Origin of the sequence: Streptomyces sp. NBC_00249 (assembly GCF_026342355.1) — a bacterium.
Classification (GTDB): domain Bacteria; phylum Actinomycetota; class Actinomycetes; order Streptomycetales; family Streptomycetaceae; genus Streptomyces.
Map to the genome: position 1 here is coordinate 283,469 of NZ_JAPEMV010000003.1, position 57,671 is coordinate 341,139.

Annotated in this window: 45 protein-coding genes and 2 pseudogenes (2 of these 47 running past the window's edge); 18 read left to right on the top strand and 29 right to left on the bottom strand. The window is 70.0% G+C overall.

Going from position 1 to position 57,671, the window contains the following annotated elements; all coding sequences use genetic code 11:
• From OOK31_RS15590 to OOK31_RS15620, 7 genes and pseudogenes are all read right to left on the bottom strand, one after another.
• A protein-coding gene (locus OOK31_RS15590; protein ID WP_267013119.1) for a DUF2252 domain-containing protein crosses the window boundary here: on the bottom strand, positions 1–315 show its start. Its footprint begins 1,113 nt before the window's first position; 315 of the gene's 1,428 nt are visible here — the first part of the coding sequence; its start codon is at positions 313–315; the stop codon falls past the left edge of the window.
• Between the two features lie 122 nt (positions 316–437).
• A pseudogene (locus tag OOK31_RS15595) lies at positions 438–665 on the bottom strand (DUF308 domain-containing protein); the annotation flags it as partial.
• 83 nt (positions 666–748) lie between these two features.
• Positions 749–2,395, bottom strand: coding sequence for an MFS transporter (locus OOK31_RS15600; RefSeq protein ID WP_267013120.1), 1,647 nt, complete (start codon positions 2,393–2,395; stop codon positions 749–751).
• An 828-nt stretch (positions 2,396–3,223) separates the two neighbouring features.
• Positions 3,224–3,424, bottom strand: coding sequence for a hypothetical protein (locus OOK31_RS15605; RefSeq protein WP_267013121.1), 201 nt, complete (start codon positions 3,422–3,424; stop codon positions 3,224–3,226).
• Between the two features lie 138 nt (positions 3,425–3,562).
• A complete protein-coding gene (locus OOK31_RS15610; RefSeq protein ID WP_267013122.1) occupies positions 3,563–4,642 on the bottom strand; it encodes a glutamate--cysteine ligase in 1,080 nt (359 codons plus the stop codon).
• Positions 4,643–4,775: 133 nt separating this feature from the next.
• Positions 4,776–5,390: an HdeD family acid-resistance protein gene (locus OOK31_RS15615; RefSeq protein WP_267013123.1), complete on the bottom strand. Its 615-nt coding sequence runs from the start codon at positions 5,388–5,390 to the stop codon at positions 4,776–4,778.
• Between the two features lie 163 nt (positions 5,391–5,553).
• Positions 5,554–6,354 (bottom strand): CinY protein, encoded by an 801-nt coding sequence (locus OOK31_RS15620; protein ID WP_267013124.1) that lies wholly within the window; start codon positions 6,352–6,354, stop codon positions 5,554–5,556.
• A 494-nt stretch (positions 6,355–6,848) separates the two neighbouring features.
• Between OOK31_RS15620 and OOK31_RS15625 the strand changes: the two genes are divergently transcribed.
• From OOK31_RS15625 to OOK31_RS15650, 7 genes and pseudogenes are all read left to right on the top strand, one after another.
• Entirely contained in the window at positions 6,849–8,042 is a 1,194-nt protein-coding gene (locus OOK31_RS15625; protein WP_267013125.1) for a hypothetical protein, read from the top strand.
• Between the two features lie 309 nt (positions 8,043–8,351).
• Positions 8,352–9,185 carry a class II glutamine amidotransferase gene (locus OOK31_RS15630; protein WP_267013126.1) on the top strand — a complete coding sequence of 278 codons (834 nt, stop codon included), beginning with the start codon at positions 8,352–8,354 and terminating at the stop codon, positions 9,183–9,185.
• A 98-nt stretch (positions 9,186–9,283) separates the two neighbouring features.
• Positions 9,284–9,697, top strand: a complete 414-nt coding sequence (locus OOK31_RS15635; RefSeq protein WP_267013127.1) for an SHOCT domain-containing protein — start codon at positions 9,284–9,286, stop codon at positions 9,695–9,697.
• Between the two features lie 77 nt (positions 9,698–9,774).
• Positions 9,775–9,915 (top strand): annotated as a pseudogene (locus OOK31_RS15640) (trehalase-like domain-containing protein); the annotation flags it as partial.
• 59 nt (positions 9,916–9,974) lie between these two features.
• Positions 9,975–10,490, top strand: a complete 516-nt coding sequence (locus OOK31_RS15645; protein ID WP_267013128.1) for a glycoside hydrolase family 15 protein — start codon at positions 9,975–9,977, stop codon at positions 10,488–10,490.
• Positions 10,490–10,789 carry a hypothetical protein gene (locus OOK31_RS39390; RefSeq protein ID WP_323188217.1) on the top strand — a complete coding sequence of 100 codons (300 nt, stop codon included), beginning with the start codon at positions 10,490–10,492 and terminating at the stop codon, positions 10,787–10,789. The genes OOK31_RS15645 and OOK31_RS39390 overlap by 1 nt, the downstream gene beginning before the upstream one ends.
• Positions 10,790–11,564: 775 nt before the next feature.
• A complete protein-coding gene (locus OOK31_RS15650; RefSeq protein ID WP_267013129.1) occupies positions 11,565–11,915 on the top strand; it encodes a three-helix bundle dimerization domain-containing protein in 351 nt (116 codons plus the stop codon).
• Between the two features lie 722 nt (positions 11,916–12,637).
• Here the strand turns inward: OOK31_RS15650 and OOK31_RS15655 are convergent.
• The gene (locus tag OOK31_RS15655) at positions 12,638–13,090 is read right to left on the bottom strand and encodes a hypothetical protein (RefSeq protein WP_267013130.1); all 453 of its coding nucleotides are present in this window, start codon (positions 13,088–13,090) and stop codon (positions 12,638–12,640) included.
• Positions 13,091–13,322: 232 nt separating this feature from the next.
• On the opposite strand from OOK31_RS15655, the gene OOK31_RS15660 reads away from it, so the two are divergent.
• The 4 genes from OOK31_RS15660 (at position 13,323) to OOK31_RS15675 (ending at position 15,884) form a co-directional block, all read left to right on the top strand.
• Positions 13,323–13,688, top strand: coding sequence for an amphi-Trp domain-containing protein (locus OOK31_RS15660; RefSeq protein WP_267013131.1), 366 nt, complete (start codon positions 13,323–13,325; stop codon positions 13,686–13,688).
• Positions 13,689–13,718: 30 nt separating this feature from the next.
• Positions 13,719–14,171 carry a DUF6325 family protein gene (locus OOK31_RS15665; RefSeq protein WP_267013132.1) on the top strand — a complete coding sequence of 151 codons (453 nt, stop codon included), beginning with the start codon at positions 13,719–13,721 and terminating at the stop codon, positions 14,169–14,171.
• A gap of 71 nt (positions 14,172–14,242) precedes the next feature.
• Positions 14,243–14,533 (top strand): SHOCT domain-containing protein, encoded by a 291-nt coding sequence (locus OOK31_RS15670; RefSeq protein WP_267013133.1) that lies wholly within the window; start codon positions 14,243–14,245, stop codon positions 14,531–14,533.
• Between the two features lie 100 nt (positions 14,534–14,633).
• Positions 14,634–15,884, top strand: coding sequence for a diacylglycerol kinase family protein (locus OOK31_RS15675; protein ID WP_267088295.1), 1,251 nt, complete (start codon positions 14,634–14,636; stop codon positions 15,882–15,884).
• A 120-nt stretch (positions 15,885–16,004) separates the two neighbouring features.
• On the opposite strand, the gene OOK31_RS15680 is transcribed toward OOK31_RS15675, so the two are convergent.
• The 6 genes from OOK31_RS15680 to OOK31_RS15705 form a co-directional block, all read right to left on the bottom strand.
• Positions 16,005–17,216, bottom strand: coding sequence for a M4 family metallopeptidase (locus OOK31_RS15680; RefSeq protein ID WP_267013134.1), 1,212 nt, complete (start codon positions 17,214–17,216; stop codon positions 16,005–16,007).
• Between the two features lie 128 nt (positions 17,217–17,344).
• Positions 17,345–18,418, bottom strand: a complete 1,074-nt coding sequence (locus tag OOK31_RS15685; RefSeq protein ID WP_267013135.1) for a serine protease — start codon at positions 18,416–18,418, stop codon at positions 17,345–17,347.
• Between the two features lie 30 nt (positions 18,419–18,448).
• The gene (locus OOK31_RS15690) at positions 18,449–19,579 is read right to left on the bottom strand and encodes a trypsin-like peptidase domain-containing protein (RefSeq protein WP_267013136.1); all 1,131 of its coding nucleotides are present in this window, start codon (positions 19,577–19,579) and stop codon (positions 18,449–18,451) included.
• 6 nt (positions 19,580–19,585) lie between these two features.
• Positions 19,586–23,599 carry an ATP-binding protein gene (locus OOK31_RS15695; RefSeq protein WP_267013137.1) on the bottom strand — a complete coding sequence of 1,338 codons (4,014 nt, stop codon included), beginning with the start codon at positions 23,597–23,599 and terminating at the stop codon, positions 19,586–19,588.
• A gap of 201 nt (positions 23,600–23,800) precedes the next feature.
• Entirely contained in the window at positions 23,801–24,751 is a 951-nt protein-coding gene (locus OOK31_RS15700; RefSeq protein WP_267013138.1) for a hypothetical protein, read from the bottom strand.
• Position 24,752: 1 nt separating this feature from the next.
• On the bottom strand, positions 24,753–25,643 hold the full coding sequence (locus OOK31_RS15705; RefSeq protein ID WP_267013139.1) for a DNA/RNA non-specific endonuclease: 891 nt from the start codon (positions 25,641–25,643) through the stop codon (positions 24,753–24,755).
• A 189-nt stretch (positions 25,644–25,832) separates the two neighbouring features.
• On the opposite strand from OOK31_RS15705, the gene OOK31_RS15710 reads away from it, so the two are divergent.
• Positions 25,833–26,687 carry a caspase family protein gene (locus tag OOK31_RS15710; RefSeq protein ID WP_267013140.1) on the top strand — a complete coding sequence of 285 codons (855 nt, stop codon included), beginning with the start codon at positions 25,833–25,835 and terminating at the stop codon, positions 26,685–26,687.
• Positions 26,688–26,737: 50 nt separating this feature from the next.
• On the opposite strand, the gene OOK31_RS15715 is transcribed toward OOK31_RS15710, so the two are convergent.
• Positions 26,738–29,599, bottom strand: coding sequence for a peroxidase family protein (locus OOK31_RS15715; protein ID WP_267013141.1), 2,862 nt, complete (start codon positions 29,597–29,599; stop codon positions 26,738–26,740).
• 466 nt (positions 29,600–30,065) lie between these two features.
• Here OOK31_RS15715 and OOK31_RS15720 point away from each other — a divergent pair, with 466 nt between their 5' ends.
• Together OOK31_RS15720 and OOK31_RS15725 are read left to right on the top strand one after the other, a co-directional pair.
• A complete protein-coding gene (locus tag OOK31_RS15720; RefSeq protein ID WP_267013142.1) occupies positions 30,066–31,772 on the top strand; it encodes a thiamine pyrophosphate-binding protein in 1,707 nt (568 codons plus the stop codon).
• A gap of 24 nt (positions 31,773–31,796) precedes the next feature.
• The gene (locus OOK31_RS15725) at positions 31,797–33,188 is read left to right on the top strand and encodes a hypothetical protein (protein ID WP_267013143.1); all 1,392 of its coding nucleotides are present in this window, start codon (positions 31,797–31,799) and stop codon (positions 33,186–33,188) included.
• 96 nt (positions 33,189–33,284) lie between these two features.
• Here OOK31_RS15725 and OOK31_RS15730 read toward each other — a convergent pair whose 3' ends face one another.
• The 5 genes from OOK31_RS15730 to OOK31_RS15750 all read right to left on the bottom strand — a co-directional run bounded on the left by OOK31_RS15730 (position 33,285) and on the right by OOK31_RS15750 (position 39,751).
• Positions 33,285–33,761 (bottom strand): hypothetical protein, encoded by a 477-nt coding sequence (locus tag OOK31_RS15730; RefSeq protein WP_267013144.1) that lies wholly within the window; start codon positions 33,759–33,761, stop codon positions 33,285–33,287.
• 15 nt (positions 33,762–33,776) lie between these two features.
• Positions 33,777–34,445, bottom strand: a complete 669-nt coding sequence (locus OOK31_RS15735; protein WP_267013145.1) for a CAP domain-containing protein — start codon at positions 34,443–34,445, stop codon at positions 33,777–33,779.
• A 140-nt stretch (positions 34,446–34,585) separates the two neighbouring features.
• Complete coding sequence (locus OOK31_RS15740) at positions 34,586–37,624, bottom strand: hypothetical protein (protein ID WP_267013146.1); 3,039 nt, start codon at positions 37,622–37,624, stop codon at positions 34,586–34,588.
• 96 nt (positions 37,625–37,720) lie between these two features.
• Positions 37,721–38,788 (bottom strand): hypothetical protein, encoded by a 1,068-nt coding sequence (locus OOK31_RS15745; protein ID WP_267013147.1) that lies wholly within the window; start codon positions 38,786–38,788, stop codon positions 37,721–37,723.
• A 3-nt stretch (positions 38,789–38,791) separates the two neighbouring features.
• Positions 38,792–39,751 (bottom strand): serine/threonine-protein kinase, encoded by a 960-nt coding sequence (locus OOK31_RS15750; protein ID WP_267013148.1) that lies wholly within the window; start codon positions 39,749–39,751, stop codon positions 38,792–38,794.
• Positions 39,752–39,991: 240 nt separating this feature from the next.
• Between OOK31_RS15750 and OOK31_RS15755 the strand changes: the two genes are divergently transcribed.
• The gene (locus OOK31_RS15755) at positions 39,992–40,564 is read left to right on the top strand and encodes a GNAT family N-acetyltransferase (protein ID WP_267013149.1); all 573 of its coding nucleotides are present in this window, start codon (positions 39,992–39,994) and stop codon (positions 40,562–40,564) included.
• Between the two features lie 60 nt (positions 40,565–40,624).
• Here the strand turns inward: OOK31_RS15755 and OOK31_RS15760 are convergent, their stop codons facing one another.
• From OOK31_RS15760 to OOK31_RS15795, 8 genes are all read right to left on the bottom strand, one after another.
• Complete coding sequence (locus tag OOK31_RS15760; RefSeq protein ID WP_267013150.1) at positions 40,625–41,533, bottom strand: hypothetical protein; 909 nt, start codon at positions 41,531–41,533, stop codon at positions 40,625–40,627.
• Between the two features lie 241 nt (positions 41,534–41,774).
• Positions 41,775–43,952, bottom strand: coding sequence for a PQQ-binding-like beta-propeller repeat protein (locus OOK31_RS15765; protein WP_267013151.1), 2,178 nt, complete (start codon positions 43,950–43,952; stop codon positions 41,775–41,777).
• Positions 43,953–44,039: 87 nt separating this feature from the next.
• Positions 44,040–46,385: a PQQ-binding-like beta-propeller repeat protein gene (locus tag OOK31_RS15770; RefSeq protein WP_267013152.1), complete on the bottom strand. Its 2,346-nt coding sequence runs from the start codon at positions 46,383–46,385 to the stop codon at positions 44,040–44,042.
• 37 nt (positions 46,386–46,422) lie between these two features.
• Entirely contained in the window at positions 46,423–48,450 is a 2,028-nt protein-coding gene (locus OOK31_RS15775; RefSeq protein ID WP_267013153.1) for a serine/threonine-protein kinase, read from the bottom strand.
• 113 nt (positions 48,451–48,563) lie between these two features.
• On the bottom strand, positions 48,564–49,673 hold the full coding sequence (locus OOK31_RS15780; RefSeq protein WP_267013154.1) for an alpha/beta hydrolase family protein: 1,110 nt from the start codon (positions 49,671–49,673) through the stop codon (positions 48,564–48,566).
• A gap of 57 nt (positions 49,674–49,730) precedes the next feature.
• Positions 49,731–50,897, bottom strand: a complete 1,167-nt coding sequence (locus OOK31_RS15785; protein WP_267013155.1) for a serine hydrolase — start codon at positions 50,895–50,897, stop codon at positions 49,731–49,733.
• An 88-nt stretch (positions 50,898–50,985) separates the two neighbouring features.
• Positions 50,986–51,456 carry an RICIN domain-containing protein gene (locus OOK31_RS15790; RefSeq protein ID WP_267013156.1) on the bottom strand — a complete coding sequence of 157 codons (471 nt, stop codon included), beginning with the start codon at positions 51,454–51,456 and terminating at the stop codon, positions 50,986–50,988.
• A gap of 137 nt (positions 51,457–51,593) precedes the next feature.
• Complete coding sequence (locus OOK31_RS15795; RefSeq protein ID WP_267013157.1) at positions 51,594–53,195, bottom strand: hypothetical protein; 1,602 nt, start codon at positions 53,193–53,195, stop codon at positions 51,594–51,596.
• Between the two features lie 279 nt (positions 53,196–53,474).
• Here OOK31_RS15795 and OOK31_RS15800 point away from each other — a divergent pair, with 279 nt between their 5' ends.
• Positions 53,475–54,041, top strand: a complete 567-nt coding sequence (locus OOK31_RS15800) for a hypothetical protein (RefSeq protein ID WP_267013158.1) — start codon at positions 53,475–53,477, stop codon at positions 54,039–54,041.
• Here the strand turns inward: OOK31_RS15800 and OOK31_RS15805 are convergent.
• Positions 53,959–54,789: an IS5 family transposase gene (locus OOK31_RS15805; protein WP_267013159.1), complete on the bottom strand. Its 831-nt coding sequence runs from the start codon at positions 54,787–54,789 to the stop codon at positions 53,959–53,961. The genes OOK31_RS15800 and OOK31_RS15805 overlap by 83 nt on opposite strands.
• Positions 54,790–55,264: 475 nt before the next feature.
• Here OOK31_RS15805 and OOK31_RS15810 point away from each other — a divergent pair, with 475 nt between their 5' ends.
• Positions 55,265–56,251 carry an alpha/beta hydrolase family protein gene (locus tag OOK31_RS15810; RefSeq protein ID WP_267013160.1) on the top strand — a complete coding sequence of 329 codons (987 nt, stop codon included), beginning with the start codon at positions 55,265–55,267 and terminating at the stop codon, positions 56,249–56,251.
• Between the two features lie 17 nt (positions 56,252–56,268).
• Positions 56,269–57,671: the 5' portion of a peptidoglycan DD-metalloendopeptidase family protein gene (locus tag OOK31_RS15815; RefSeq protein ID WP_267013161.1), read on the top strand. It continues 157 nt past the right edge of the window; 1,403 of the gene's 1,560 nt are visible here — the first part of the coding sequence; the start codon lies at positions 56,269–56,271; its stop codon lies off the right edge, out of view.

Below are 57,671 nucleotides of genomic sequence, written 5' to 3' on the forward strand. Positions count from 1 at the left end.
GTCCCCGCACAGCTGTGCCGTGATCCCGGAGTCGGGACTGCCGGCCAGGTCGGACGCCATGATCGCGGCGGCTCCCCGGTAGAACCGGAAGGGAGACTCTGACATCCTGCCGTAGCGGATCGGGACCAGCTCTTGAACTCGGGCCGAGGACTGCGCTTCCAGGATCGCCAGCGGGTCGGGTCGGTCTGGAGCCAGCCGGTATACGGCGTGCTGCGACCGGGGCGAGCGGCGGCGGGCCTGCTTGCCGAAGGCCGCGCGTTCCTCGGGAGTGCTGTCGGGCACCGCGCGCATCGCGGTGGTTGAGGTGTGGGACATCAATGCCACTCCTGCCTGGCGATGCGGATCAACCCGGGTTGAGTTTGGAGGCGCTGGCGCGGCCCGACCGGAGTGCAAGGGCCACCACCTGCCAGTCTGATGTTGCCCCCGTCGCCACCGTGCGAGAAGGCCGTGACGAAACGGAAGGTACCGGCCACCAAGAGTTGCAGACCGATGATCACGGCCAGGGTGTGCAGCGACTCGTGCGGCCGGACGAGTACCAAGATGCCCGGGACCAGAGTGGCGAGGGCGGAGCCTAGCCCCCAGTGCCAGGAGCCTCCGAGCCGCCCGAGGACGTCCTCGGGATCACTCGGCGTCTGCCGGGGCGCTGCGTCGCAGGGTACGGACATGGACACCTCCCGGGCCGGCCCGAATGGCCCGTAGTGGCACCTCTGGTTCGTCGTATATGCCGCGTTTGCTCGGCAGACTCATCTTAGGTCGTTGCCGTACGGCCCGCCGCTCCGGCAGGTTCCGTGGAGCCTGCCTGGGTCGTCGGGATCCGCTGGGTGAAGAACATGGCTAGGAGGGCGGCGAGGGCGAGGACGGCGAGTGCGGCGCGCAGTCCGTCGACTCTCGCGGCGGTGTTCGCGTCGATCGCGGCCGAGGTCACGTCCGGGCTCGTGCCCGCCTTGTCGAGGGCGGTTTTGAGCTGGGCGTCCGACATGAAGGGCACGCCGCTCTCGAGCTGGACGGTGGCCTGGCTCTTCACCGAGGCGGGGACGGCCTGGTTCTGCTCGATGCTGGTCAGGAACGAGGACGTGAGCGAGGCGATCAGGATCGACCCGGCGAGTGCCGTTCCGATCGAGGCGCCGAGGTTGGTGACGGCGTTCTGGACGCCGCCGACTTCCGCGCTCTGTTTGTCGGGGACCGCGGAGACGGTGACGGCGCCGAGCTGGGAGGCCAGTGCTCCCATGCCGAGTCCGATGAGGAGGAGCGGGATGGTGACGATCTCCGCGCCCGCGTCGGTGTCGAGTGCGGCCAGCAGGGCGACCGCGCCCGCGAGCAGAGCCAGGACGCCCAGGCGCACCACCCGCCGCGGTGAGACGTTCGGGAGGAAGCGCGGGATCAGGATCGCGGCGGCCAGCAGGGTCAGGGAGAGCGGCAGGATCCGTACACCGGTCTTGAGCGCGGACAGGCCGAGTGCGACCGACAGGTAGAGCGGTACGACGAAGAACACGCCCATTTGTACGAGGTACTGGAAGAAGAACATCGTCAGGCCGCCGGTGAGCTGCCGGTTGCGCAGCAGGGCCGGGTCCACCAGTGGCTCCCGGTGTCGCTCCACGAGGCGGGCCTCCCACCGCAGGAAGAACCAGATCAGGAGCAGGCCCGCGAGCATCAGCCACACGACGAGGGAGATGCCGAGCCAGGCGGGCGTACCGGGCTTCGGCTGGAACCAGCCCCACTCGCTCGAGCGGAGCACCCCGTAGACGAAGACCCCCAGCCCGAGGGCGGACAGTACGGCGCCGACCAGGTCGATGCGCCGGCGCTCGCCGACCGGTGCGTCGGCGGTGCGGCGGGCGAGCACCAGGATGGCGAGCACGATCGCGACCTCACCGGCGAAGACCCAGCGCCAGGAGAAGTACGTCGTGGCGATGCCCCCGATGATCGGCCCGACCGCGATCGCCACGGCTCCGGAGGCGGCCACCAGTCCGTACGCGCCCGGCCGGCGCTCCGTCGTGAAGTTGCCGGCGACCAGCGCGACGATCGCGGGCAGGATGAGTGCGGCTCCGATCCCCTCGAGGCACGACCAGCCGAGCAGGAGCACGGGCAGGTTCGGGGCCAGAGCGGTGATCAGGGATCCGCAGCCGTAGATCACGCAGCCGATCAGGAATGCCTTCTTGTGGCCGATGAGCGCGCCGACCTTGCCGCCGGGGATCATGAACATCGCCATCACGAGGGTGTATGCGGTGATCGCGCCCTGGATCCCGGTCACGGTCGTACCCACGTCGTCGGCCACCGTCGCGATCGAGACGTTCATGACGGAGCTGTCGAGCGCCATCAGGAACTGCCCGGCCGCGAGCGTCAGCAGGACGACTCCCGCCGTTGCCGACTTCTTGGGAGTACCTGCCTCGGATGCCATGACAGCACGCTCCCAGCGGCCCAGGACCGCCGGACATCGACCCGCCGGGGAGGTCAGCTGATTGGCGGCAGCCGGGCAGTGCCGCCAGCAAGCGGACTCCCGCCCGGCCCGCCAACTCCTTCACTACCGCCTTGACCTGCCTGGTCAGGTGGGTAGCGTGCCTGTCCCGACGACGCCCCGCACACCGGGCAGGGCGCAGGCCCCCTCGGAGTCCGCCCTCAGGACGACCCGCCCGCCCTCATCGACCACATCGTCAATGCTTCGTCGACCGGGCTGCTTCGGCCTCTGTCAAGGGGTCGGCCGACCGGTCGATCGTCATCGGTGCACTGCTCGCGGAGTTCCCGCATCGATCGTCCTGGGGCGAGCGCTGCGGCCGGCGGCCATGTGAGCGTTGCTTTCCTGGTCGCAGTCTTCATCTCCAACATGCCCGCGGAAGGGTTTTGCTGCCGGATCGGTGCTGGCGATGCTCGCCACCTCGATGATCCCCGAGGCGTACAAGCGCGGCGGCAAGGCGACGGGCCGAGGTGGCGGTGCACCTCGGCTCACGTCGGCCACCTCCGCTGCAGATCGCGCGCAGACACGTTTCTCCGGGTCGGCTCCGGGTGAGTGAAGCCGCAGCGGCGTCCCGGCCGCGTCCGTCGGCGGAGCACCACGGCAGCCCGAACATGGGCGGACACCGTCGCCCGCCCTGCCGTCAGGAGCCCTTCCCCGTGCTCGAACGCAAGCAGCGCAAGGACCGCACCGAAGTCACCTTCATCCTGCCCGCCGGCACCCCTGGTAGCCGCCGCGAGACGGACGACAACGTGCCGAGGAGCCGCGCAGGAGGCTTCACCCGCCCAGGCGCTCAGGTCCTGACGTCGTCGTCCGTACCGGCTTCTCATCGGGAACCAGCCCGAGCATGTCGAGCAGCATCTCCAACTCCGCCGGACTCTGGGCATGGGCGGCCACCGTACGGCGGGCCGCCACGCGGTCAGCCGGGGCGAAAGACGAGAAGACGGTCGGGTCGTCGTACGCGAACGGATCCTTCATGAGGAGATGCGACCACACCGGCGACGCGGCCGCAGCCTGAAAAGGCACCGCCGCCAACGTCGGCGAACGGCGAGACGACATCCAGCCGAGCGGCCGTTCGGCTCCGCTCCCGCACCCGTGAACTCACGCCGTGGCGGATCATGCGGTGATCAGGGTCGCGACTGCCGGTAGACCGGCTTCGGCCAGCGCCCGGCGCTGGCGGTCGGCTGCGGTGCCTTGCCGGAGAAGCCGGTGAACGAGCGCGCTCACTTCGCGGTAGTCGCCGCTCTCTTCGAGAGCAGGCGTGATGTGCCGCAGCAGCATGCACAGAACGTCCCCGCTGCTCCGAATCCGGCCGGCCGGATCTACCAGCGTGCTGCTCATCCCGTGCCGGGCCGCATGCCACGTCGAGGCCTGCAGGACCTCTGGCGGGCACAGCGCGGGAGCGGCGCCCGCCTTCTCCTCGGCGATCGCGGTGGCGGCGAGCGCGCGGACGACCCCGGCGAGCATGACGGCGTCGTCTGCCTCCAACTGCACGTCGCAGCAGCGCACCTCGATCGTTGGGTATCGCTCCGAGAGCCGGGCCTGCCAGTACAGCTGCCCCCGGTCCGGAACTACCCCCGACTCCAGCAACCCGTCGGCCCGTGCCTCGTAGTCCGCCATTCCTGCGAAGTACGGCGGTGGGCCACTGACCGGCCACCGGCCGAAGATGATCGTGCGCCAGCTGGCGAACCCGGTGTCCCGCCCGTCCCACAGGGGCCCGTTCGCCGACATCGCCAGCAGGGTCGGAAGCCAGATCCGCAGCCGGTTCAGGACGGCCACCCCGGTCTCGCGGTCGGGCATCCCGACATGGACGTGCATCCCGCAGATCAGCTGCTCGTCGGCCAACAGGCGGGCCTCTCCCGCCATCTTCAGATACCTCGCCGTGCTGGTGACGGGCACGGGTGCCACGCCCCTGACCGGCGCGGTGGCGGAGATCGCGATGCGGCAGCCGTTCGCCCGGGCGGCGGACGCGACCGCATGACGCAGACGCAGGAGATGGCCCCCTACCTCCTCGAGGGCTGTGCACACCGGGGTGGCGATTTCGATCTGCGCCTGCAGCAGCTCGTCCTGGATCTCTCTCTCGTCCGCGATCGGCGCCAGGCGGGCCGTGGCACGCACTTGCTGCACGAGCGGAGTGGGCAGGAGGGTATCCGGGTGGACCAGCAGGTACTCCTCCTCGACTCCAAAAGTGATCACGATATGTGGCTACCCCGAACCGTAGTGGTCACCCGGGAGAAGGGCCGTTTCGACGCAAAGGAGGGAGGCAAACGGACGCTCGCCGCGTCAGCGCCGGTCCGTTTGCGGGTGAGGGGCTGCCGGCGCCCGGCACTCACCCGGGAGGTGTGGGCGTGATCTGTCGGGTGGCGGAGCGCAGTGCGAAGGCCATCACCACTTCGAATACGCCGAGCAGGACGAGCCACAGTCCCAGCAGTCGTGTCAGGGCGACCGCGGAGTCCACCGGGAAGCAGAGCACCACGATTCCGGCGACGGCGCCGAGGGCGCCCAGGGCGAAGAGCAGGCCGCGGTGCACGAGCGCGCGGTCGGCGATCGCGATGTACGCCGTGAGCACGCCGGTCAGCAGCCAGAACACTCCGACGATCAGGGACAGTGCGCCGATCGTCTGCATCGGGTGCCGCAGTACCAGGACGCCGGCCAGGAATGCCAGCGTGGCGATCAGGATTCCCGCCAGTCTGCTGCCGCCTCCGTCGCCGCTGTGTGAGAACGCCGTCACGAAACGGAAGCCACCGGCTACCAGCAGCTGGAGGCCGATGATCACGGCGAGGATGTGCAGCGTCTCGTCGGGCCAGACGAGTACCAGGATGCCCGGAATCAGGGTCGCGAGGGCGAAACCGAGTGCCCAGTGCCACGAGCCTCCCAGCTGATTGAGGACATCCTCGGGATCACTCTGCCTGCGCTGCGGCGCCGCGTCGGGGGATACGGTCATCACGCCTCCCGGGTCGGCAGAAGGGCCATGTGGAGACCCTTCGAAGCCATCGGACATGCCGTGTTCGCCTAGTACGCCCATTTTAGGCCGGTCGGACACGGCCCGCTGCTCCAGGCCGGTCCTCGACACCCGCCAGGGACGACTGCAGCACGTCCTTGGCCGTTCAGGGGCAGCTTGACCGCGGGTCGTCGTGAACGAGGGCGCAGATCATCTGCTCGCCGCGCCGGTCGTCCGGATAGGTCTTCAGTAGTTCGGCCTTGAAGTCGTTCCACTGGCGGGTGATCTCGGCGGTGGCCCCGGAAATGGCGTGGCTGAAGTTGTCACCGGTTTTCGAGCGGGCGGACGCGGCGGTGTCCTTGTTCAGGTCGCGGTTGTGAGCGACTCGGCCGGCGCAGTCGTCGTCCTTGACGCCGGTGGAATCGAAGTCGGAGTAGCAGCCGGTCGTGAGGTCCACGGGTATCCGGGTGCGCGCGTCCCGGGTCCAGTCGGCGTCCTTCATGGTGCTGTAGCGGCGGATGTCGAAGAAGGGCGCGACATCGGTGCGTGCCAGTCCGGGAGGGTCGGCGAGGCCGACAGGGACGGGTGCGGCTTGGTCGGACCAGTTCGAGTGCGAGTAGAAGTCCTGGAGCTGGTGCCAGCCACGACCGAGCTGTTCCAGGACTTCGCACTTGGCGCGGTCGGGGGTCTCCTTCCAGGTGCAGTGGGAGGACAGGTCGCTCTGGTCGGCGCGGACTGTGCCGTGGACGTCGACGAGGCCGTCGGCTGCCCGGACCGCGCTCCGGAAGCGGGCGACGGAGGTACGGATGCAGGCGAGGAGCTCGGTGGTGGCCTCGTCCCGGCTGCGGGGATAGTCCTCGACGTAGCGGGGTGCGAGGTAGTCGGCGTTGTCGCAGTGCAGAGGACCGAGGAGGAAGTAGCCGCCGCGGTCGTTGGCGTTGATCGCCCCGTTGTGCGCATCAGCCATCTCGAACAGGGTGGCCGGCTCCCAAGGCAGGGCGGCCCGTGTGATGGTCTCGTGGTTGCCACCGGTGAACGCGTATGCGGAGCCGGACGGAACAGCGGCCAGGGCAATCGCGAAGCCGGCCACAACGGTCGTTCGAGCCAGGCTGGGCCGCAGACGGTATGACACGCGACGCTCCAGTCGTACGAGTGGTGCGGGTCCGAAGCTTCTCGGCGCCCGTTCGAAGCCGGCTTCTGACGGAGTTCTGACGGAGCCGAACGTCTACCTGCAAGCCTAACGAACCACCGGTGGGTCAGCCTGGTGCCTCCCACGATGGGCGCAACTGAACGCGCGGACCCGTGCCGCGACGTGTCCAATGGCCGGGACCGGGTCTTTCGTCTCCGGCCCGAGGGGGCGCCATGGGTGTGCCGCCCGATCCGTCAGATGTGTCGCCCGTATTGGTTCGGAAGGGTGGAGGGCGTGGCCGGCGGATCGTGGCGAGTGTGCTCTCGGCCGTGATGATCACGCTGACGTGCATCTTCGTCCCGGTCGCGCTCCTCACGGTCTGGGTGCACGACATCGTGCTGGACACCGACCGGTACGTGTCCACGGTCACCCCCCTCGCCTCCGACCCGGCGATCGAAGCGGCCGCCGTGCACCGCATCACCGAGGCGGCCGACGTCCGGGTCGACGGCGCCCAGGTCACGTCCGACCTGGCGGCCTGGCTCCAGGCCCAGGGGCTGCCGGACCGCGTGGGCACGGCGGTCAAGGCGCTGGGCCCGCAGCTGGACTCCGCCGCCGACGCGGCTGTCTCCAAGGTGGCGACCCGCCTCGTGGAGAGCGACCGCTTCGAGAAGATCTGGACCACCGCCAACCGTGCTGCGCACTCCTCCGTGGTGCGGGCGCTGACCGGTGAGGGCCGTGGCGCGGTGGAGGTCGAGGGCGGCACCGTCACGCTCGACATCGGGGATGCGGTGGAGAACGTCAAGCAGGACCTCGTGAAGGCGGGGCTCGCACCTGCCGAGAAGATCCCCGAGGTCGACAAGCAGATGGTGCTCTTCCAGTCCGACAAGCTGGCGAAGATCAGAGGCGCGGTCCACCTCCTCGACGTCCTCGGCACCTGGCTTCCCGTGCTCACGGTGGTCCTCGGCGCCATCGGGGTGCTGCTCGCACGTCGCCGACGCCGAGCGCTGGTGACCACGATGCTGTGCGCGGCCGCCGCTTGCCTGATCCTCGCCATCGGCCTCGCCGTCGCCCGCCGCTACTACCTCGACCACCTTCCGGAGCAGGTCCAGTCGCCCGCGGCCGCGGCGGCGATCTTCGACACCCTCGTGCGGTTCCTGAGGGTCAGCCTCCGTACCGCGCTGGTCCTCGGGGTCGTGGTGGCCCTCGGCGCCTACCTGTCCGGTGCGGGCCGACTGCCCCGCGGTGTGCGGGGTACGGCGGAGCGCGCGGCCGACTCCGCAGCGGGCTGGGGCGCCGCCCACGGAGTGCACACCGGCCGGGTCGGCACGTGGGTCCAGGCCCGCCGGCGCCTGCTCACCACCGGAGTGCTCCTGGTCCTCGCCCTCGTGTTCGCCCTGTGGAACCACCCCACGGTGCTCACGGTCCTGCTCCTGGCCCTCATCCTGCTCGCCGTGCTCGCCGTACTGGCACTGCTGGCGGCCGGCGGCCGGGTGGGCGCGAGGCCGGAGCGCCCGGCGGAACGGTAGCCGGCCACCTGGTGACCACACCTCCCTGAATGGGGGCCGGGTCGCCGCCTGGGTGGCGATGACCTGAGGGGGCCAGGAGAATGAAAGGGCCGGAGGAGCGGCCGCCCGGCGGGCCTGTACGGACTGGACGCCCGCAGCGCCGCGAGACACCCTCAGTTGTCTTCGGATGCGGCCCAGGGGTTCTGAGTCGGCACGTCGCTGCAGAGAGGTGATGGTCCGACTGCCGGCGATCCCGAGCGAGGCCGCGCGGGACCCAAGCGCATTTCTGCCCGTGGTGGCAGGTAGCAGTAGGAACACAGGTGATCGCACATGTGTCGATGGCTGGCCTACTCGGGGACCCCCATGTTGCTCGACACCATCCTGTACAAACCGGCCCATTCACTGATCGACCAGAGTCTGCATTCCAACCTGGGTGTGGAGACCACGAATGGGGACGGCTTCGGTGTCGGCTGGTACACGGAGGACAACGACTCCCCGGCGCTCCTGCGGGACGTCGGTCCCGCCTGGAACAACCGCAACCTGCGGGAGATGGCGGACCACGTCCGCTCCCCGCTGTTCTTCGCCCACATCCGGGCGTCGACCGGAACCGCCGTCCAGCAGTCGAACTGCCATCCGTTCCGGCACGGCCGCTGGATGTTCATGCACAACGGCGCCATCACGGGCTTCCACCTCATGCGCCGAGACCTCACCATGCTGGTCGATCCCATGCTGTACGCCGACATCGGGGGGACGACGGACTCCGAGGTGATGTTCTACCTGGCCCTCACCTTCGGCCTGGACCAGGACCCGCCGACTGCCGTCGCCAAGATGGCGGGAGTGGTGGAGCGCGTCGGCCGCGACCACGGTGTGGAGTCCCCCCTCCAGATGACGCTCGCCATTACTGACGGCGAGCGCGTGTGGGCCTTCCGCTACTCCAGCGGGCACGCTTCCCGGTCGCTGTTCTACAGCAGTCGGGTGGACGCGCTGCGCAGGCTCCATCCCGACATCGCGTTCCTCCGGGACATCTCCGAGGAGACCCGCCTCATCGTGTCCGAGCCCCTGGGGGACCTGCCGGGTGCCTGGAACGAGGTGCCGGAAAGCAGCTACGGCGTTGTACAGCCCGGAGCGGACGAGCTGTATCCCTTCACGCCGGAACCGGCATGACGCGGCGACCGATGCGCACGGGCCGGTGATTCCCAAGTCCCAGGTACCACCGGCGCTCTGGAAACCAGGCCCCCGCCCCAATCGACAGGAGACCGGCGATGAATGGCGCGATGTTCGATCTAGCGGTGGACTACCCGCTGCTGGACATGTTCTGGACCATGATGCTGTGCTTCTTCTGGGTGCTGTGGTTCATGCTGCTCTTCCGCGTCATCGGTGACATCTTCCGCGACGACGAGATGAACGGCTGGGGAAAGGCAGGATGGACCGTCTTCGTCATCCTGCTGCCTTACCTGGGCGTGATCGTGTACTTGATCGCACGCGGTCGGGGGATGGGCGAACGCGAGCTGAAGAGGGCTCAGCAGCATGAGCAGGCATTCCGTTCCTACGTGCGCGAGAGCGCCGGCCCCAGGAGTTACGCCGAGGACCTTTCCCGGCTTGCGGAGCTCAAGAACCGCGGAGACATCACGGCAGCCGAGTACGAGCAGGCCAAGACCGCGGTCCTCGCGTCCTGAGGGCCTGACCGGCCGTCGGAGGTACTCGTGTGGAAGAGGCAAGATCATGGACGCCTGCGCTGATCTCATCCGAGGGGGTGCTCAACTGGTTCTGCTCGCCGCGTTTCGATTCACCCGGTATCTTCGCGGGTCTGCTGGACCACGACCGCGGTGGATACTTCGCCATCACGGCGGACAAGCCGCCTGGCCTTGACGAGGAGGGGCTGGCACACGAGGCCGAGGTGGTCACTCGCCAGCCCTACCTGGCCGACACCGTCAGCCTCATCACCCGCTGGACGTGCGCCGTTTCGGGCACGGCTGGACCGGCCGCTGCAGCTACCGTGGCCGCTGGCAGCAGATGGTCGACCGCTCCGCCACCACCCTCAAGCTCCTCACGTACGCGCCAACCGGCGGGCCGGTCGCCGCTGCCACCATGGGCCTGCCCGAGCAAGAGGGCGGGGAGCGCAACTGGGACTACCGATACATCCGGGTGCGCGACGCCTCCCTTTCGGTACGCGCCATGCGCGACCTCGGCTTCACCGACGAGGCCGACGGCTTCCGTAGCTGGTTGCAGCAGCGGCTGCATGCCGGCGGAGCCCCCGATGGCGAACCCCTGCAGATCATGTACCGCGTCGACGGTGACCCGCACCTGACCGAAGAGATCCTCGACCACCTGGAAGGGTGGCGCGGCTCCGCTCCCATGCGTGCGGGCAACGGGCTGCCGACCAACTGCAGTTGGACATCTACGGGGAAGCCGTCTACACCCTCGTCCAGCAGTACGGCAGCTCCGTCCTGGACGCCTCCCTGCTGCTGATGCCCCTCGTCGGCTTCATCGCGCCCAAGGATCCGCGCTGGCTCTCCACTCTGGACGCCATGGATGCCGAACTCGTCTCCGACAGCCTCGTCTACCGCTACGACCCGGAGACCTCTCCCGACGGCCTGGAGGGCGATGAACTTTCGTGCTGGTCGTCTCCGCACCTCGGGGGGTGCGGAAGGGGTTGGCTCCCACGCGACGTCCTATCTGGCCTTGGCGGCGTTCTGCCTGCTGGCGACCTCCAGCCTGCTGGCCATGGAGCTGCACATGCGCGCCCGAGAAGGCCCAGCTCGCGTTGACCAACTTGCGCGCATGGCTCGAACGCCACAAGGACCCGGCGATCGTGGTCACCTGCCTCGTCCTCGGACTGGCGATCCGGCTGCTCATGTCGTCGGACGGCGGCTGCGTGGCCGTAGAGGCGGACGAGTCCGGCCAGGCCGGCACGCTGGTGGGGGCTGTCGTGGTGCGGGGTGGAGTGGGCCGGGGCGGTCGCGATCTGTCCAGGACAGGGCATGTGCGGCGTCGATGGAGGGTGCGTCCGTCTCACGTGCCCAGGTGTCGCGGCGGGGTTTGAGGGCCATGACCAACGGCAGGCCCGCCTCGTGCAGGGTGTGCCGGAACTCGTCGTGGTCAAGCCGGCGGGCCTTGACTTGCCCGAACTTCCGGGTGGACTCCGACAGGGAAACCGAAGCCGCTGCACCGCCGGTGCCGGGTGCAGACAGCAGGCTCCGCTCCGGCCAGTGCGGTGAGCGTCTTGTTTCGGTCACGCGGCAGCAGCAGACCCGTCAGGCACTCCCGAAATCCGCGCCGCTGTGCGGGTGGGCGGAAGAGATCATCGAACCGGGCAGCGTACGCCTCCGGTAGACGGACACGGTGCACGCGCGGTCAGGTCGTGGCAGCACCACCAAGGATTCTCTCCGTACCGATACTGCCGACCCGACCCCACGCAAGCCGTCAGGGAGCGATCTAGCCCAGGCGGTCACACAATGAGAGCGGGGGCCCCTTTCGCGGCTGTGGCGGGAGGTCCGGTTCCGTGGTGTCTGGAGGTCGTAGGACATGGAATCAGGGCAGCCAGTGACGATCGAAGGGCAGGCTCCTCGAACCGATGTGTGCCATCCCGTCGAGGGCTTGAGCGGCCATCCCAGGTTGGTGGACCGCGCCGATCCCGCAGGACCGCCGAACCTCCCGGCGCCCGGCCCACAGGACGAACTCGAATCCATCCGGAGCATGGTGGCGCGCCTGAGGGCTGCCTACCCCTCGGTCGACGCAGTCGTCGTCGAGGCGACGGTCCGGGTCGCGTACGAGTCGTTCCGCCAGGCCAGGATCAGGGCCTACATACCGATCCTGGTCGAACGCCGGTCCCGGAAGGCGCTCAGTGCCGCCTGCCGCACTGCTCCCGGTCAGGCCGGGGCCAGAGGCACCTGATGCCTCGGCGGTCCGCGGAGATCGGACAGCACATCAACAGCAAGCTGCTCTCCCGGGTGCAGGCTGTGCCCGAGATCCGTGCGGTCTCTTCCTACCGGCGCGAGTGGTTGCCCAAGCACCTGGTCGCCGGAGTCGTCCTGACCACGGCCAGTGCCCAGATCCAACCACCGCCACGTCGGGGTACGGGCGGTCACCCTCCGTGGCATGTCCGTCGTGGACGCCTGATCGGCTGCCCGGGATGCAAGGACGGTTCTCCGGGCGTACGACCATGCGCTGGGCCGCAACTCCTGCCAACCCAGTCCAGCTCCTTGCGGCCGCCGCTCATTGAGCCGACCGCGCCGGGTGGGCGCGGTCGGAGCACGGTTCTCGCAGGGCAGGGCTGGCAAAGCCCGCTCGCCCAAGGATGGAGCAGCCAGCGAGGCGAGCAGGGGGCCGAGGGTGATCACGGGAACGGCGAACACCAGGATCTGGGCTCTCGCGCTGGCCGGCACCGGGCTGCGGGCCACCTCCGTGGGTGGCCCGAGGTTTCCGGACAGGGAGCCAATGGGGCTGCCCTGCCGTGTGAAGTCACCGGCTGACACCTCGGCTGGGGGCGACCACGAGGCCGGTCGCCACGACCGTCCGCACCAGACCGGGCAGCAGGCAGTGGGGCACGTGACCCTTCCCGTCTCACGGAGGTCGGGGAGCCGAAGCCGTGCGACCGGGCGCACGGCCCCGATCGGTTAGGCGGTGGATCGCGAGCGGCTGCCGTTAGAGCACAGGGCCCAGATCACGAAGATGGCGATGGCGATCGAGATGATGGCCCACACCGGTGTGTAGGGCAGCCACATGAAGTTCACGATGATGCTGAACCCTGCCACTGCCACGCCGAGGGCCCGCGCCCACATGGCGGCGCCCGTGAGGAGTCCGATGCCCACGGCGATGAGGATGACGCCGAGGATCAGATGGATCCAGCCCCAGGTAGTCACGTCGAACTCGAAGACGTATTTGCCCAGGCGCGCGTACACGTCGTCCTCAGCGATGCCGGCGATGCCCTTGATCACGCCGAGGACGCCGTCCACCAGGAGCAGGACACCGGCGAACATGGTTCCCCCCGCTGCCCAGCCGTAGCGGTCGTCGTGCGCCCTGTTGTCGCGGGGCGCACCGGCAGGAGGGGTGGGGGATGTCTGTGTCACGAGGAGCTCCCTTCGTCAGCCCGAGCGGTGCAGTCGGGCTGTGTGGCCCAGCGTCCCCCTGGGCCCGGCGGGCAGACACCCGGGCGCGTCCATTCGGGTGAATTGCGTCCGGCTGTGCGCGGGGGAGGTCACCCGACAGCACGGCCGGCCGCGCGGGATCACGGCGCGGCGGGGAGCATGGTTTGTATCTGGTCCGTTTGGTCAGATGCGTTCCAATGCCCTGGAGAAACCCATGACGGACCTCAAGTTCGAGCAGAAGGGCTCGTTGTCGCGCGTCGAGGCCGCCGACCAGCTCGCGGCGCTCGCCCAGGCACTCCGAGAGGGTGGGAAGACGGAGGTGCAGCTTGGTTCGGGCGTGCTCAGCCTGCGCGTCCCCGACGAGCTCCACAGCGAAGTGGAGATCGAGGTGGACGGCGACGAGATCGAGCTGGAGATCGAGCTGAAGTGGACCACCGGCCGACGCCGCACGGTTGCCCGCCCCGCGCGAAGGGCCGCGGAGGAACCGGAACCGGCTGCCAAAGCCCCGGCGCGCCCCGCGCGGACCAGGAAGGCCACGACGGCGGCCAAGCCGCGGCGTTCTGCCGCGAGTCGCGCATGAGTGACGGATTCGCACCACGGGAGGACTGACGTGACCAGAGACAACGGGCTCGAAGAGACGGGTCCCATCGACTACCTCGTCGTGGAATTCCCGGGCAGCCGCCTGACCGGTGAAGGGATGCCGCTGCTCGTCGATCTTGTGGACCGCGGCATCATCCGCATCCTCGACCTGACCTTCCTGACCAAGCAGGAAGACGGGTCGGTGCGGGGTCTAGCCCTCGCGGACGTGACGGGAGACGGCAACCTCGACCTCACCTTCTTCGAAGGAGTCTCCTCGGGTCTGCTCGGCGAGGACGACCTCGCCGAAGCCGGCTCGCTGCTCGCGCCGGGGGATTCCGCGGCCGTCCTCCTCTACGAGAACTTGTGGGCGGCGCCCTTGGCCGCTGCCCTGCGCCGTGCCGACGCGCGGATGGTCGCGAGCGGCCGGGTGCCGACGCAGGACCTGATCGAGGTGCTGGACGCGCTCGATGACGCCGCGGCCTGAAAGGCACCACGGCAAACATCGCAGGGAAGCACACACCACGAAGAGAAGCACCGAAACTGAGGCAGGAAACCATGCCCGGACTACTGCGCGGCGTCGTGCGAACCGCCGCCATCGCAGGGACGGCCACGGCCGTCTCGAATCGTGTCTCACGCCGTCAGGCCGGCCGCTGGGCCCAGCAGAACGACGCTGCGGCGGCGGCCCCGCCGCAGGCACAGCCGGAGCCGACCGCCCCGGCGGCCTCCGCCGCGCCCAGCATGGACGACAAGATCGCCCAGCTGAAGGAGCTTGCAGCCCTCAAGGAGCAGGGCGTGCTCACCGAAGCGGAGCTGGCGGTGCAGAAGGACCGCATCCTCAACTCCTGAAAGTCCGGCTACGACCTGTGGCGAAGCGGAGGCCAACCACGTGAGCACGCATGCCAAGGCGCGTGTGGCATTGCTGTCCGGCGCGGCGGCGCTGATCGTCATGCTGGTGTTCGCCGGCTTCCGCAGCGTCGTCCTGGTGGTCGTGGGGCTGGCCGGAGTGGCCGTGACGGCTGCCGCCGTGTGGATGGTACTGGCCCATCGCGGCCCCGTCAGGTGGCTGGCGGCGCTGCTGTGCGTGGCGGTACCCGCGGCCGTGATCGTCTGGTATGCGCGCGTCGGACTGCTCTGGGTGGTGCTCTGCACGCTGCTCCTGTGGGCCCTGGCAGTGGCGACGGGGCGATCCGCGCTCGCCGAGGAGGGCCGGACCCGGATGCCCGAGCATCCGGTCGTGCCGCCGAAGCGGCCGTTCATCATCATGAATCCGCGCTCCGGCGGCGGGAAGGTCGGAGCCTTCCGCCTGCAGGAGAAGGCCGAGGCGCTGGGCGCCGAGGTCGTGCTCCTGGACCCCGACCACCCCCAGGACGTAGCCGAGCTCGCCCGCCGGGCGGTGGACCGGGGCGCCGACCTCGTGGGCGTGGCGGGCGGCGACGGCACCCAGGCACTGGTCGCGGGCGTGGCGGTGGAGCGGGACGTACCGTTCCTGGTCGTCAGTGCGGGCACCCGCAATCACTTCGCCCTGGACCTCGGACTGGACCGGGGAGACCCGGCGGCTTGCCTGGACGCACTGACCGACGGGGTGGAGGTGCGGGTGGACCTCGGCCGGATCGAGGGGCGTCCCTTCGTGAACAACGCGTCCTTCGGCGCGTACGCCGAAGTGGTCCAGAGCCCGGCATACCGCGACGACAAGATCCGTACGATCCTGGCGCTGCTGCCCGACCTACTGGCGCGCCGCGGCGGCCCGAGACTGAGCGTGAGCGCCGACGGCACGACCGTCAAGGAGCCGCAGGCCGTGCTGGTGAGCAACAATCCCTACGGCCGCGGTGACCCGGCGGGACTGGGGCGGCGGATCCGGCTGGACACCGGAACCCTCGGCGTCCTGAGCGTGAAGGTGAACAACGCCGCTCAGGCGGCTGGCATCCTGCGCCATGAGGGCTCCGGCGGCTTGACGTCGCTGACGGCCCGGGAGGTCGTCGTCGACTCGGATGGTCCGCTCGTGCGGGTCGGAGTGGACGGCGAGTCGGTGACCATGCCCGCACCGGTGCACTGCCGCGTGGAACCGGGTGTCCTGCGGGTCCTGGTACCCCGGCACCGGCCCGGCGTCGGGGCCGGGGTGCCGATGAACTGGGCCGGGGTGCGCAGGCTGGCGCTGACGATGGGCAGGGCGGCCGTCCCGGGTGTTGAGCGCCGCTGAGGATGGCTCTGACCGCACCACTTCCAGGGGTCTGCGGGGACGTCGGGTGTGGCCACAATCAACCCCACTCAGCAGTGCCCGACCACCACAGGGCCCGCGCCGATCCCCTCAGACCCGTCCTCACTTGGTTGCCTTCAGCGCGTTCACGTCCTTGGCCAGTGCCGTCACCTTGGCACTCAGTTCCCCGATTTGCCTGGTCAGGGCTGCCAGGCCGTCCTGCCGGCCCAAGCCGCCGTTCCCGTTGGCCGCGCGGCTCCGCGCTCGGGCGGCCCCGGTCGGGACGCCCTTGATGGAGATTTCCACCTCCTGCCACGCCGCCAGCACGGCCGATTGTTCGGCGCTGCCGACGCCGAACAGTTCCCCGGCCTTCTGGAAGGTGGTGTGGGCGAAATCCTGGAACTGGGCCTCGGCTCCGGACACTTTGAGCGATTCGTACCAGATGGGCCCAGCAGCCTCCCATGCGAATCCGCCGATGCCTACGGCTGTCAGGAAGAACGCCTTGTTCGGAATGCCGGAGTTGATGTGCACGCCGCCGTTGTCCCCTTCCTCGGTGTCGGGGAGGTGGATGAATTTGCTCATACGGTCGGGCTGGGGGTCCCTTCCGAACAGCGGATTGTTGTACGCGTGCCCCGGGGCCTTCATCGATCGCAGGGCGTCGGCATCGATTCCGGGTGTCCACACGTCGGCGCCGATCAGCCAGTCCGCCTCGTCGGCCGCCTGCTTCAGCGACCACTGCTTGACCAGCGACCCGAAGACGTCCGAAACCGACTCGTTCAGGGCACCCGACTGGTTGTGGTACTCGAATCCAGCGGTGTGCTCCGTGACTCCGTGCGCCAGCTCGTGGGCGATCACGTCGAGGGATCCGGTGAGGTTGCCGAGCACCTTTCCGTCCCCGTCGCCGAAGACCATTTGCCGCCCGTCCCAGAACGCGTTGTTGAACTTCACGCCGAAGTGAACGAACCCTTCCAGGCGCATCCCCCGGCCGTCGATCGAATCACGCTGGAACACCTCCTTGAAGAAATCGCGCGTCAGACCGAGTCCGTCGAATGCCCGGTTGGTTGACTCGTCCACGGACTCCGGTCCGTCTTCCGACCTGGCCAGGACGGCGGTCGGGAGGAAGCTCTTCTCCTCGCAGTCGAAGACGGTGCGCCGGCCGTTACCGGGGGCGGACGCGCCGGCGAAGGACGCCCGGACCTCTCGCTGACCCCGCAGGCGAGCAGTGGTCAACATGGTGTCCAGGGCGGCCTGGCGCACCTCGCTCTGTTCGCTTTCCAGGAGTCTCCTGAGGAGGTACGGGGGGATGATGCAGTTGAGTCGCGAGGTCCTGCTCATAGGGCACCTCATGAATGAGAAGGTGGACGGTTTGGCCATTCATCAACGCGCGGAAAGTGTGCGACGTCCCCCAGGCGGTCCGTTCCGTCCGGGGAGCGACCGTGTGCGCGCTCAACTGCGGAGCCTCCCTACACCCAGTTGACTTCCGCCCGCTCCAGCAGCGGATCGTCCGTCAGCTGGAACAGTGGCACGGCGAAATTGCCCGACCTGAACCGTCCGCCGAAGTGGAGGCCGAGCACCCGGTGGTCGGCCAGGTCGAAGACGGGGGAGCCGCTGTTGCCGCCGAGGGTGGAGCAGTCGTGCGTCATGGTGAACCCGGGCCCGTCCGGGACCAGCGCCGTGACCATGCCGGGCTGGAGCCGCTTCACGTTGTAGATGTCCATGAAGATGCGGCTCATGGCCTCCGGTTCGTTGCGGCGTCCGTCCGCCGCCGGGTAGCCGACCACGTACACGGGCCGGCCTTCCAGGTCCGGCGGAGCGTCGGCAGCGACCGGTAGCGGCGTCGGCAGCGGCCCGCCACCGCCCGCTGCCGGGGACACCCGGAGCAGCGCCATGTCGACGTCCCGGTGGATGCCGATGACCTCCGTGACCTTGAACTCGAACGACCCGTCGGTGGCGGGCGCGCCGAGTTCCTCGGCGGTGTCGATGCGCGCACCCATGCCCTGGCGGAAGGTGAACCCGCCCTCGCCGTCCGCACGGCTGAACTCGGCCGCGACATGGCGGTTGGTCATCACGGCGAACGGCGAGACCAGGAAGCCCGTACCCAGCCAGTCCAGTTCCGCGTGGCCGGAGACCTCCACCCTGCCGACCCGCTCGATCGACGCCCGGATGCCCGGCCGCTGCCCGTCCAACAGAGCCCAGTCGCCCAGCTGCGAGGCGAAGTCCTGGCCCTGGACCAGGATCGCCGGGCGGCCTTCGAGCAGGACGATCGCCTCCACCCCGAAGGACTCGTCCGCGTCGACGTCGTCCCGGCGGCCCGCCGCCAGTTTCTCCAGCCCGCGCACCCCGGCTTCCAGCACCCTGGCCCGCTCGTCCCGGGCGGCACGGCCGATCTGCGCGGCCGCCGCCTTCTCCCGGGGCAGCTCCTCGGCGGACTCGAGGATTTCGGCGTCCAGCCCCTTGCGTACGCGTGCGGCCACCTCCAGCAGATCCTCTCGGAAGACCTGCTCGGGCCCGGTCGCCACCGGTGATCCACCGCGCATCTCACACCTCCTGTGATCGTGCCCGTCGTGTCAGCGCGACTGGGCCGCAGCGATCTCGTCGTGGATCTGCGGGTTGTGCTCCCGCAGGTGCCGCATGATGGCACTCAGTTGCGTGCCGACGTTCACGAAGGCCGTGCTCTTGCCCTGGAAACTGACGTCCGTGACGCGCCGCGTGCCGCGGTGCAGGGCCACCACCGTCCAGTCGTCGGTCAGCACGGGGGAGCCGGAGGAGCCGCCCCGGGTGTCGGTGAAGTAGCGCACGTCCGTGTCGTCCGCCTCGAAGGCGAGGTTGTTGCGCAGCGCGATCCGCTTCGGCTCCCCACCCGGGTGCTGAATGATGTTGAGTGCCACCGGCGTGTCCTTGGCCACCGCCAGCGGCGCGGTGGCGATGCGGAGGAAAGTGTCGGGCGGGGCGCCGGTCAGGCGCAGCACGGCGTAGTCGAGCTCCTCGTCCCAGGCCACGAGTTCGCTCGCCTGTGCCTCCTCGCCGTGCGTGTCGTCCTCGCTCAGGTAGTCGAACCGGGAGCGCGACCCCTGGGCCTGGAGCTGGAGGTCCGACGGGTCCGCCACCTGCTGCAGGCCGTCGGTGCGCTTGCGGGCGTTGACCACGTGGTGGTTGGTGACGAGGAGGCCGGGGGCGATGAGCCAGCCCGTGCCGCTGTGGGGCAGTGCCACCGGCTGGAGCAGGGCGCCCCCCTGGTACGGCAGCACCTTGATGCGGGCGACCGAGGAGCCCGCCTGCTCTCCGCCGCTCAGGAAGCCGAAGGGCACCGTGTCGTCCCGGAAGATGATCTCTTCCTTGGTTTCCCCGGTGGGGACATCGGGTGCCACGTCGGGCTCGCCGGCCGCGTCGCGCGCCACCCGGTCCAGTGCCTTGAGGATCACGTCGCGGGCGGCCGCCTCGGTGAGCTGGTCGGCGGCGTTGCGGAGCCAGACGGCCAGCGGAACGGTGCCGTCGATCAGCCGCTCCACCCGGTTCATCTCGTTGAGGTCCGAGTGGACCTGTTGGCCGGGCGCCGCGAGGAGCGGCAGCGAGGCGCGGTACTTCGGGAGGATTCCCGCGAACAGCAGACTCCGCAGGGCCGGGTCCGTCAGTCCTGCCTCCACCGCCGTGTCCCGCAGCTGTACGACGTCGTCCTGGGAGAGATACGTGTCGCTCATGGTCGATCAGGCCGCTCGGTGGCCGTTCCCTTCGGCTGGGCTCTCTGCTGAGGGGTCCGCCTCGCCCGGCTCCGAGGCGACCGGCCCCGTGCCCGTGGGTACGGCCGGGCCGGGGGCGCCGGCGCCCATTGCCGCCGCCACGCCCGAGGCGAGCTCGCCGCTCCGGTCGTCGAGGGTCAGGAGGCGCCCGGCGAGCCGGTCGAGCGTCCCGAGTCGGCGCGCCTCACGCAGCATGCCCGGCACGCCCTGGTGGGTGGCCCCGGTCGCGGACCGGAGGACGGCAGCAGAAGGGTCGGGCGAGCCGGCGGAGTCTTCCAGAAGCCGGAGCAGCGAGGCCCGCAGCTCGGGCCGCGCGGCCACCACCCGGGCGATCGCCTCGCCGAGTATCTCCAGGACCCCGTCCTCGGTCTCGGGCAGGCCCACGACGTCCAGGGCGTGCTCCAGGATCCGCGGGTGGTCGCGCGAGACCTCGGCGACCGCGGCACGCACCAGGGCGGGTTGCCGGACAAGCTCCGCGTCGGGCAGCTGCTGCAGTCGTGCGGCGAGCCTGCTCCCGGCGTCCTGATCGTGTTCCTCGGTGCGGGACGCCAGCTGTGCACGGGTCAGCAGGGCGCCCAGCGCTTCGAAGTCCTTGCCCAGGCCCGTGGCGATCTCCTCGGCCTCGGCGAGGTCGTCGTCGGCCTCCGCGAGGTCGCCGTCCGCCTCGGCCAGCCGCGCCGAGACGAGGAGCAGCTCCAGCTGCAGTGCGGGGAAGCCGTCCTCATCGGCGCGCTCCACGGCCGCGTCGGCGGCCGCCCGGGCTTCGGCACGACGGCCCAGCCGGTCCAGGGTCTCGACCCACAGCGGGTGCAACGGGCTGCCCGAGGTCCACGGCCGCCGCCCCTCGATCCGGGCGGCGGCCGCCTCGGCGTACCCCTGCGACAGGAGGTCCTCGACCTCGCGGGCGGCGATGCGCTCCCAGTCCTCCTGGTCCGCCTCCGCCATCACCTCGTCCGGGGTGTGGCCGCCGAAGCGCCCGGCCAGGTACGCGGCGGACCGCCCCGCCATGTCCTCGTCGGCCCCGACGAGGAACTGCTCGACACCGGGCAGCCAGCGCAACTCCACCTCGCGCGGGCTCTCGTTCAGCCGCAGCCGGTGGTAGATCTCCTCGGCTCGCGGCTCCAGGCCTTCGCGTGCCGCGTAGTACGTCACCGCGCGCTGCCCGACTGCCCGCATCACGTCCGCACGGGCGCGGTCGGCCAGCCGCAGCATGATGGCCCGCAGCTCGGCCCGGTGGCGTAGGGTCCCCGGGCCGGCGGATTCCACCTGGTCGAGCCCGGAGAACAGCTCGAAGAGGCGCTCCGCCTCCACGTCGGAGTCCACCGTCAGTCCGCACGGACCGGCGAGGACGTCCCGGATCAGTCCGGGGGTGATGGTCCGCAGTGCCATTCCGGCCTGTGCCAGGGCGCGGACGTCCGGGTCCCCGATGCGCCTGAGGATCCGCTCGTAGAGGGTCCCCTGGATGAGCATCTGGTCGACCTTGCGGTACAAGTGGCGGCGCCGCCGGGGAAGGCTCTCGATCAGTTCGTTCAGCGATTCGGCCCGGCCGCCCTCCTGCTCGGCTGCCCGCGCCGCCAGCTTCAGACTCAGGGGATTCCCGCCCACGCGGTCGGCGAGCTTCTCGGCGAGACGCTCGTCGGTCACCCCGCAGGAGACCAGGAGGGCCACTGAGGCCTCCGGGCCGAGGTCGTTCAGCTCGATGGTCAGGGGCTCCACCACTCGGGCCGGATGGTGCTGCTTCAGCAGCCGCCCCGCGACGACGGTCCGCAGCCGCGGGTGCACCTTCTGGAGCGCAGACCAGAGACCCCACATGCGGCCGAGCTCCGGGGAACCGCTGTACAGGGCCTCCTCGAAGGAGTCGATCACGAGAACCAGGGGCGGCTGCTCCGCCGCGGGCACCCCCACTGCCTGGACGACGAGGGTGGCGAGCTGCGCCGCCAGCATGCCCTCGCGTGCCGAAGCCAGGGCGTGCACCCCCGACTGGGAGAGCCGCGCCATCGTCGCCCGGGTGGTGGCGAGCTCGTAGAGCTCTTCGACCGTGCCCTCCTCGGCCCGGTGGAGGCCGACCGTCTCCTCGCACGCATGCGCCAGGGCGTCGAAATCGGCGTGGTGCTCGGGGTACTGGACGCTGAGCTGCCGGGCCATCTCCGCGATCAGGGTGGCCGGTTCGTGGGCCGAGAGGGTGGGCCTCGCGAAGTCGACGTACGCGAAGGGGAACGTGGTGGGGAAGTCGCGCAGGCTGTCCCGGAGGAACGTCGCGAGCAGGGTGCTCTTGCCGACGCCGCTCAGACCGTGGACCAGCACCGGCCGCTTCGTGCCGGTGCCGACCGCCCGGGTGAACTCGTCCTGGAGCGCCGTGGGCAGTCCGATGTAGGCGCGCAGTCGGGCGAGTTCCTCGGCGCGCCCCTGGAAGGAGCTGCGTTCGAGGCGTTCGAGGGGCTGCATCAGTCGTGCCCGGTCGAGTAGCTGCTGGACCTCCGCGCTCTCGGGGATGCCGGTGATGCCCGGGATCTGCGCGAGCCACAACACCGCCTGCAGCGTGTGCGGCAGCTCGTCCAGCCTCTGGTGGGCGAGGTTCGGGGGCGTGCCGTCGAGATAGGCCAGTGCGATGTGTTCCGGACACCGGCCGGGCGGGATCTGCTCCAGGTTGGCCCGCAGGGCGCGGCGGGCCTCTTCCGGACCGGCGAAGCCGCCCAGCGCCGTGTCGCGGACCTCCGCCTTGAGTACCCAGCTGAAGGTGTTGCGCGCGCCGACGGCCCGGCAGTCGCGCAGCAGCTCCACCGCGGCCGCCGCGGAGGGCTCCGCCTCGCCGGGCAGCTTCAGCCGTGCGGGGTCGAACCGGCTCAGCAGGGACGCCGCTTCCCGGTAGGCCTTGCGCAGGTCCGACACGTCTGCGGGGCCGGGGGAGGCCGCGGCGGCGCTCAGTTGCTCGCTCAGGCGCGCGCCGAAGTCCTGACCGGGGCCGAGCGTGCCGTAGAGGCGGACCGACGCCGCTGCCGCCGTGCAGATCTTGCGCATGTAGCTGTCAGGGCCGCAGGCCTCACAGGCCTGGAGAACGGTGGGGACGGCCGTTTCCACGAGGGCGGAGATCCGCTGGACGTCCGGGGGAGTCGAAGTCGAAGCCTCAGTGAAGAACTGCCGGAAGAACTCGTGCAGATCCTCCGGGCCGAACATCCGGGCCGTGTCCCTGACCTCGTTCTTGCGTATCTCGTACGGGAGCTGGCGCATCGTCGGCGAGTACCCGAGCAGCACCAGCCGCGGCGGTACGTCCGGCGGCGTCGGCCTCTGCTTGTGGATGGTCAGGGCCAGCTTGCCGATGCAGTCCCAGACGTCGGAATTGACGTCGAGCTTGTCGCAGTCGTCCAGCACCAGCCAGTACTGCCCGCGCGCGGTGGTGGCCTGGTTGACGACGCGGTGCACCGCCGCATCGATTTCCGGTAGTGGATCGTTCAATTGTGTCGGATTCAATGGCGAGAGGGGCGAGAGGGGCGAGAGGGCCGTGCTCGAGAGCGTCCGTGGGACCGGGTTCGGGTCCGCGACGGACTCGGTGAGCCGCTGGACCAACTGCTCGGCGGTCGAGGTCCGGTTCAGCGTCACCCGCACCGGGCGGAAATTGCAGTGCTCGCCTATGTGTCGGATCAGTTTGTAGCTGTAGGAGCGCCCACTGTCCGGCTCTCCGTCCACTACCAGTACGGTTTTGTCGGGATTTTCGAAGAATTCGCGGAGCCGCTTCCTGAAATCACCTCGGTCGATGAACACCTCGGCACCGTTGCTGAGCACATTGCTGAGGAAGAAGTCCTGGGGCGAAATGTGCAGCCGCACCGCCTCCTCCAGCTCGCTCTTGAGGCGCTTGGCCTCTTCTCCGGCCGGGATGGAGGTGAGCGTGTCCATCCGGACGAGCGTGCTGAGGAGCTGGAGTTGCATTTCGATGCCACTGTTCCGCACTGCCTCGACCAGGGCGACCGAATTGTCGCTGCTCACGTAATTCAGTGGGATCTTGCTCACGAACTCGGGTGGGAATCCGAACTGGACCAGCTTGGGTCGGGGTTCGCCGGAAATGAAGAAGTGGTCTCGCACCATTTCGGTGACGAGTCCCCATTCGGTATCCTTGGGAGACATACCGCACCTGCACATCCGCCGAAGCGGCGCGGAAAGACGGACTGCCTGATACCTGTCATGGTTTCACTCGGCCAGGTCACTCGCAACGCGGCCGAACAGTGTGGGCAGCTCCTGCTGGACGGGCGCGCTGCGCAGGTACTGGGCGATGCCGTGGTGATTGTCGCTGTCGTTCCTGACCAGGTGGTCGGTGACGAGGCCGGGCGGTTCGTACTCGGGCCGCAGCCAGTGGTCGAGCGCCACCAGGTCCCGCAGGTCCGAGACGTTGGACCAGGCCGCCACACCCACCGGGACCGCCGGCGGGTGTGCGAGCCGGTCCTGGACCTCGGTGATGCCGAGGGGAGACCCCACGCTGACGAACAGGGCGACCTCCCGTCGCTCCTCGCGGAGCACCTCGTACGCGATGACCGAGCCGAGGCTGTGCCCCAGCACGCAGAGCGGACCGTCGTGCACGCCGGCCAGCTCGCCGCGGACGACCTCGCGCATCGCTTCGCCGACGCCACCGAAGAAGTACGCGTACACGTCCTCGAAGGTGAGCTTCACGAGCAGCTCGAAGACGGGTGCGCGCATGAAGAGGGGGAGCGGCAGCGCCTCGGCCAGGTCTGATGAGGCCGGTGCGGGCGCCGCGTCCTCGGCCCGGCCGAGGGTCTCGGCCGAGTAGGTCATCTTCGCCAGCCAGTTCGCCAGTTGCTCCTCCCCGGCCTGTGCCGACCGTCTCCCGAGCGCCGGACCCGCTTTCCGGCGCGCCTCGCGGAGCGTCTGCTCGATGAACTCCTCCGGAGTCCGCGGCACACCCGGGTCCGGGAGTCCCCGGATGGGCGGCGGCGGGCCGCCGGACAGCGGGTCGGGCTCGTCGTCGGGCAGGGGGGTGGCATACCGGACCGGCGCCCAGTAGGCCATCCGCGACGCCGCGCCCATGTCCGTGCCGAACAGCGCCCTGTCCCACTGGGCCTTGAGCAGTTCCTTGCGGACCTTGTTCCCGTTTCCGTGGACGTAGACGACGGTGGCGTCGTCCATCTCAGCTGTCCAGGACCACGTCGTCGTAGCTCTCCAGCCGCTTCCAGCGCTCCGCGGGTGCGCGGGTGACGGGCATGAGGTCGGCGGCCGGCAGCGGCCCGAAGTCGAGGCCGGTGAGCTCGACGATGTCGGTGACGGGCACCTGGAACGTGCGGAACGGGCCGAGCGGTGGCGGATCGCCGGGCCGGGCACCCGCCATCGCCCGCTCGCGGTCCCGGCTGAGGTCCGGGCTCTGGTCGAGGATGTACCCGGTCGAGGCCAGTCCGCCGTTCTGGACGAAGGCGGCCACCTTCCAGAACCGCAGCGGCACCTGGATGCCCCGGTAGGGCGGGTCGGAGTCGTGCAGGACGGGACCGGTGAAGACGGACAGCTTGCGGTCGAACCGGGCCGCGTGGTCGAGCAGATGGTTCTCCAGCCCCTGCCACAGCTCCTTGCCCTGGTTGAAGGCGTCCTGCTGCGGGGCCGCGTTGGTGAAGTGGAAGGTGTCGGTGTTCGCACGGCCGGCCTCGGCCGCGGCGCCCCAGACCGGGTCCAGGCGGCGGACCAGGTGCCCCCGGTCCAGGGAGTTGTCGCGGTAGATGTCGTTGCCGGCCTGCTGGGTCTCGGGGACGCGGGGGTCGAACCCCCAGTTGTCGTCACGGGGTACGTCCTCCACGAGCCGCTCGCCGTCGATGCAGACGGCGGTGGAGGCGGCCAGTCTGCGATCGGGGCGCAGGACGACGGTGAAGTGGGTGTAGGGGAGGACCACGGTCTCGATCCCGGTCGCCGCCGGCAGGGGGAGCGGGACGACGGCACCGAGGAAGGACTCGTCGTAGCCGGTGCGATCGGCGAGGGAGCCCTGGCGCGCCTTGGCGTCCGTAGCCCGGTCCGGTGGCGTATCAATTGCGTTCATAAAATAGCAATACCGCACACAAGTGATCGTTTACGGTGCGGTGCGACGGGCCACCCGAATAGCGGGCCTCCCGCCGGCTCCCCTCGACAGGCCCGATCGGGCGGCGTCCCCAACACCCCGATTCAGGCGGCGGCCGCCGCGGAACCCATGCTGTCGACCCCCCTGACCGCCACGCCCCGAGGAGTGCCCGTGCCCACTGGCCTGTCCATCCACATCGGTCTGAACAAGGTTGATCCCGAGGCGTACGACGGCTGGGACGGCAAGCTCCTGGCCTGCGAGAACGACGCCCGCGACATGGCGTCGGTGGCCCGCGCCGGCGGGTTCGGCGACACCGTGATCCTGACCGGTGACGGCACGGTGGAGAACATCACCGGGGAACTGCGCAAGGCGGCCGGACGGCTCAAGAGCGGGGACATCCTGCTCTTCACCTATTCGGGCCACGGCGGCCAGATGGACAACGTCGTCGGATCGGACGACGAGCCCGACCGGCTGGACGAGACGCTGGTGTTCTTCGACCGCCAGTTCCTCGACGACGAGCTGTACCGGGAGTTCCGACGGTTCGAGGAGGGGGTCAGGATCTTCGTCCTGCTGGACTGCTGCCACAGCGGCAGCGCCATCGAGTCCCTCCAGGGGCTCCTCACCCCGGAGGCGCTGCAGTCGCAGTTCCAGACCCGGGACCCTGGTCAGGTGGAGGCGGCGTCCCGGCTGATGCCGCTGCTCAAGCAGCAGCAGATCTTCGTCCGGGACAGGCCGTTCTACGAGGGCCTCCAGCGCGAACTCAAGGACGCCAACGGCGGCCGCCCGGCGCCCGGCGCCGTGCTCATCGCCGCCTGCCAGGACAACCAGGTGGCGTCCGACGGAGACGTCAACGGACTGTTCACCGCGAACCTTCTCAAGGTGTGGGGGAAGGGAGCCTTCCTGGGCGACTACCGCACCTTCCACCGCGACATCCAAAAGCGCATGCCCGCCAACCAGAGCCCGAACTTCTACACGACGGGCAGCCCGTCGGACGGCTTCCTCAAGCAGAAGCCGTTCACCATCTGACACGGCTGCCGTACCGCTGCCCGTGCGGGCAGCCCGAACGAGCGGGCCTCTCAGCCGCGACCGCCATCGGTTCCCTTCGCCGTGGCCAGGCGCCAGGGCGCGAACGCGCCGGCCGTGCGCGGCAGGAGGCCCGCCAACTCGGGGCAGTGCCGCACCACCACACTGCTCATGCCATTGCGCTCGATCCAGTCGATGCCCAAAGGGGTGTACACCTCGGGCCTGAAGTCGACCGTGAGGAAGCGATCGCTCTGCAGGCGGCGGGTCGCCATCAGGATGAAGATGCGGAAGGCGGTGTCGCTGAAGCCGAAGCCCTGCGGCGGGTTCTCGGCGAAGAGACCGACCATGGTGTCGATGTGATCGACATCGCGGTAGACCTCCTTCAAGCGTGCGACGGTCTCCGCGTCGCACGACACGTCCTCGAACCGCCGCACGCGCGGCTTGTGCAGACCGGCCCGGAAGTCGTTGTAGCGCGGTACACCGCGACGCCGCGCCCGTACCAGATCGACCACGGACAGGTCGATGACCTCGCCGTCCCGCTCGAACGACCGCAGGGCGTGCGGGTAGTTGTTCAGCGTGATCGCGCCGGGATGAGCGATGCCGAGCGAGTACAGCGAGTTGGCCAGACCGGCCTTGCGGATGAGCGCCTCCGCAGCGGGGCCCTGCACGTCGTTGAAGCCGAGGGTGTCCAGACTCCGGCCGAGCCGGTGGTCCACGATCTCGAAGTCGTCGGGGAGCAGCGGGTGCATGCGGTAGACGGTGACGAAGTCCTCGGTGAGCGAGTACGGAGCGGAGTGGTGGTCCGGCAGGGTCTCGGGGATGCCGGTCAGTGAATGCGCCTCGAAGAGCCACAGCCCCAGTTGTTCGAGCCACTTCTTCGGCGGTCCCTGCCAGTTGGTCTTCAGGCCGACGTCGATCACTTCGGTGGCGAGGATCGCGGGAGTCCACTCAACGGTGTGGATCTTCGCGATGAGAGCCGAGACGACCAGCCGCGCCGTGTGGTAGACACGGTCCTCGCTCAAGGCCGGGTACTCCTGCCGCAGTGCCTCGCACACGGCGTTGTGCTCGCGGGCGAAGAGGGTCTGCATGGCGCTGAGGCCGTACCACCAGCTCTCCGCGAACCCGGTGAGCGGGAGGCCGTCCGGCCCGGCCGGCAGATGGCCGTCCTCCAGGCGCAGCGCGGCACCGCCCCCCGGCTCGCGCAGAGACCTTCCGGTGTCCTTGTCGCCGCCGTAGATTTCGGAGCCGTCCCACCAGTGGGACGCCGCGTTGGCGAACAGCGTCGGCGGACCCTTGCCGTCGGCCGGGTACAGGCCCTCGTTCTCGGCGAAGCGCATGACGTTCTCGGGACGTCCGCCCGGAGTGTTGCGCCACGTGACACCGGGAGGGAGCGGCACCTCGACGGACTTCGTGCCGGTGGGGTAGCGCTTGTGGTTGACCCAGTCGTGCACCTGGAACTGGATCCAGGCGGCGGCCAGGACGTTGAGGGAGCGTGCCGGAATGAAGACGTCGCGGTGCAGCAGCTCGCGACTGACGGTGACCGGGTTCGGCACTTCGAACAGCTCTGGTTGGTAGACGGGCGCGAGGTTGCGGCCGAAGGCGGACCCGACAGCGCCCATCTTCGGAGCGGACAGGTCGTTGTAGGTGCCGTCGTAGCTCCGCGCGAGCCGCATGTCTTCGTCGATGGGATCGGGGACGGGCTGGGCTCTGGGCGGTGCCTCGCGGAGCTCGGTGTCGAGCAGATTGTCCTGGCGCAACTTCTGCCGAAAGGCCAGGAGGTTCAGCAGACCAAGGCTCGTGGGCAGCCGGTGCCAAGGGACGAATCGGTTGAGGCCGCGGAAGGCGGCGCGCAACGGCACGCCCAGTACGGTGTTGCGCCGCGGCTCGACATGGGCGAACCGGTGACCCAGTCGGTGGGCGCTGCTGGCTTCGTAGGCGACCTTGCGCGCACGGTTGAGGTTTCCGAGGGGCCGAAAGTCCTCCGTGGTGTTCCACGGGTTGAAGGCGAGCTCGTCAACGCGTGCGGCTGATGCGCGGGCCTCGGCGGAGCTGATGTCATGGCACGGGATGGTCAGCGTCGCCACCCGCACGAGGGGCGTGTCCCCCTCCTTCCACTCGGCCGCGCCGTCTTCGACGGGCGTCCGGCGGGCATCCACGTAGCGCTGGAGGTACAACTCGAAGACGACGTCCGCCTCCTTCAGCCTCGTTGCGAGTTCGTGCTGAAGGAAATCGGGGTCGGCGGCGGAGGGTGCGGGGGCCGACGGGGCGTCGGCCGCGGGGCTCAGCTGGTAGCGCACCGGCCCCGCGTCACCCCACAGGATGGCGCCGCGGCTCCAGTACGTCTCTAGTGCCAGGCTGCTCACGGGGCGGCTCGTACCCGCCCGCACGTTGCGGCGCATGCGCGCGGCCGTGGACCAGCCGACCGAGAGCGGCAGGGTGACGAACAGCGCGACGGCCTTCCGCAGCGTCGAGTCGGCGCCCGCCATGGCCTTCGCGAATTCGACGAACTCGACCGCGTTGCGCGCGTGCGAGACCGGATGGCTCGTCATCAGCAGGTCGTGCGCCTCGCCCGCTCCTGCCGCGATGCGCAAGGCCGCTCCGCGCATGTCGGGGGCGTGGTCGGGCTGGCGGGCGCCGTTCGCATTGGAGAGCCGCACGGTGACGGGGTACTCGGCACCCGGTTGTGCGAAGCCGGACCGCAGGTCGGGGGGCAGGTCGCCGATGAAGGCCAGACGCGCGTTCTCCGCGCCGAGAACGGCCTTGGCGTGGAACGTGCGTGCGAGGTCGGAGGCTCCACTGCGCTTCCTGGTCTTGAGCTGGACCCGCATGAGCTCGCGGGCGAGCCGCTCGAAGACGAGGCGTTCCGCCTCGGGGTTGCCGCCCATGTAGTGCTCGTACTGCCTGGTCTCGGCCATGTGTGCCTCTTCGCCAAGGCGCACCCCGCTCTCCGGACGCAATGCCGGCGGACGACGAGGTGACGCTGCACGGCTGCCCGGGAGCGGGTCCGCGGGCACCTGGGTTACACACGGCAACCCTGACTCAGTGGTGCGGCCGCGTCGCGCGGAACAACGCAGACGGGTGGCATCCGCCTCGCGCCCCCGTAGACGTCCGCCGTACGAGCTCTGCGCGCGCCGTGAAGGGCGACGGCGGCCCTGTCACTCGTACGGTCCACTCCATGTGCGGGAGCGGGATGCGCAGGGTACTGGCAGACTGGTTCTGGAAGATCGCACGGCAGCGTTGTCCGGCGCGTGCGAGCGCTTCTTCCCGCATCAGTGGGCCACTACGGCCACCACAGCTCCTCGCCCGAGGCGTCATTCCCGCATCCGGGGACGCTCGGGGCGTCTCCGTCACAAACGCGGGGGAGTGGACGAGGGAACGGCGATGAGGGTTTACGAAGCCATAGTCAAGGGCCTGGAAGACATCGGAGTTCGGGCCGCTTTCGGCGGTGCCGGAGAGAACGCCGCCGGCCTGATGCTGGCCCTGAAGCATTCGCAGCAGATCCGGCCGATCATCACGCGGCACGAGCAGGCCGCGTCCTTCATGGCGTGCGGCCACGCGATGTACACGAACGAATTGGGCTTCTGTTTCGCAACGGCAGGTCCCGGTGCGTTCAACCTGTTCTCCGGTCTGGCTGTCGCGATGTCCGACTCCTACCCCGTCCTGGCAGTCTCGGGATACGCCTCGAGGGCATGGCAGGGATGGGGCTCCCTCAACGAAACCTCGGGCCTGAACCGGACGCCCGACTCCCGGGCCATGTTCGCCGCCACGACGAAGAAGTCCTTCCTGCTCGCCGACGCCGCCGACACGTGCGACGTGCTCGAGGAAGCCGTCAACATCGCCTTCGAGGGAAGGCCCGGACCGGTGCACATCCACGTTCCCGAGGACCTCACCCACCGTGGTGTCGAGGTGACGGACTTCCGGCACATCCGGCTCGACGTGGCCCCGGTCGTCCCGGATCGGGCCCGCGTGGCGGAGATCGCCTCGGTGCTGGCCGACGCCCTCACACGGCGCAAGCGCATCGTGGCGCTCGTCGGGTTCGGCGCGATCCGCAGCGGCGCGGGAGCGGAGGTCCGGCGCTTCATCGAACGCTTCCAGATTCCCCTGCTCACCACGCTGGACGGCAAGGGCATCGTCTCCGAGGGTCACCCGCTCTCGGTGGGTGTCTTCGCGGACAGCGGACACTCCAGTGCGTGGAAGGCCTTTCGCGAGGCCGACGTCGTGCTGTGCGTCGGCAACTCCCTGAATCAGCACGCCACGTTCAACTACCGCGAAGACCTCTTCGAGAACAAGGTGCTCGTCCATGTGAACATCTCCGAGACCGAATTCCACAAGGCCTACCGGCCCGACTACGCGCTGCTCTCCGACGCGCGCCTCGGGCTGGCCGCCCTCCACGAGGCACTGGACGAACGGGTCGGCGACGTCCCGGCGGTCGACGTCGACGGCCGCGACTACGAAGCCCGTCACATCACGCACCTGACCGGAAAGATTCACCCGGGGGAGCTGGCCCAGACGATCGGCAGGATGCTGCCCCCACGAGGTGTTCTGCTCGCCGACGCGGGAGCACACCTCGCCTGGCTCGGCTACTACGTGGAGCTGGAGGAGGGGCAGAACTTCCGCAAGGTCGGTTCCTTCGGGCCGATGGCCGGCCATGTCAACGGCGCCATCGGAATGAAGGTCGCGCACCCGGAACGGACCGTCGTCGTCGGGTGCGGCGACGGATGCTACTCCTTGTCCGGCTTCGAGCTGATGACCGCCGTCGAGAACGACATCCCCGTCATCTGGATCGTCTTCGACGACCAGGAATTCAAGCTGATCAAACTGTTCCAGCTCGTCACCTACGGGGAGACGGGGCTCGTCGAGTTCCAGAACCCGGACTTCGCCGCGTACGCGCAGGCGTGCGGCGCCGACGGCTACCGCGTCGAGACGCTGGGGGAGTTCGAGAAGGCGTTCCGTGAAGCGCTCGCCTCCGGCCGGCCCTCCCTCATCGACGCCCGGATCACGCGATGGGCCGTACCCCACTACAGCCCCTCGCCCGACGGAGTCATCGCCGGCCTCGTCGAGACCATCGAGGCACGCTTGCGCGGCTGACGGCGTCCGTGAAGGGACAGCAGCATGAACGACCCGATGAACAACCACAGCCGTGCCGGGTTCGATGCCCTCGTGAACCGCCCGCTGCTCACGTCGATCTGGCGTCGCCGCACCCACCGGGTCAGCCGCGGCAGCTCGGTCGAGGCCGGTTCGATGAGCTGGGCCTCCACCGCGCCACGAGCCCCGCTGACAGAGCTCGAAGAGGCCGTCCTCATCGCCATCACGGGCTGCTCCGGCCTCACCATGCCGGACCGTCCTTTCGCGGACCCCCGCGACGGCAAGCCCATCATGGCCAAGCCGAACCTCAACATGGCCGGCCGGACCGCGGGCAGCCCAGACAACGCCCAAGGCACGCACTTCTTCCTGATCAACGACACCGGCACCTACTTCCTGCGCAACCTGCCCCCTGCATCCGACGGAGGGGCGTCGGCGCTAGACCCGGAAACCCTGTGTGCGCGCGCCGCCGAGGCGAAGGTGCAGCTCCTCGACCACCGCATCGACGTACCTGAAGGAGAGCGGGACTTCCCCGCCTACCTCGACTCGAACCGGTTCCTGTCGAACCTCCCGGGCACCACCCTCCTCTTCCCTGTGGTGGACCTGTCACGGCAGTACATCAACGGGCTGATGTACCTGCTGACCCAGCCCGAGGGGGCACGGCCGGCGATCGTCGACGACCGGAACCTCTACCGCTCGGCGGGCGTGCGCAAATGGGTGAAGTCGGGGTTCCTGAACGAAGACATCAAGCTGCCCCTGGGATTCATCTGGGCCATGCGGACGCAGATCGAGGCCGACCTGCTGCTCCAGAACCTCATGCTCACCGCCGACGCCATGGGTCTCGGAGCCTGGATCCACGCCTCGATCGCCCCGTCGATCATGCTGGGCGACCCGAAGTTCCGTCCCGCCTACGGTCCCATGCTCGACTTCGACTGGACCGTCCCGCGGTGGAGACCGGCGGACCTCCTGCGCTGGCAGGTGCCGCTTCCGCGCTACGCAGACCTGAGGGCGACCGCCGTAGGCCTGCGGCACAACGGTGAACACCTCATCAAGGCGATGTGTCCGCCCAACTACGGCACCATGGGCGAGGCGGTCGACGCCGTCGTGGCGGGGAAGTTCGGGCCGGCGGGCATCTACTCCGACGAGGGGCTGTTCGCGCGCATCTACCGGGGGGACTTCGGAAGGCAGTACCTGCACGAGGCCAGCGACTACTCCGCCGACGTCATCGCGTGCACGCGGGACATCTGCACCTACATCTACGAGACTCACGGGCGGTTTCCCGCCCACTGCGACACGATCCACGTACCCGGCGTGTGGCTCCAGGCCCATCACCTCGAGAACGCCTACTACGAGCGGTACTTCCGCGACGGTCTGACCGAGGCCCACCGCACTCACGACGAGTACTGGCACGGGGAAGGGTGACGGGACCTTGAGAACGGGACCTTGAGAAACGGACCTGTCCGGGACGGTGACCGTCCCGGACAGTCCTGAACCCCTCGTGGTACCGGGCCGTCAACCTCAGTCGATCCGTTGACAGATGGCCACCGGCAGTTTCGGTGACCAGGTCTCGGTGCTGTGGTCGTAGGCTTGGGCATAGCCGTTGTTCCCGGGGGCGCAGGGAGCGGTGATGTTCGTCTCCAGATAGACGGCCCCGCCGGGGATGCCGGAGTTCGTCTTGGCGGTCACGGTGCTGTGGTACCTGATCTTGCCCGTGTTGTACTTGACGACCACGTAGACCTTGCCGCCGAGGGTGAAGTTGCCACCACCGATCTTGAGATGGCCTCGGTAGGTGTACTGGAACAGGTAGAGGTCGCCGGGCGCCTTGTCCAGAGCGGCCGGAGTCGTCGACAGGCCCTGGGTGGGCAGGCCGACGGGTGCCGCGTCGGCCGTCGCCGTCGCCATCGGTGTGACGCCCAGGCCGACCACGGCCAGCGCTGTCGCGGTTACTGCGGAGCGGCGCGCCCAGCCAGAGGCCGGGCGTCGGAACGTGTGCATGGCTGCTCCCTTTCCCTAGGACCCGCACCTGCCGAAGGTGACCACGTAGGTGCCGGCCTGGCTCTGGTTGGCTCCGGCCGGGTCCGCCGCTCCGCCCCTGGACGCGGCACCTATGTCGGTCAGGGAGGGGTCGCGGATGATCTCGGCGTGGCCCTGCGTACTGATGTTCAGCCACCAGTTGACGGCTGCCTTCGGAGTGCCGGCTCCGCCCCACCCGTTGTAGACGATCTCGCGGCCCTTCCACGCCCCGCCGTTCGCGCAGTAGCCGCCGTCCTTGATGCGGCGCCCGATCTGTTCGTTGGCGGTTCCGGAAACCTGCGGGTTCTGGTGCGGATTCTTGCCCTTGCCCCACCACTTCTGGGCCAAGGAGGCGTTCAGGTGCGTACGGGCCGCCGACGTCAGCTCGGAGCTGAGCGGAAGTTCCGAAAGACCGAGGCGCCGACGCTCGTCGTTGATCAGGCACACGGTGGCGAGGGTCTGGAACATGGTCCCGAAGCCGAAACGGCCCGGGTTTTCGGAAGGCGCTATGTCGTCGGCCTCGGGACCCATCGAGGTGCAGTCCACCGGGGTGGCGGCGGTCGGGGCGGCAGCGGCAGGGACGGCCGCCGGGACGGCCGGAACCGACAGGGCGACCGCGACTGCGAAGGAGACGACGGATGTGGCGCGCGAAATGCGGATTCTCATGGTGACTCCCTCCTCTCCCGCGTACCGGTACAGGAACGGGTCCGGAACTGGAGGCGGTGGGGACGGCATGGTGCGCCGCTTCCCATGGTGCGCCCCACCGGGCGGCTCTGCCACTCGCGGACCGTCAGCTGCTCCGGCCGCTATCGCTGGGCGCCTCCGGACCCGCGGTGCTTGACACCGCACCTCGCCGCGTGAGCGCGGCCTACCTCCGCGGCCTTGGTGCCGAGGTGGTGTCCGAGCGCCCGGTAGGCGTCGAACTGGGCGTGGTCGAACCACTGGTCGAAGGTGGCCTGGCGGGGGAAAGCCTTCTCCCGGAGGGCGTAACTGAGCAGCTCGTACGGCATGTCGGGGGTCAGACCGGCCTTCACGAAGATGATCGTCCCCTTTGTGTCGGCCGGTGCGTCGGGCGAGAACTGGACAGGTTCCGGGTACTCGATCGTGCCGCGCACCACGCAGGTGGCGGAGAACCGGCCGTTCAGGGAGGCCATCGGCACCTCGGGCGCGAGCGGTTTCGCGCTGCCGGGAACCAGGTTCAGCAGATCCTGGCCCTCGTCATCGAAGGTGATCGTCACTCCGAGGTCCTCGTAGGCGAGTGTGATCGCCTGCGCGAGGGTGGTCGCCAGCGGCGGCGAGTCCCCCGAGGCGTCGATGACATAGACGGTCCGGCAGCGGAGCCGGAGCATCTCGACCAGCCCGAGATTGTCGAAGTGCCCGCCGTCGGTGCACAGCAGCAGGGGAGTGGTGTCCGAGTACCGGCCCACCAGCTCCTGGAGCTGGTACCGCAGTCGCCGTACCCGCGGCAGCCGCGGCATGATCCGGTTGGGCCCGTACGTCGCCAGCTCCGCGAGGTACAGGGGATTGGGCACCCAGGTGCCGAGCCGCACGTTGGACAGCGCGAGCAGCCGCTCCATGAACATCGTCTGGGAGCCCATCGCGGAGGCGAAGGCCGCTCCGGACACGGCGACGGCGGACTGTACGGTCAGGTCGCGCCCGATCAGCGCCGGGGCGGTCTTCTGCAGGGTGCCGGTGCGGACCCAGCCCGTGTCGGGTCCGCCGCAGTAGTCGGAAGCGAAGGTGAAGGGGACGGCGGGCCGGCCGGGCGCGGTGCGGTTGCGCAGGGAGACGGCCGCGGAGGCGGCGAAGATGACCTGGGGGAAGCCCTCCACCCGCTGTGCGTAGGGGTTCAGCAGGGTCGGCTCGTTGTTGTAGTCGTACGGCAGGGCGCCGACCGAGCCGTCCTTCAATACCGCGCGGCGCACGGCGAAGGCGCCGGCCAGCCGTTGTCGGTAGAAGGGGTGCAGGCTGAATGTGGTCTGGTCGATGACGAGCGTCAGCACGATCAGGGCGATCGGCACCCCCCACTGCCAACCCGCGTGCCAGCTGCCCGCGTAGACGGCGGCCCAGGACATGAGGGCGAGGCCGAAGAACGTGACCAGGAGCAGAACCAGCCAGCACACCAGGGCCTTCACCCAGCTGCTGCCGACCTGCGTGACGAGGGACGTGCCGCCCCTGGCGAACGGACCTGCCTGCTCACCGTCCGGCTTCAGCCTCTTCACCGTTTTGTGTACCGCGGTGAACCACGTACCCGCGGCGGTCGCCGCCGCGGTGATCGCGCCGAGCAAGGCCACTCCCGCCCCGCTGTCGTCCCAGTACCCAGCCTTGCCGGCCTTGTGGGCCAGAGAGGAGAAGAACCAGATCACCGAAGGAAGGACGACCGAGTACGCGGCGACCGCCAGCGCGATGCCGGTGAGCGTGTTCACCGTGCTGCGCAGCCATGCGGGGCGGGACTTGTCGCTGCCGGCCCGCGCGAAGGCGTACCCGACGGACACCAGGCCGGCCAGGCCGAACAGGGCGAGGACGGGGCGCCAGGCGTTCGGGTAGAGGTCAAGGGACGCGTCGAACACGCCGGCTTCCGCCGCGAGGGGGCGGAGTTCGGTCAGTGGAACGTGCGAGTAGAGCTGATGCAGGAACTGACCTGCCACGGCGAAGACCAGCGCCAGCATGCCGAAGGAGACGGCCATCCCACGCAGCACCGCCCCCGCGGCGTTCAGCTTCTCCTTGGGCGCGTCCGCCAGGTACTTCGCGTGGCGGCGGATGTGGTCCTCCTCCGGGCTGCCCGGCGCGAACACGTCCGCGGGTTTCGCCAGACCGGGCCGCACCGAAGGGCTCCCGTCCGGGGCCCGGAGCCGGGCACCGGTCAGGGCCAGTTGGAAGGCTCCGGCGGTGTACCCGCCGCCGGACACCGACACCAGATACCTCGCCTCGAGCAGTTGGCCGCGCAGCGCCTGCAACGCGCCGAGGGTGACCGAGGCCGACCGGATGCCGCCGCCCGAGACGCAGAAGCCGAGCTCCGCGGGGTGGCGGCCGGGCGGCTGGTACGCGCGGGTACGCCAGCGGGTCACCGCGCTGTCCTCCGGGCTCCGGGCCTCGGCCTGGTGCGGCCCCGCCGGGTCGGGGGCGGTCCACTCGGGCCGGGGTTCCCAGTCGTGGGGCGCGGCGGGCGGGACGATCACGTCCGGGTCGCTCCACGGGCTCTCCGTGCCGTCCGTGAGCCTATGGGCGTGGGCCACGACGGGACGGGGGCGGTCCTCCAGCGCACTCCGCACGAAGGAGGGGTCCAGAACCCGGCGGCAGTAGAGGGTGACGACGATCAGGATGGCCGCCGCCACCAGCGGGACGACGAGCGCCCATTTGATCTGGGCGAAATAGGCCGCACGCGTCAGGTCCGGTACCGGGTCGGCGGCGAGCCGGTTCAGAGCCCTCCAGAGGAAGAGGTTCTCCACGCAGTCCGCAACCACCGGCACGGGGGTGAGGGCGCGGGCGCGCCGGGCCCACAGCCGGGTGGACTCCCGGTAGAGGAAGAGGTGCCCGAGCCCGAAGGCCCCGGCCAGGGCCGCCGCGTAGCCGGGAATGAACATGCGCCAGTCGAGAACGAGGCCGTCCTGGAACAGCTTGCTGCCGTCCCCGCCTTCGACGCCGTTCACGATGGTGCGGGCCTCTTCGGCCGTCGCCGCGAACTGCAGGAGCAGTTCTCCGTTCCCTGATGGCTTGTCAAGGAACGGCGGATCCACCGAGTACCAGACGATCATGCAGAGACCGGCAGCGAGCCCGAACAGACACAGCCCCACCGCCCAGCCCGGAATCTCTCGCAGCCTCAACTGCGTCGGAGCATTCGGCATGCACGCAGAGTAGTCAACCGGACTCCGCCCGGACGTCATTTGTACCGGTGCGCGCCGCCGGAACGCACAGGATCCGAGCGAGGTCGTAGTTTCGGGCTACGTCGCGTTCTGGCCGGCGCCGCTGTCCCCGGCCGGCGGCGGTGGGCTTTCGGGCGGTCTTGCTCGGAAGGGGTCCAGTCCTGCGGCACGTTCGTGGTACGGCAACCGCGACATCTTGGAGACCAGGGCCCACATCTGGCGTTCGCCGGCCAGCTCGCCCGGAAGGAGCAGCCCGAGGGATTCGGCGAGCGGTTTGCGTCCCGAGTTCACGAGTGCTCTCACGGCCGCAGCCCATTCGTCGGTTGCCGATACGGCCGCGCGGTACCACACCGGAATCAGGACGCCCGGCAGGACAATGGCCATGAGCAGCAGCGGGACATCGGGGTGGGCGGTGGTCAGGGCTGCCGCCGCACAGAGGACGACGGCGCAGTGGCCGAAGACAAGGGCAACGAAGAAGTCGACATTCGCGCGTGCGAGATCGACCTGTCGGCGGACCTGCTCCGGCGCGTTCCCGGTCAGTTCGTTCCACATCACCTGGGTGTCGAGGCGGAATCGGTCGTAGCCGTACTCCTCAAGCCGCCGGATCGCATTCCCCAGCCTCGTCGGTGCCAGCTGCTCGGGGGCGACCGGGTAGCGGGCGAGCCGTTCGCGGAGCAGGGCTCGCTGTACAGCGGTGCGCCGCCGGTCCTTACGGGCAGCCCGTGCGATCCGCGGGTGGGCGCGCAGGGCAGCCAACCGGACGCTGTCGTCCCGTGCCAGCCGGTTCTCCCGCTCCTCGCGCTCCAGCCGCATCAGCGTGAGCCGGTCCTGCAGATCCTGCTTGGCCTGACCCCGGCGAGCGCACCCGTACGCGGCGAACGCGCTGGGCCAGAGGGCGTACCCCTCAAGCACACGGTAGAGAGGGTTCTGCAGGGCGCTGAGGGCCAGCCCGAGGAGTACCGAGACGCTCAGCACTCCGACGGACAGTGGCGTGCCACCCGCCGACCACAACTTCGCGGACCAGCCGCGCCCCAGGCTCGGCCAGACGGCCACGACGAAGAGGCACACGTTCAACGCGGTCGGCAAGAGCCATCCCACCAGCACTGTCCACGCTCCACCCAGAGCGCTCTTGGCGATGTCACCCATGGGTCACCACTCTTCGTCATCGTCATCGAAGGGCGGTCCAGGCGGTGTGCTCTCGGCCGACCCGTCAAGCGGGGGTGAGGCCGACCCGGGGGCCGAAGGCGGGTCCGGCATCGACGCGGCAGAGCGCAACTCGGCAACGAACTCCAGGCACGAGGCGTAACGATCCTCAGGACGCTTGGCCAGCGCCTTCGCCATCACAGCATCGACACCGGGCGCGATCTCCGGACGCCTCTCGGAGAGGGCTGGGGGTGGATCGTGCATGTGTGCCAGCAGTAGCGCCATGTCGCTGTCGCGCTCGAATGGCGGCCGGCCGGCGATGGTTTCGTAGACGACACACGCGAGGCTGTACAGGTCGCACCTGCCGTCCAGCAGCCGGTCCGAGAACTGTTCCGGCGCCATGTAGTCGACCGTGCCGACGAACGTGCCCGCGGTGGTGAACCCGGCGAGCGACGGCGACTTCTTCGCCAGACCGAAGTTCGTGAGGTAGACGTCCTCGGGGTGGTCGCTGTCGGTGCCGGCGGCGACCAGGATGTTGGCGGGCTTGACGTCCCGGTGCACCAGATCGTGCGCATGGGCCGCGTCGAGTGCGGATGCCACTGGAGCGGCGATGCGCAGCGCGGCCGGAACGGGGAGCGGGCCCTCTTGGTCCAGCAGGACCCGCAGATCCGGACCGGGGACGTACCGCATGGCGAGGTACAGGACGCCGTCGGTCTCACCGGCTTCGAAGATCGGCAGGATGTGCGGGTGGTCGATCGACGCGGCAATCCGCGATTCGTGAGTGAAGCGGCGTCGGAAGGTGTCGTCACGGTGGAGCTCGGGGGCGAACAGCTCGAGCGCGACGGTACGGTCCAGGTGCAGGTCCGTGGCGCGGTAGACGACGGACATTGCCCCATGGCCGATCTCGCGCTCCAGCCGGTAGCCCGCAATCTCACTACCCTCCAGGGAACCTCGGCGTGCCTCCATCGATCAGCCACCACCTTCATGCCGGGAATCGCATCAGGGTCGCTCGGAGCCGTCGCCGCAGCACCGGAATCATTTGCCGAGGTTGGGAGGGATGCGGCTAGCCCAACGAGCCGCTCCTCCACAGTAAAGTCTACCTAAACCGGCTGATATCCGACTGCCGCTGGCGTGTTGGCGTGCGCCTGTGCGAGCGGGTCGCATGGTGACGGGCGCCCACCACGTACGCCGTGACATCGTGGTGCCATGACCATCGCAGTTCGCCCGGCGTCAGTCTTCGAGGATGTCCGTACCCTGGTAGGTCCGAAGTCACCTGGGGCGAACGTCTGCTGGTGCCTGAGCTACCGGATCCCGTCCAAGCTCAACAACGAGCTACGTGGGCCGGCCCGCGGTGAGTACGTCGCCGAGCTGTGTCGGACGGCACCCCCTCCGGGGGTGCTCGCCTACGACGGTGACGAGCCGGTCGGCTGGGCCGCGGTGGCGCCGCGCTCGGACACCTCCTTCGCGCGCAACCGTAAGATCCCGCACGTTGATGACCTGCCGGTCTGGTCGCTGTGGTGCATCCGCGTCCGCCCCGGTCATCGCAAGAGGGGAATCTCGCACGCCCTCATTGCCGGAGCGGTTGAGTTCGCCCGCACCCACGGCGCACCGGCCATCGAGGCGTACCCACTCGACAGCGGTGGCGCCAAAGTCGACGTGACGATGGCGTACGCCGGGATCCGGAAGAACTTCGAACGCGCCGGGTTCACCCACGCCGCCGACACCACTTCGGTGCTGGCCGGTCATCCCCGGGTCCTGATGCGGCTCGACCTGCGCTGAGCGACACGGACAGCGACGCCGTCGAAGGTCCGCCCGTCGTGCTTTTCCAGATCGAGCTGGTCACACACCGCCCTCGATGAGCGTCCAGCCCGAGGAGACCTGGGCGAGCGAGCCGACGTTGGCGTAGTTGCCGTTGACGAGCGTCGAGGTCCAAGCGGTCCCGTCGTTCTTGTAGAAGAACAAGCTGTCCGAGGTCCGGCCCACCTTGTCCCAGATGCCGGAGGTGCCTATCTTGCGGAAGTCGATGCCCGAGCCGTCGGTCGCCTTGGACACTCGGAACTCGAGTTCGCCACCGGCCCTCGCCCAAGACAGCACGGAATCCTTGGTCGCGGTCAACTCCCCGAGGAAATCGTCTCTCGGGATGCTGCCCGTGTCCGTGTAGACGCCACCCTCGAGGGTTCCGTAGCCCACGTTGCTCCAAGGGAATTCGCCCGACCCGTGCCTGGCCGCCGAGACCAACGTGTCGCACGATGCTGCCATGGTCCCCCAGCCCTTGCTGAAGTTGTCGTACACGCGCACCTGTCGGTAGACGCCGTTCTTGAGGGTGCCTGTGACGCCGTGGCCGGTGTTCCCGTTGTAGAAGATCACGGAGTCGCCGGACGCCTCGACGAAGGTCCAGCCCGTGGAGAAGTTGTTGAAGGTCTGGGTGCGGGCATAGTTCCCGCCCTTGAAGGTGCCTACTTCCCCGGCCCCGGTGTTCTTGTTGTACAGCACCAGCGAGTCGCGGCTGGCTGCGGCGTGCGTGTAGCCGGCCGCGAGGTTGAACGCCGACTTGTACTGCCAACGGCCGGCGGAGAGGGTGCCGGTGCCGGCTTCGCCGCTGCCGGCCTTGTAGAACAGGATCGAGGTACTCGGCGTCGTCTCGTTGCAGTACGGCGAAGCAGCGGTCGCGGATGTCACCGGACCGGCCAGCAGGACGGCCGTCGCGGACGTCGCAGTGGCAAGTGCGGCCACCAGGGATTTCCTCATGGTTCTCCCCATTTCCTCGCACTTGGGCGCATGCGGCACCAGGGCGTGCGGCCGGCCATCAGGGCATGCCGGAATTCCCCGCGCCGCCGTGCGCGAATCTGAAGGAGGACGCCCTTACGCGCAGCCGGCCCCCACGGCGCCGGGCAGCCGCCGCAACCGACCTTGTCCCACGCTCGTGCTCAGGCATCCTCGTTCATCGTGCGCTGCCCATGCCCGCACCGCATCTCGGTCGCGGCGGATGTCAATCGAGGGGTACGGCCGCGAGGCGGTCGACGGTCTGGGGGTAGAGCCGGTTGCCGCGCTGGACGATCATGGTCGGGCCGTCGGGCATGTTCACGGCGCCCGCGGCGAGCGTCCACGCGACGCGGCGGGCGGCGACGTCCACCGCGACGACCGCCTGACCGGCGCCGCCGACCGCCGCGTAGAGCTCCCCGCGGAACGGAGCAGGAGCCGCCAGCATGGAGACGTACGCACCCGCGTCGTGGGTCCACACCTTCTTCCCGGTCGACTCGTCGAAGGCCTGGAGCGCCCCGTCCGCGACGTACACCGCGCCGTTCACGCAGACGGGCGCGCTCAGCAGCTTCGTACCCTCCGGCTCCAGTTTCCAGGCCACCGCGCCCGTTACCAGGTCCACCGCAGTGATCCGCTCCTCGAAGTCGAAGACGTGGCGGTCCGAGGCGACCGGGGGGTTGATGCCTCCCGACTGGTTGGGTGATGCCGCCTCCTGGTCGGTGCGGACCCGGCAGGCCCACAGCAGGCGGCCCTCGCGCAGGTCGACGGCGAAGACGCGTGCGGGGTCCGAGCAGATCAGGCGGCCGCCGGAGATGATCGCCGACATCATGAGCGAGCCGTTCGAGTTCAGGACGGCGCCCTCGATGCGCGTGCGCCAGCGCAGTTTCCGGACGCCCAGATCGTAGGAGAGCAGCCAGGCCTCCTCCTGCTGTCGCTGGTCGGGGGAGCGGAAGTACGCCTTCAGGTAGAGGCATTCGGCGTCCGCGGCGAGCAGCTGGGTGGTCTGGGCGAGGCCGCCCAGCACGGCCGGGTCGGCCGCGTCGGCGGGGAGACGGCCGGTGCCCGGGTCCAGGTATCCGGCGCTCGCGTTGCCGTCGTCGTCGAATACGAAGCCCACGAGGCGGTCTCCTGCCACCGCTACCTCGACCTTGGCGGTCTGGGTCTCCCACAGGATCCGGCCGTCGGCCGTCGAGATGCCGCGCAGGACGTCGCTCGTGTGGATCAGGACCTCGTCGGACGCGACGGCCGGGGAGGCGGAGAACGGGGAGGGAACCGACCACAGCGGGGCCGGAGGGGTGCCGGGCGGGCGGGAGCTCCGTCCGGGGCCGGGCGACGCCGTACGGTTCCCCGAGCCGGAGCCGGGCCCCGAACCAGGGCCCGAGCCGGGGAGGTTCCCGGTGGCCCAGAGCGCCGAGGCGCCGCCCACGGTGGTGAGCGCGGCGGCCGCCGTGCCCGCGATCAGGGTGCGGCGGGAGAGCGCGCGGCGTGGGGCGGGGGCGCGCAGCGGGGCGGGGGCGACGGTGGCGACGTCGCCGATCCGGCGGGACAGGTCGGCGAGGAGCGCCTGCGGCAGCAGCTCGGCGAACTCCCCGGGGTCGAACGGCCCCCACTCGTCGCGCAGTCGGCCGGGCGCGGGCCGGTCGCCCGGCTCCGGTGACAGGCAGGCGGTGAGCGTCCCGCGCAGTCCGTCCGGCAGGCCCGTCAGGTCGGGGTCGGCCCCGTGCCGCAGCAGTTCAAGGGTGCTCTGCCGGCCGCGGGCGTCGTAGGGGCCGTGACCGGTCGAGGCGAACACCAGGACCCCCGCGAGGGCGAACACGTCGCCTTCCGGGCCGGGCGGTCTCCCGCGCGCCTGCTCCGGTGACATGTACGCCGGTGTGCCCGCGAGTCCCCCGGCCTCCGTGAGGCGGGGGCTGCCCGGGGCCTGGGCGAGCCCGAAGTCGATGAGCCGGGGGCCCTGCGCGGTGATCAGTACGTTCGACGGCTTGACGTCCCGGTGGACGAGTCCGGCACGGTGCAGGGCGGCGAGGGCGGCGGCGAGCGCGGAGCCGAGTCCGCGGACGACCGGTTCGGGCAGCGGCCCCCCGGCCGCCACCGCCTCCGTCAGCGAGGGCCCGATGAGGTACGCCGTGGCCAGCCAGGGCCGTGCCGCGTCGGGGTCGGCGCCGAGGAAGGCCGCGGTGTGCTCCGCTCCCAGGGCCCGCGCGGCCTCGGCCTCCAGCGTCAGCCGCTGGCGGTAGCCGGGCTGGTCGCCCAGGTCGGACCGGACGGTCTTGACCGCGGCGAGGCGGCCGCCGGCGGTGCGGGCCAGGAAGACGGTCCCCATGCCGCCGGCGCCCAGTCGGCCGAGGAGGGTGTACTCCCCGAGCCGTTCGGGATCGTCGGGCAGCAGGGGCAGGAGCGTGGACATGACCGGTGGACTCCTTCGGGGCGGCGGTCGTACCTGTGCGCGCTTGCGTGTGCGGGCGAAGGCGGGCGCGGGAGGGAGGGCGCGGGGTCAGTCCGCCGGGAGGGCGACGACGGCGGACGGCCGGGCGACGAGCAGGGTGCCGGGGACCGCAGCGAGTTGGAACGGTTCCCGGGCCTCCACCCCCGCGAGCCCGGTCTGCCACAGCCGTTTGCCCGAGGGCAGGCCGGTCGCGGTGACCTGGTGCAGAGTCGCGAGGTAGAGGGTGCGTCCGGAGGCGCTCGCGGTCATGCTCCCGAGCATGTTCCACTCCAGGTTCTCGGTGAGCGTCTGCTCCCACAGCGTCCGGCCGGTGTCCGGGTCGACGGCAACGATGGGGCCCGTGCCGTCGTCGGTCAGGTACAGGGTGCCGCCGCTGAAGAAGGGCGGGGCGTTGGTCCCGGCGACCAGGGCTTGCGACTCCCACAGCCGGGTGCCGGTCTTCAGGTCGTAGGCGTGGGCGCGACCGCCGGAGAGCAGGAACAGTCGTCCGCCGCCCGCCGGGTCCACCACGGAGGCGGGGCCGCCGTGCACGTTTGGGTAGGAGCGGTTCCAGAGCATGCGTCCGCTGCTCCGCTCGAAGCCCGCGATCGCGAGGGTCCGGACGGCCGTGACGTCCCGGAACATCTGCTGGGATACCTGCACCTCCACCACGACCGTCTCGGGTCCGACGGCGGTGGCGAGTCGCGCGTTGCCGAATCCGCCCGGCAGCGGGGTGCGCCACAACTCCTCGCGGTGGTCCAGGTCGAACGCCGCCAGCAGGTATCCGCCCGTCGGACTCCCGTCCCCCATGAGCAGCCACGCGGTGGCGCCGTCGGCGGCGAGCACCCCCGCGAGCTGCTCGCTGCGCTGGAGCCACTGGGTACGGCCGTCCCGCATCGAGCAGAGCGACAGTCCCTCGCGCGTGGCCGTCAGGAAGCGGTCGCCGTGCACTTGGACGGGCGGGCTGCTGCCGCCGTCGGGCAGCTGCCACACCTCCTTGCCGGTGCGCAGGTCGTGCCCGTACAGGACGTCGCCACGCGTCATCAGGCAATGGCCGGCGCTGCTCACCGGGAGGAGCCGGGTGCGGGCCGTCGGGTCGTCCAGGCGCCACAGGGCGGCCGGCGGCATGCCGGGCACGCGGGGGCTCGTACCGGAACCGCTCCCTGCCGCGGACGGCCCGGTGCGGCTGTCCTCGCGGGTCAGGGCGGACCAGGCGAGGGTCCCGGAGACTCCCAGGGCCGAGCCCGCCGCGCCGGTCAGCAGGCCGGACAGGACCCGGCGGCGGGTGGGCCGGGCGGCCGCGTCGGGGGTGGCCGGAGCCGGGCCGGGGGTCGGGGGCGTCGCCGCCTGGGTGGCGGGGTGCGGGGGCTCGTGCGCATCGGCGTCCGCCGGGGTCCGGTCGTCCGCATGCCCGTCCCCGTCCCCGTCCGCATCGGCATCCGCATCGGCGATCTCCAGGTCGGCGATCGCCTGCGTGCGTACGGCCAGTGCGGCGACGACCCGGCCGGGCAGCGGCTCCGGTGGCCGCTCCGCGTCCTGCCCGCCTGGGGCCAGCGTCCGGCACAGCTCTACGGCGGTGGGGCGGTCCGTCGGGGAGGAGGCCAGCGCCGCGGCCACCACCTCGCCCAGCTCTCCCGGCAGGCCGGGCAGTTCGGGCCGGTTGTGGAGGGCGCGGTAGGCCAGCACGGGCGGCGGGCCGTCCCCGAAAGGCAGCCGCCCGGTGGCCGTGTGGAGCAGCAGCACCGCCAGGGAGTACACGTCGGCAGCGGGGGAGGAGGGCCGCCCCGCCGCTACTTCCGGGGCCATGAAGGCGGCGGGCACGGTCGACACCCGGCTGTGCGGTTCGGGCCGCCCGGGCCCTGCGTGGGGTCGCGGCCCCTGCCCCTCCCCCCGGCCCGGTTCGTGAGGCGAGCGCGGGGACTGCGTACGGCAGGCGTGCAGGGCCATCAGCAGCGGGCGGCCCATGGTGAGCCAGACGCCGTCGGGTGCCACCGCGCCGTAGCTGATGCCCCGGGCGTGCAGGGCGGCCAGGGTGTCGGCGATCTCCGCGGCGAGCCGCACCGACTGTTCCAGGGGCAGGGTCCCGGACTCCGTTCCGAGCCGCCGCCCCACGTCGGAGAGGGACACGGCAGGGGTGTGTACGAGGGCCACCCACGCGGGCTCGGTCCCGGTGTTCAGGTCCAGTACGGCCGGCACTCCCGGCACGGGCCCGCGGCTCAGCGTCTCGGCCGCCCGGTACGCGGCCGGGGGCAGCAGGCACACCACGGCGTGCCCGTGGTTCCGGTCGCGGCCGACGTACATGCCGCCCCGCGGCGGCACCGGCCGGGGACCGGGCCAACGGGCCAGCAGCCGGTACGGCCCGGCCGACCGCGGGTCTTCGGGGCGCAAGCCCTCCCCCAGACGTCCGCCCCCCATGCGTTCCCCCTCACCTCGTGGCCCCGCCCGGGGCCGGTCACATGCCCGGCAGGGCGCGGACCGCGCTCCCGCGTTGCCAGATGACGCTGCCTCCGGCGACCGTTCCCCGCCAGGGAACGCCGGACCGGACCTCCCCGGCTGGGGCCGGTGCGAACACGTACTGTTCGGCTGCCCGCCCGCCGTGCACCACGAGGATGCCGAGCTCGGGCCTCCGCAGCGGCGCGAAGATCCCGGATCCCGCCACCAACGGAGCCTGGTCCTGGGCCAGTTCGTCGGTGGCCAGCACGGTCCAGGCGGGGGCTCCGGTCTTCACGTCGATGCTCCGGAGCTGGCGGCCGTCGGCGACGTACACGGTGTCGCCGGCCGGCGTGGGCACGCCGAAGCCCGCGCTGTCGTCCGCGGGCAGGGTCCACAGCTGTTCGCCGCGCCCCCGGTCCAGGCAGGTCAGCGTCCGGTCTCCGGCCCCGCCCAGCAGCACTCCGCCCGCGGACAGGACCGTCCGCGAGCCGTCGGCGCCGGCGGGCCGCCGCCACACCGGGCTGCCGTCGGCGGCGGACAGGGCCACCACCCCGCCGGCGGCGGAGGCCAGGAGCAGCCGCCCGTACCCGGCGGCCGCCGAGAGCACCGTGCCCGACACGGGGACGGGCACGCGCCAGCGCACCGCGCCGTCCGCCCGCTTGAGCGCGGCCAGGCGGCCGTCGGCGTCGAGGACGTACACCTGGTCCTCGTCGGCGGCGAGCAGCCCGGTCACCCCGTCGCGCGCGCGGTGGCGGACCGTACCGCTGCCGGGGTCCAGGAACAGCAGGGCGCCGTCCGGGTCCAGGGCGACGGGGCGGCGGCCGCCGACGAGGTCGCGCACCACCGGTCCGCGCCAGCGTCGTTCGCCCGAGACCGGATCGAGGAGGAGGAGCTTGCCGCCGCCGTCCGCGAAGCACACCCGGCCGTCGACGTCGACCGGCCCGAAGGCCGGCTGCGCCGCGGCGCCGTCGTACGACCACAGGGGCCCCGGCACTGTGCCGGGCGGGCCGCTCCAGCGGGGGGCGGGGGTGCGGCCGGGGCCGTCGTCCTCCTGGAGGGTGCGCAGGGCGGTGGCACCGGCCGCCACGAGTAGTACGGCGGCCCCGGCGCCGGTGAGCACCCTGCGCCGGGTCGGCAGCCGCGGGCCGGCGCCCAGGGCGGCTGCGGCCCGTGCGATCTCGGCGGCGTCGGCGAGCGCCGTGGACGGCAGCCAGCGGGTGGCGGCGCGCAGGGCGGCGCCCCGCAGGTCGAGTTCCGCAGCCACCTCCGCGGCGGCGGGCCGGTCTTCCGGCTGCTTTTCGAGGCAGCCGCGGATCACGGGCGTCAGCTCGGACGGAACGTCCGTGAGGTCGGGGGCCTCGTAGGCGATGCGGAAGTCCGAGCGGACCGGGTCTCCGTCGTAGAAGGCGTGCCGGCCGGTCAGCGCGAAGACGAGCAGCGCGCCGAGGCAGAAGACGTCGCTCGGCGGTCCGAGGGGACCCTTCACCACCTGCTCGGGCGACATGTAGCCGGGCGTTCCGGGGCGCTGCCCGGTCGCGGTCAAGGTGGCGTCGCCGGTCACCCGGGCGATGCCGAAGTCGACGACGCGGGGGCGGTCGGCGCCGAGGATGACGTTCGACGGTTTCAGATCGCGGTGCACGACCCCGGCCGCGCCCAGGGCCGCCAGGGCCCGGCCGAGCGCCCCGGCGAGGACGCGCACGGCGGGCGCGGGCAGGGGACCGTGGCGCAGCACGGCGGCGGCGAGGGTCGTGCCGGGGACGAACTCGGCGGCAATCCACGGCACTTGCTCGGCGGTCGAGGAGCCGAGCACGTTGGCGACGAAGGGGCTGCGGACCAGCGCCGCGGCGGCGGCCTCGCGGGTGAACCGCTCGCGCAGGTCCGCGTCGCGGAAGAGTTCGGGCCGGATGGTCTTGAGGGCGACCGGACGCCCCCGGCGGCGGGCGAGGTAGACCGTCCCCATGCCGCCGGCCCCGAGCACCCCCAGGATCCGGTGACCTCCGAGCTGCGCGGGCGTACCGCCCGGCAACGGGGCGATCACTGGTGTCATGCCGTTGATCGTATGCGTGCGTCCGTCAACCAGCCTTGGAATCAAGAAAGTTGATGTCTCGCTGGTGCGGGCCCGGTGGGGTGAGGACGAGCGGGTTGGCTGAGCGGGGTGCTTCAGCCGGCCTGGGCGAATTCGTTCGCGAGGCGGGGGATGTAGTCGGCGAGGGCCGGGGCCCAGCAGCCGTAGGTGTGGTCGCCCTTGCAGGTGGGCGACAGGGCGGAGCCGTTGCCGTAGTTGACGAAGCGGTTCGGGATGCCCAGTTGGTTCAGGCGGTTCGCGACGTTGGTGGAGGCGACCGCCGTCTTGCCGTCGATCAGACCCTGGTTTCCGGTGTAGAGGGTGACCCCGGTGTTGGCGAGCTTGCCCAGATTGGCGAGCGAGGCGGGGTTGACCTCGTTCCAGATCCGGTCGTTGAAGATCGCGTACGGCGAGCCGAAGATCGCGTCGCTGTCCACCGCCGGCCCGTAGCCGGTGCAGTTGCCGGTACCCGAGGTGGTGGAGGCGCACCAGGCGCCGGTCAGGTTGAGCTCCGTGGCCAGCACCGCGGCACGGACCTCCCACAGGCCGAAGTCGATGCCCCCGGACAGGGAGGCGACGCGCCCGAACAGGTCGGGTCGGGCCTGGGCGTAGTGCAGCGCCCCGAAGCCGCCCATGGACAGGCCGACGACGGCGCGGTGGCCACGGTCGGGCAGGGTCCGCAGGTTGGCGTCGATGAAGGGGACCACCTGCAGGAGGTGGAAGGTCTCCCAGTTGGCGGCGCCCTCGGCGGTGTTCTGCATGTGCCAGTTCGCGTACCAGCCCTTCAGGCCACCGTCCGGTACGACGGTGATCATCCGGTCGTCCCGCAGGGCCGGGGCCGCGGCAGCGTCGTCCACGTTTCCGCCACCGCCGTGCAGGAAGTACGTCACCGGCCAGCGCTTGCCCGGCTCGGCGTAGTAGCCGCTCGGCAGGAAGACGCGTACCTTGTGCCGGCCGGAGAGCTGCGGCGTGGTGACGGTGAGGGTGAAGTCGGTCTCGGAGCGCACCTCGGTGGCTCCGGCGACCTGGGTCAGACCCTGCCCGTCGGTGAAGGCCGGGATCGTGGGGGCGTCGGCGACGCCGGCGGCGTGGGCCGCGGAGCCGGTGAGGGCCGTCGCCACGACCGTAGCCACGGCGGCGGCGGTCAGCGCGGTGGCCCGTACCGCGGCGCGGAAGCCGGCCGCGCCGGTGAGCAGGGATCGCACGGTGGTTCTCTCTTCTGTGAGGCCGGTCTTGTGGCGCGGTCAGGGTCAGGGTCAGGGTCAGGACGGCGTCTCGCACAGGGCGCTGGTCAGGGTCTTGTACATCTGCGTGCCCGGGACGTTCGTGGCGAGATGCGCGTTGGTCATGACGGAGGCGTGCCGTCCGTCCTCGGTCACGAGTGTCTGCGAGTAGTAGCCAGGGACGGCTCCATCGTGTCCCCAGGCCGTGCCGCCGCAGGGCAGGGCGATCTTCAGCATCCCGAGGCCGTAGCCGTTCCCCGAGCCGGACTGCCCGAGCTCGAAGGTCTTCTCCATCTCGGCGAGGTTCGCGGGCGAGAGCACCGTGCCGTCGACGATCGCCTGGTAGAACGCGGTCATGTCCCGGAGCGTGGAGATGACGGCGCCGGAGGCGTAGAAGGTGGACGGTTCGAACGCCGTCCCGTCCACCCAGAAGAAGAACGAGCCGATCCGGGTGCCCCGGTAGCCGTGGATCGCCGGGCTCGGCACGGCGCGGTCCGTGGGGGCGGGGAAGCGGGTGTGGGCCAGGCCGAGCGGTTGGATCACCTGCTGGGTGACGGCCTGGTGCAGGGGCAGGCCGGTGATCTTCTCGATCAGCATGCCGAGGATCTCGTAGTTGGTGTTCGAGTACTGGAAGGCGGCGCCCGGCTGGGAGGCCGGGGCGAAGCGCAGCCCGTCCTTCACCAGGGCCGCGAGCGCGTACGAGCCGTCCGGGCGGGCCTGCGCGAGCGGGAGGCCGTTCACCGGTATGCCGCTGGTGTGCTGGAGGAGGTGCCGGAGGGTGATCCGGTTCCCGTCGTAGCCGTTCACGGAGACCACACCGGGCAGATGCTGCTCGATGGGGTCGTCGAGGCCGATCCCGTTGGCCTCCGCGAGCTTCAGTACGGCGACGGCGGTGAAGGTCTTCGACTGGCTCCCGACGCGGTAGTACTCGTCCGGGCCGATCGGATCGTTGGTGTTGATGGTGGCCGTGCCGGTGGAGAGGTTCCACGAGACGTCGCGGGTCCCCGCGTACACGCCCGCCCCGGGACCGCCGCCCGCCTTGAGCTCGTTCAGAGCCGCGAGCGTGGCGGAGTGGTCCGCGGCCGCCTGGGCCGGGGTCTGTGCCTGGGCCTGTGCCTGTGCCTGTGCGGCCGTGGGCACTGCCAGGAGCGCACCGGCCACACCGAGGACGAGCGAGAACCGTAACGCGGTCAGCTTCAACTTCATCGAACCTGCTCCTCGTGGAGGGAATCGCCTGCCGGAATTACCGGAATTGCCGGAAGGGGGAGGGCTTCGGCGTGCGTCGCCATCGGGCTCAGGACCAGCTCTGGTACGGAAGGCTGTTGCACGCCCAGGTACGGAAGCCCTGGGAGCTGTCGTCGATGCAGCGCGAGGTGCTCTGGTTCTGGAAGCGGACGGTGCCGTCGCCCCAGGCCTGGACCCACCAGCTCTGTTCCGGGCTGGAGTTGCAGACCGCGGTGCGGAAGCCGCTGTTGGTGTCCTCGATGCAGCGGCCGGTGTTGATGTTCATCAACTGGCGCGTCCCGTCACCCCAGACGTGCACGCTCCACTGCTGCGGATTCGAGCCGTTGCAGCTCCAGGTGCGGAAGCCGTTGCTGGTGTCGTCCATGCACCGGCTCGTGGCCTGGTTCTGGAAGGACTGGACGGCGTCGTACGCCCTCACCGGGCCGGCAGGGCCGGAGGTGGCGGCCAGGGCGCCGGTCGCCGGGGTGAGGGAGGTGAGGGCAAGGGCCCCGCCGAGCACAAGTGTTGTCGTGACGCGCATGTGATCCGTCGTCTCCTTCGTGTCCGTGGGACTGGCTGGGCCACAAACTAGGAGTCGAGGGAGGGGGCAGGGCACCCGGAACCATCCGGAGTGACAGCGGGCTCCAGGCGATGCCCCGGCCCCGCCGCCCACCACGGTCAGTTGATCGCGGGGCCGGGGCCGTTGAGCCACGCCCACTGGGCCCAGTCGGAGAAGCCGGTCTGCCAGGTGTGGTAGACGCCCGCACGGCTGGTCCCGAAGACCTCGATGCGGCCGTCGGCGTTGGTGGCGGCGGTGATGTCCGTGCCGCCGGTGCCGATGGTGACCCAGTCACTGAAGGGGGCGTTGATCCCGGTCTGCCAGGCGTGGACGGCGATCTCATCGCTGATCGCGAAGACCTCCACCCGGCCGTCGGCGGTGCGCTCGCTGGTGAGGTTCGAGTTGGCCGGGCCGCCGGTTCTCACCCAGCCTGACCAGGAGGCCGGGCTCTCCTGGTATCGGTGGAAAATGGCCTCCGGTCCGGAGGCGAATACCTCAAGACGCCCGTCGGCATTGTGGTCCACCGTCAGATCGTGGCCGCCGCCTCCGAAATGTTCCCATGCGGACCAGCCACCGTTGGGGGCGAGCTGGTACTGGTGCTCGAAAACCGTGCCGTTGAGAGCGAACACCTCAAGGCGCCCCTCGGGGGACTTCCCCATTTCCAGACGGGCGTCGACGGGACCGCCACCGGTGAATTCCCAGCCCGACCAGCCGGCGTTCGGCGCGGTCTGGTATCTGTGGTACACGCCCTTCGGGCCGGAAGCGAAGACCTCGATACGGCCGTCGGCATTGGTTCCGGCGGCGATATACCGGCCACCGGTGCCGAATCCCTGCCAGCCGGACCAGTCCCTGGACGGGCCGGTCTGATAGATGTGCTGGGCCGTATCGCCGTTGATCGCCAGCAGCTCCAGCCGGCCGTCGGCGTTGGGAACGATCGTCATCTGCGCGTTCCGCGGACCGCCGAGCGGCCGCCAGGCCGACCAGCCACCGTTCACCTCGGTCTGCCAGGCGTGGTACACCCCGTCAGCTCCGGCCGCGAAGGTCTCCAGCCGGCCGTCGGCCGACCGTGCCGACACCGCACGGCCCGTCTCAGCCGGGCTGACGGCGTGGTGAGAAGCAGCCTCGGCAACCCTCTTGTAGCGGTACGGGCTGGCGGTGAACAGGCCCCCGCTCGTGGTGTAGTTGATCGGTCGCTCATATCTGACGGACCCCGCCCCGCCCTTCTCTTCCATGGTGAAGAAGCGCGTGTGCTCGTGGTTGGCCCAGCCGGCGAACAGCACGACATGACCCGCGTCGCCGCCGGTTCCCGGCCCGAGAGTGCCGACGGCGTCACCGGGCTTCAGATCCTCCCAGGCGATCGGATCCAGGAACTCGGGCAGGGTGACCGTACTGGGGGACCAGGACAGGTGCAGTGCCATGGCGACGAAGCCCGAGCAGTCGGTGCGGTAGTGCCTGCCTTCCAGGTCCGGGTGGGAGTCGTCCTGGTTGTAGTAGACGTTCAGATCCACCCAGTGCTGGGCACGGAGAAGGATCTCGTCGCGGGTGATCGGGCCGCCCACGTCCGACTGGATGCGCTGGGCGGAGCGGAGCCCGATGCCGTTTCCGGCGGCACTGGCCCCGGATCCCGTCGCGATGACGTTTGCGCCTGCGAGGGATATCGCAGCCGAAAGTCCACCGGCGGCTCTCAGAAGTGCTCTGCGGGAGGGATGGTGTGCGCTCACGACGGGCTCCTGGTCGGTAGCGGTACGAGGCACTTGCGGAAAAGGGGACCCGCCGTGGTCGCGCTGGGTCACAGTGTGATCGCGCTGAAAGCTAACCGAGAGGGACACGGCCCGGGGATCCGGAGCATTACGGATGGTCACCCGCGGACCCTCCCGCTAAGTGCGTTGTGGCAAAGGGAGTCCCTGTTCGATGAGCAGGGACTTCTTCGTGTGCGGGGCATGACCGGGGCGGGGTAGGGGCAGGCAGCGGACGGCTTGTTATGGATCGAGGAGGGTGCGATGCCGTCGGTGTTGGGGTTGATGGAACAGCGTGAGGCGCGGGCGAGGCAGGATCTGGAGTCCTGGACGGAGGTCCTGGAGCAGGCTCAGGCGGAGGTGGATGCCGCGCGGGAGCGAGTCGAGCGGGCCCGGGTGGGGCGTGAGGAACTCGTGTCGGTGCTGGCCGAGGAGAGCCCCGTGATTACGCCGGTTTCCGTGCCGTCTGGTGGTGAGACGGCTGCCGCCGTGGGATCGAGCGGCCCCGGCGCGGGGCATGGCGAGAGGCCGCCGGTGCGGCGATCGGGCATGGGTGAAGAGGTGCTCAGCGGCCTGTATCGGGAGGTGTTCGCCGCGGTGGTGGCTGCCTCGGGGCCGGTGAACGGAGTGGAGCTGACGCGGGCGGTGGGCCGGGAAGCGGAGATCAAGAACGAGGTGGAGAAGATCCGGCACCGTGCCTACGTGCTGGAGAAGCGGGGCTGGCTGGTGCGGGCGAAGGACGGACGGTTCATGCCCGCGCCCGGGGCAGTCGGCCGGGACGCTTCTCCGGCCAGCGCGGGGCGTCCGCGGCCAGGCGCCGGGACAGCCTGATCACAGCGGCCCACCACACCATCTGGGCGTGGTGGTCGAGGCGGCGTTCGTGGTCGCGGTTGAGGCGGCGTGAGCGGGAGAGCCAGCTCAGCGTTCGCTCCACCACCCACCTGCGGGCCAGCACGACAAATCCGCGGTGTCCGTCGGATCGGCGCACGACCTCGATCCGCACTCCGTGCCGGGCGAACGCCTTGGCCAGGGCAGGGCCCTGGTAGGCGCTGTCGACCCACACCAGTTTCAGCAGCCGGCGCGGCTGGTCCATGAATGTCTCCAGCAGCGCGGGAGCGGCCTTGGAGTCGTGCACATCGGCTGTGGTCACAGTGACCTCCAGGAGCAGGCCCTCGGTGTCGGTCAGGATGTGACGCTTGCGCCCGTCACGTGATTTCCCGCCGTCGTATCCGCGACTTTCCGCACCGACGGTCTCGGAGGCGTCCACCGACTGACTGTCGATGATCCCCGCGGATGGCTCGGCGTTCCGCCCTTCGTGTTCCCTGGCCGTGCGACGCAGCCGTTCATGCAGTTCACGCACGTAGTCGTAGGCCCGCCAGCGGCGGAAGAAGTCGTAAACCGCCCGCCAGTACGGGAAATCGACCGGCAGAGCCATCCACTTCACACCATTGTCGACCAGGTAGCGCACCGCATCGAGTATTTCGCGGTGGCAATACCCCTCGGGACGCCCGCCCTGCTTGAGGAGCCAGGCCGGCACCGGCATCGCGGAACGGACCTCGGCCCACTCCGCATCCGTCATGTCACTCGGATAGCAGGCCGCCCGCCGCCCCGGAACGATCGAACCGAACCGGTGCACGTAGCAGTCACACCCAGGAGTGACCGCGGTGGACGAAGACACAGAGATACTGCTCAACTGATCGGGCAACGGGCTTCCTTGGGCGTGCTGGGTGTCGTAACCGCGTCACTACCATGGGGCCCGTTCTTTCATGCCCACGGTCGCACCCGTACCTCCGTCCAGATGATCACCCGTGCCCGCATGCCTCGAACGAAATCCGGTTTGCCACAACGCACTAAGACTCGCGACGCTTTGCCCGTCAGGCCCGTCAGGCCCGTCAGGCCCGTCAGACCACAGAGGCCCTAGGGGACGCGAGCCGGTTTTGTCAGCCCGTAAGGTTCCGGATACTCCTCCCGGGCGGGGATCGCTAGCTTCCAAACTTCCGGTGCCGCTGGAACGGCGGCCGGATCCCCAGCCAGCCCGCCCACAGGAGGTCACTTTGACCGCGCAGAACCCCACCCGCCGAAGCATCCTCAAGTCCGCCGGCGGGCTCACCGCCGCGGTGGCCCTGGGAACCGGCGGCGTTCTCGCGTCGGCGTCGGCGGCCTCGGCGGCCGGCGACGGCTTCGGCCTGCACATCACGGAACGCGGCGAGCAGGATCACCGGATGTGGTACTACCGGTTCCAGACCGCCGCCATCGGCGGCTGGACCCCGGCCGTCAACGTGCTGCTCCCCGACGGCTACCACACCAGCGGTCGCCGCTACCCCGTCCTCTACCTGCTCCACGGTGGCCTGGAGGACTTCATCACCTTCGACCGGCTCCACGACATCCGGGGTCTGACCGCATGGAAGGACCTCATCGTCGTGATGCCCGACGGCGGGCGTGCCGGCTGGTACTCCAACGCGGTGAGCTCCAATATCGGCGCCCGGGACTGGGAGCACTTCCACATCGGGCAGCTGATCCCGTGGATCGACGCGAACTTCCGCACCTACGCCGAGTACGACGGCCGCGCCGTCTCCGGGTTCTCGATGGGCGGCTTCGGCGCCCTGAAGTACGCGGCCAAGTACTACGGCCACTTCGCCTCGGTCAGCGCCCACTCCGGCCCGGCCAACCTGCGCGGGGGCAATGGCGACCTGGTGACCCACTGGGCCAACGCCTCCTCCGCGGCCGTGGAACTGAACGGCGGCAGCATCTACGGCGTGCCCTTCTGGGACCAGGCCCGGGTCAGCGCGGACAACCCGTGCGAGCGCATCGAGAGCTACAGGCACAAGCGGGTCTTCCTGGTCGCCGGCACCACCCCCCAGGACATTCAGGGTTACGCCAACGAGACCCTGGTGCTCGCCACCCAGCGGGAGTTCAAGTGGAACCTCGACCGCGCGGGCATCCCCTACGAGCAGCATGAGGTGGACGGCGGCCACTGGGTCCGCCGGAATCTGCTGGAGGACGACATCAACGGCGTCATCGACCGCCTGCGCAAGGCGTGACGGGGGGACCTCGCGTGATGTCCGTCCTCTCCCGAGGCATGTCCGGGCAGCTCCCCGGGCGGGTGCTCGGGCTTCTTCTCGCGCTGACCGCGATCCTCGCACCGGGGCTCGCAGTCGCCTCACCGGCCGGGGCGCAGACCGCTTCCTCCCCGGTCCCGGCCCGGGCCGCCGGCATCGCCGCCGCCTGCCCGGCCGCCGGCGACATCACCCAGTACTACAGCTGGGAGCACAACGGCATCGACATCGCCAACGTCCGCGGTACCCCGATCTACGCGGTCGGCGACGGCGAGGTGACCATCTCGGGATACGAACCCGGCTACGGGCAGTGGATCCGCATCCTGCACCCCGATGGCACCATCACCGAGTACGGCCACATGTACCGGCGGGATGTCCAGCAGGGCGAACGTGTGAGCGCCGGGCAGCAGATCGCGCTGATGGGCAGCGAGGGCCAGTCCACCGGGACTCATCTCCACCTTCGGGTCTGGGGGAACGCGGGCGCGTCCGTGCGTGTCGACCCGATTCCCTACCTGGCAGAACGCGGCATCAACATGCCCTGCATACCCGGCAGTCATCCTGGTCCCGCGCCGTTGGTGTATCCCGCGGAGTCGGGTCGTGTGGTGTCGGCGCGGTCGGGGGACGGGCGTCTTGAGGTGTTCGCGGCCGGGGCTGATGGTGTGCACCATGCCTGGCAGGAGAGCGTCAACGGGGCTTGGTCGGCGTGGGAGTTCGTCGCGGGGCCCCAGGGTGCGGAGTTGGCGATCGGGCCGAACGCCGATGGCCGGCTGGAGGTGTTCGCGATCAATGGCCAGGTTCTTCAGCACCGTTACCAGAACCAGCCCTCGGGTGGCTGGTCGGGCTGGGAGGACTTCGGTGAGGGTGGCCGTGATGTCGCTGTGGGCTCCAATGGTGACGGCCGGCTCGAGGTGTTCGCTTCCGGCCCGGAGAAGGTGTTCCACCGGTTCCAGACGGCCCCCAATGGTGGCTGGTCGGGCTGGGAGGGGACTGGTGGTGGTCCGGGGGAGAGCCGTATCGAGATGGCGAAGGCGCCGGACGGCCGGCTTGAGGTGTTCGCTCTGAGTGGTGAGGTCTTCCGGCATCTGTATCAGGAGTCCGTGAATGGTGGTTGGTCCTCTTGGGAGGACTTCGGTATCGGTGGTCATGACTTGACGGTCGATCACAATCTGGACGGTCGGCTCGAGGTGTTCGCTTCAGGGCCCGTCGGTGTCTTCCACCGGTATCAGACCGGTCCGACCAGTTGGTCGGGCTGGGAGGAGACGGGTGGTCTGGCGAACTCGCAGTTGACGAGTCAGCGCACTGTGGACGGGCGGGTCGAGGTGTTCGCGATCAACGGCAGTGATGCCCAGCACATGTGGCAGACCGGGGTGAACACCGCTTACGGCCCGTGGGAGTCCTTCGGTGC

Excerpts from the sequence above, each read along its gene's own strand:
- OOK31_RS15625 (WP_267013125.1), top strand. The coding sequence starts at position 6,849 with ATGATCACGCTGACGTGCATCTTCGTCCCGGTCGCGCTCCTCACGGTC.
- OOK31_RS15805 (WP_267013159.1), bottom strand. The coding sequence starts at position 54,789 with ATGACGGATGCGGAGTGGGCCGAGGTCCGTTCCGCGATGCCGGTGCCG.
- OOK31_RS15770 (WP_267013152.1), bottom strand. The coding sequence starts at position 46,385 with ATGGGGGGCGGACGTCTGGGGGAGGGCTTGCGCCCCGAAGACCCGCGG.
- OOK31_RS15765 (WP_267013151.1), bottom strand. The coding sequence starts at position 43,952 with ATGTCCACGCTCCTGCCCCTGCTGCCCGACGATCCCGAACGGCTCGGG.
- OOK31_RS15775 (WP_267013153.1), bottom strand. The coding sequence starts at position 48,450 with ATGACACCAGTGATCGCCCCGTTGCCGGGCGGTACGCCCGCGCAGCTC.
- OOK31_RS15800 (WP_267013158.1), top strand. The coding sequence starts at position 53,475 with ATGCCGTCGGTGTTGGGGTTGATGGAACAGCGTGAGGCGCGGGCGAGG.
- OOK31_RS15685 (WP_267013135.1), bottom strand. The coding sequence starts at position 18,418 with ATGCGCGGTGGATCACCGGTGGCGACCGGGCCCGAGCAGGTCTTCCGA.
- OOK31_RS15660 (WP_267013131.1), top strand. The coding sequence starts at position 13,323 with ATGACGGACCTCAAGTTCGAGCAGAAGGGCTCGTTGTCGCGCGTCGAG.
- OOK31_RS15725 (WP_267013143.1), top strand. The coding sequence starts at position 31,797 with ATGAACGACCCGATGAACAACCACAGCCGTGCCGGGTTCGATGCCCTC.
- OOK31_RS15605 (WP_267013121.1), bottom strand. The coding sequence starts at position 3,424 with ATGAAGGATCCGTTCGCGTACGACGACCCGACCGTCTTCTCGTCTTTC.
- OOK31_RS15675 (WP_267088295.1), top strand. The coding sequence starts at position 14,634 with ATGCTGGTGTTCGCCGGCTTCCGCAGCGTCGTCCTGGTGGTCGTGGGG.
- OOK31_RS15700 (WP_267013138.1), bottom strand. The coding sequence starts at position 24,751 with ATGGACGACGCCACCGTCGTCTACGTCCACGGAAACGGGAACAAGGTC.
- OOK31_RS15755 (WP_267013149.1), top strand. The coding sequence starts at position 39,992 with ATGACCATCGCAGTTCGCCCGGCGTCAGTCTTCGAGGATGTCCGTACC.
- OOK31_RS15745 (WP_267013147.1), bottom strand. The coding sequence starts at position 38,788 with ATGGGTGACATCGCCAAGAGCGCTCTGGGTGGAGCGTGGACAGTGCTG.
- OOK31_RS15715 (WP_267013141.1), bottom strand. The coding sequence starts at position 29,599 with ATGGCCGAGACCAGGCAGTACGAGCACTACATGGGCGGCAACCCCGAG.
- OOK31_RS15635 (WP_267013127.1), top strand. The coding sequence starts at position 9,284 with ATGAATGGCGCGATGTTCGATCTAGCGGTGGACTACCCGCTGCTGGAC.
- OOK31_RS39390 (WP_323188217.1), top strand. The coding sequence starts at position 10,490 with ATGCCCCTCGTCGGCTTCATCGCGCCCAAGGATCCGCGCTGGCTCTCC.
- OOK31_RS15790 (WP_267013156.1), bottom strand. The coding sequence starts at position 51,456 with ATGCGCGTCACGACAACACTTGTGCTCGGCGGGGCCCTTGCCCTCACC.
- OOK31_RS15615 (WP_267013123.1), bottom strand. The coding sequence starts at position 5,390 with ATGACCGTATCCCCCGACGCGGCGCCGCAGCGCAGGCAGAGTGATCCC.
- OOK31_RS15720 (WP_267013142.1), top strand. The coding sequence starts at position 30,066 with ATGAGGGTTTACGAAGCCATAGTCAAGGGCCTGGAAGACATCGGAGTT.
- OOK31_RS15735 (WP_267013145.1), bottom strand. The coding sequence starts at position 34,445 with ATGAGAATCCGCATTTCGCGCGCCACATCCGTCGTCTCCTTCGCAGTC.
- OOK31_RS15785 (WP_267013155.1), bottom strand. The coding sequence starts at position 50,897 with ATGAAGTTGAAGCTGACCGCGTTACGGTTCTCGCTCGTCCTCGGTGTG.
- OOK31_RS15600 (WP_267013120.1), bottom strand. The coding sequence starts at position 2,395 with ATGGCATCCGAGGCAGGTACTCCCAAGAAGTCGGCAACGGCGGGAGTC.
- OOK31_RS15670 (WP_267013133.1), top strand. The coding sequence starts at position 14,243 with ATGCCCGGACTACTGCGCGGCGTCGTGCGAACCGCCGCCATCGCAGGG.
- OOK31_RS15730 (WP_267013144.1), bottom strand. The coding sequence starts at position 33,761 with ATGCACACGTTCCGACGCCCGGCCTCTGGCTGGGCGCGCCGCTCCGCA.
- OOK31_RS15620 (WP_267013124.1), bottom strand. The coding sequence starts at position 6,354 with ATGGCTGATGCGCACAACGGGGCGATCAACGCCAACGACCGCGGCGGC.
- OOK31_RS15690 (WP_267013136.1), bottom strand. The coding sequence starts at position 19,579 with ATGAGCGACACGTATCTCTCCCAGGACGACGTCGTACAGCTGCGGGAC.
- OOK31_RS15740 (WP_267013146.1), bottom strand. The coding sequence starts at position 37,624 with ATGCCGAATGCTCCGACGCAGTTGAGGCTGCGAGAGATTCCGGGCTGG.
- OOK31_RS15705 (WP_267013139.1), bottom strand. The coding sequence starts at position 25,643 with ATGAACGCAATTGATACGCCACCGGACCGGGCTACGGACGCCAAGGCG.
- OOK31_RS15680 (WP_267013134.1), bottom strand. The coding sequence starts at position 17,216 with ATGAGCAGGACCTCGCGACTCAACTGCATCATCCCCCCGTACCTCCTC.
- OOK31_RS15750 (WP_267013148.1), bottom strand. The coding sequence starts at position 39,751 with ATGGAGGCACGCCGAGGTTCCCTGGAGGGTAGTGAGATTGCGGGCTAC.
- OOK31_RS15760 (WP_267013150.1), bottom strand. The coding sequence starts at position 41,533 with ATGAGGAAATCCCTGGTGGCCGCACTTGCCACTGCGACGTCCGCGACG.
- OOK31_RS15630 (WP_267013126.1), top strand. The coding sequence starts at position 8,352 with ATGTGTCGATGGCTGGCCTACTCGGGGACCCCCATGTTGCTCGACACC.